The organism is Thermoactinomyces mirandus (assembly GCF_013868055.1).
Taxonomy (GTDB): domain Bacteria; phylum Bacillota; class Bacilli; order Thermoactinomycetales; family Thermoactinomycetaceae; genus Thermoactinomyces; species Thermoactinomyces mirandus.
This window is the reverse complement of the sequence record NZ_JACEOL010000031.1, coordinates 1-57,210: the sequence shown is the minus strand read 5'-3', so window position 1 is coordinate 57,210 and position 57,210 is coordinate 1. Positions and strand designations below refer to the sequence as shown.

Here is a 57,210-nt window from a genome sequence, read left to right as displayed (position 1 = left end):
AACCGGGCCGCATTCCCTTTTCAAGCATTTTGGGAACAGGAGCAATTCCGCTTCCCAATTTCAAATTGCTTCCGGGATTGTGGGCCACCTTGACATCATAATCAGCCAGAACATCAATTTCTTCATCCGTCAAGTGAACCGCATGCGCGACCAGGGAAGGCAAATCAAAAAAGCCCAGTTGCCGCAAATGTTCTACCGGCCTTAATCCGTAATCAGCCACATTCTGTTCCACTTCCCTGACCGTTTCAGACAGGTGGGTATGGAGCGGCAAGTTCAGTTCCGCTGCTTTATCAACAAACTTTCTGATATAATCCGGCGGACAGGTATATGGCGCATGGGGTGCCAGCATTGTCGTAATTCGACCATCCGCCTGTCTGTTCCAGTCCCTGGCAAACTGAACAGCTTCCCTGAGCTTCTCCAGTTGCTCCGCTTCACTTACCAATCCTATGGAACCACGGCACAGGCGCGCACGCATCCCTGATTCCAAGACAACCTGTCCCACCTGATCCATATGATCATACATGTCGACAAAACAGGTTGTCCCTGATTTAATCATCTCAATGACAGACAAAGCGGTCCCGGCATACACTTGACGTCCAGTAAATTTTGCTTCAAGCGGCCACATCTTCTCTTCCAGCCATGTTTGCAGCGGAAGATCATCCGCATAACCCCGGAGCAGGGACATGGCCGCATGTCCATGTGTATTGATAAGCCCCGGCATTAAAGCCCGCCCCTCACATTCGACGACTTCATCATAAGTTGACAGGATCTCTTCTGACGGAACAGCCCCCACATATGTAATAGCAGAACCTTCCACTGCCATTGCGCCACGCTTAATTACTTCTTCCCCTTCCTTCATGGTAATCAGCATGGCATTGACAAATATCCGTTTCAATCATGTTCCTCCTCACAACAACTTTAGTTTTCCACTATAAAGATAACATGTCCCCTTTCGTTTTACATCTTGTGTTTTTTTATGAAAGACAGGATCGGGTCCAGACGCTGCCGGTCCGGGGACAGGACAGGCTGGAACAGGTCCCCTTTTTCTTTTAAACGGTCAAATATTGTAAAAAATGTCCACTGCTTGGGAGACAGATTTTCATTCACCTCACTCCATTCAAGCGGGGTTGATATGGTTGCCTCAGGTACCGCCCTGGGGGAATATGGCGCAATCAGGGTTTTGCTGCGCCAATGCTGCAAGTAATCGATATATACCTTGTCGCCTCGTTTTTTTACCTGCCGCTCAACCGTTACCAGTTTCGGATGCTGTTCCGCCAGGTAATGTGCCACAAACTCTCCGATTGTCCGTGTTTGTTCATAAGGATAAACCGGTTCAATCGGTACATAGATCTGAAGGCCGGTTGCGCCCGATGTTTTAATTACACTTTTTAACTCCAGCCGGTCAAGCACGTTTTTGATCAACCAGGCCGTTTCCACAACCTTGCCAAATCCGGAAACAGTCGGGTCAAGGTCAAATACCAATTCGGTCGGAACCGGTTTTTGAGCTGAATGAAATGAAATATGAAATTCCAGACATGCCAGATTGGCCAACCAGATCAGTGTTGGCACATTATTGAGTAAAATATATTCAATGTTCCCCTCTTTTCTGGTTTCTACCCAGTCAGGGCGAAAAGACGGGGCGTTTTTCTGGTAAAAGGATTCTCCATTGACGCCATCGGGAAAACGGATTGTCGTCAAATACCGGTCCTTTACATATGGCAAAAGGTAAGGAGCCAGACGGGTACAGTATAATACAAAATCCCATTTGCGAATTCCGGCTTCGGGAAACCACACTTTTTCCGGATTGGAAATTTTTATTTCTGCTCCTTCAATTTGGACATAACGTTCTTTTTCAGCCATCCTTTTCTCCCATCCAAGCCTAATTTGAATTGGACAAATAACCCGGTTCAAGACAAATGAATAAATTATAGCAATCCAAGCAATCCAAACTGTTAACGGCAGGAGGAATCTTAATGGCCAAACAAAATAAAATCCCCCCGTATCCGGTAGAAACAACGGGCATGCCACTTCATCTTGACCAGGAGAAACTCAACACATCACAATTTTTCCCAGGACCTTTTTTTGCGCCTTTTTTCTTTCCACGCCCTTTCTTTTTCTTTGCCTTTAATCCTTTTTTTCGCCCGTTTCGGCGATTTGGCCCGTATTAAATTCTGAAAGGAAAATTACTTTCATACACTTTCCGGTAAACGAACCGGATCACTTTTTTGAATCAGCAGAAAATGCCTTAGATGCAAATTAACGGCCCTATGGTTCGCCTTGTTATCCACCCTATCGGCCATATCCGTATTATCCACCGTTTCTGTATCCAATTTTCCCATTTTTCCCTGTTATTATCCCGATTCCCCACCCGCAATCCACGGCAAAGACACTGGTGGAGAAGATAAAAATCTTAAAAAGGCACTTCCATTTTATTGGAAAGTGCCTTTTTTATTTTTCTCTTCCAAACCCGTTCAGCGCTTGGCTGCGGAAAGTTCTGCCGAGAAATCAGCCATAATCTCAACAAACCTTTCAAGCTTTTCATCATTTAGATCATGGGCGGCTCCAACATCGATTCTCTCGTAACCGAACCATCCGACTGGCATCTGCTTCCGATATAGCGTCGGCAGCACTATAAATGCCATTTGAGATCGGGTGCAGAAATCAATAATATATACCATCGCACCAAACAGCAGTCTCTATTCATCCTGGTCCCCCACTTTTCGATTCATATTTTGGCAGTGTTTTTTTGACGATTCTGAACAAAATAGGGAAAAAGAGGGGGAATCTTATGAAATGGACACCCATTATTCCTTTTGAACCGGTTGAATCAAACACGATTCCTCAGGGAAAGCAATGGATTGCCCAGGTTAAATGGGATGGGGTTCGTGTCTGTACTTATTGGGATGGAAAGGAAGTGAAGCTTTTTAACCGCAAAAGAAATGAACGTACTTACCATTATCCGGAACTCTTGAAAATTGATAAATATATTCATGCAAAATCCGCAATCCTGGACGGGGAAGTAATTGCTTTAAAAAATGGAAAACCATCTTTTTATGAAGTGATGAAAAGGGATGGAATCAGAAATCTTGAAAAGATTTCTTTCATTCAGCAGCAAGTGCCCATTACTTACATGATCTTTGATATTTTATACCTCAATCACAAATGGGTTGTCTCTTCCCCGCTGTCAGACCGTTTGAAAATGCTTCAGGAAATTTATAAACCCTGTAACCATGTACAACTTGTTGCCAGTTTTGAAGATGGGGATGCATTATTTGAAGCGGTAAAAGAACAAAATCTTGAGGGAATCGTAGTGAAGGATCTTACCAGCACATACCCGGTCAATGGCAAAGACCGCCGCTGGATCAAGAAAAAAAATTATCATGACTTGATCGCTGTTGTCGGAGGAGTTACTTTTCGACAATCAATCGTCAACTCCCTGTTACTGGGATTATTTGATGAGGAAAACCGGCTTTGGTATATCGGCCATGTGGGGACAGGCAAATTGACGCAAACGGACTGGAAAAGCTTCACTCAAATGATTCACCCTTTCTTTCAGAAAGAAATGCCTTTTGTAAACAAACCTTCCCGAAATAAAGATGCCACTTGGCTAAAACCCTTGATCACAGTAAAAATAAAGTACACAGAATGGATCGAAGGACATACATTAAGACAGCCAAGTATCCAAGCCTTTGTAAAACATCCTCCCCATCAATGCAGGCTTAACCAAAAAACATAACAGAAAGCCAGAACATATGGCTCTGGCTTTTATCCTGTAATTCGTTTTAATCCCGGTCGGTGAAAATGTATATAAACGGAACTGGAATTAAGTGGTGTAGTTAGTTTGTATGACAAACATGTTTATATAATAAATAAAATAAAAATTCCTGCCTCTTGCGGCCACTGGTATATTTTTCTGCTGACAATATTTACAACTGGCTTTACGGATGTAAATAAACTTCATACTTATGTGAATCAGTCCGGTATATGCATTTCGTGTATTCCATCACCTCTCCCTGTTTGGAATAGGTGGTTCGCCGGAATAAAATGGCCAGCGAAGGCGGATTGGTCCCCAGGAGACCGCATTCATATTCATTCAGCATGATCGGTTCAATTGTCTGTTGAGCGTACTCCGGGTAAAGATGATATTTTTCCCCCAGAACGCTGTAGAGTGAATCTTCCAGCATTTCCTTTTTCAGCCCGGGAAGCTTACCGTGATTTAACCAAACCGTTTCAATGGCAAATGGCATGTCATTAACTATTCGAAGCCGTCTGATCTCATACACCAGTTCCTGATCCTGTTCCATTTTTAATTGTTTTTTTAACTTCAACGTTGCTTTTGTGATCTGAAACGACAAAATTCTGGTACGGACCGTAAAGCCCTGTTCTTTCATTTCTTCGGTAAAACCTTTGAGTTGCAGCAGATGCTTTGGCTTAGGCTCAGCAACAAACGTTCCTTTTCCCTTGGCGCGGTATAAAACACCTTCATTGACCAGTGCCAAAATTGCCTTGCGCGCGGTCATGCGGCTTATTCCCTGAAACTCACATAACTCCCGTTCCGGTGGAATCATGTCTCCAGGTTTTAATTCTTCATTGTCAATCATCTCTTGCAAAATTTCCTTAAGCTGGTAATATAATGGAATCGGGCTCTCCTTGGATACTCTTCTCATGATTTGATTACCCTCTCGTTCAGCTTTTTCAGTAACAAATTGGAAAAAGTCAAAATACTGTCCACTTTTCAGGAAATCTTTCCTTTTATTCATTCCAATATTAGTATACCGAAAAAAGCAAGTTTGTACTGTCATGATTGACATAGAGCCGCAACTGCGACTCTATGATGAATATGCATCCTGATCTGTAATAATTGTTACATGCGGATGACGTTTTAAAATCGTAGCCGGCAAATCTTCGCAAACCACTTCCGACGACAACAATTGCTGCAAGATTGGGGCCTTACGTTTTCCTGAAACAAGCAGAACTATTTCCCTGCTTTTCATGATGGTGGAAAGTCCCATCGTAATCGCGTATTTTGGAACCTGCTCCAGCGAATTGAAAAATGACTGGTTTGCTTCACGTGTTGATTCCGATAACTTCACAATATGGGTCTGGGAATAAAACGGCGTTCCAGGTTCATTAAAACCGATATGTCCGTTTACGCCAATCCCCAGGATTTGCAGATCGATTCCACCTTTTTCTTCGATCTGACACTCATATTGCAAACACTCTTGCTCCAGATTGGAAGCAATTCCATTGGGAATATGGATTTGCTGCTCGGGAATATCCACATGGTCGAAAAAATTTTCCCTCATATAATAATGGAAGCTGGTTGGATCATCTGAACCAAGACCTACATATTCATCAAGATTGAAAGTGGTTACATGACGATAGGAAGTCCGGTTTTGCCAATGATCCATAACAAGTTTCCGATAAACGCCTGTCGGCGTTTTTCCGGTGGCCAGTCCCAATACGGGGGCCTTTTTTTCCTTAATTGTACGAATAACATGTTCAGCTGCTTTTGCGCACATTTCATCATAATCTTTTGCCCGAATAAGTTGCATCATTCAAGTTCCTTTCTGTCTGAGTGATAGGCAATTTTACCCCTGCAAAAAGTCATATGCACATCAAAATCCTGATTCAAAACAACAAGATCAGCATCCTTGCCCACAGCAATGCTTCCTTTGCGATCATAAATATCCAGTTCTTTGGCTGCGTTGGAAGCCGTCATTTTTATGATGTCTTCCATCGAGCAACCTGTAAATTTTTTTATATTACTGGCAGCATCTTTCATCTTTAAGATACTTCCCGCCAGCGTTCCATCAGCCAATCGGGCATCCCGTTCATTGACCGTTACCTGCTGCCCTCCCAGATCATAAACGCCTTCTTTCATACATTTGGCCCGCATGGCATCGGTTATCAAAAGGATTCGTTCGCTTGTGATTTGTTGATATGCCAGTATGACACTGCGTGGATCAATATGAATCCCATCCAGAATCATTTCGACATTCAACGTCTCATTTAACATTGCAGCTCCTGCTACTCCCGGTTCGCGATGATGAAACCCGCGCATCCCGTTAAATAAATGAGTAACATGACTGACCCCTGCTTCAACCCCCTCCATGACCTGATCATAAGTGGCATCAGAATGGCCAATGGACGCAATCACACCTGTTTCCCGCAGATACCGGGCCAGTTCTGCTCCTCCCGGTTCCTCCGGAGCAAGCGTGACCAGTTTGATTTTTCCCCTGGCTGCTTCCTGCCACAGCTGAAATTGGCTGACATCGGGTTCCATGATAAATTCAAGAGGTTGGGCTCCTTTCCGTTTTGGGGAAACAAACGGACCTTCCAGGTGAATTCCCAGACATTCGGCTTTTCCGGCAGTCTGCGAATTTTCCATGTAATGGGCGACATTCGAAATGGCTTTTGCAATCCTGTCAGGGGATTGAGTAATCGTTGTAGCCAAAAAACCGGTTGTTCCTTCCCTGGCCAGGTAAACGGACATTCGTTCCAAAGCTTCGGGAACTGCGTCCATCACATCTACTCCTGCAACCCCGTGGATATGCATATCAATCATTCCCGGGATCACCGTTCTTCCTTGCAAATCAATAACATCTTCATCGGGGTGTTGAACAAATTCACTCATTTCCCCTACGGCAATCAATTTGTCACTCATTTGCAGGTATCCATTTTGGATGGTTTCCTGTTCGGCGTAAATCCGTCCATTCATCAATGTAAGTAACCTGTTTTGCTCCATCATGCATACCCCCTTTGCTCCTTTTACCCTCTTCAGTTTAACCCTGATATGTATATATGTCTATACCAATATTTAAAAATGGCGCATTGTTCGAGTCAGAATCTGATAAAAAAAGTGTTTCACTGTTATACTAATAAAGTAAATACAACCATCAAATCCGTTTTCTTTAGTATTGGAAAAAAATATATTTCTAATGTGGGACTTTTATAAAAAACAGCTTATTTTAAAACAGGGGGAATAAAAATTATGACTGTAACAAACATCTTAAATACAATTGCCAAAGAATTGGAAAATATCCCCGGGATCGTTGGAGTCGTATTGGGAGGTTCCAGAGCACGAAAAACCAATCGCCCGGATTCCGATATTGATATCGGGATCTATTATGATATAGTTGCCGGGTTTGAAGTTGATGGAATCGGCAAAGCAGCCGCGAAACTGGATGATGAACACAGACAGAACCTGGTTACATCCCTTGGTGAATGGGGAGAATGGATCAACGGAGGCGGTTGGATTATCGTTCAGGGATATCATGTTGATCTGATATTCCGTGAATACAAGAGAGTAGCCCGGGTCATTGACGAATGCCTGTCCGGAAATGTTTCCAGCTATTATCATGCCGGGCATCCGCACGCATACCTGAATGCCATGTATATGGGCGAAATCGCCGTATGCAAAATTCTGACCGATCCTGACAAAAAAATCGCCAGACTGAAAGCTAAAACCAAACCCTATCCAAAAGCTCTGAAAGATGCCATCATCCGCTATTTTTTGTTTGAAGCATCATTCTCTTTAATGTTTGCGAAAGATAATGTCGATAAAGACGACATCCCTTATGTTGCCGGCCATTGTTTCCGTACCGTTTCATGTTTAAACCAGGTTTTGTTTGCACTGAATGAAGAATACTGCATCAACGAGAAAAAGGCTGTACGGATGATTGGAAGTTTCGATCATAAACCGCAAGCCTACAAGAAAAAAATTGACCGGATATTCACCCTGCTCTCAACTGACCAGGAGCGTACGAAGCAAGCTGTTGAAATACTCCATGGACTTGTTTCGGAAACAGAGAGATTGACAAAAAGTGCATGAAGCAAATTCATGCACTTTGGCCATAAAATCTGAAACGGAACTTAACTGTATTTTTTTTTCAAATAATAGTAGATTGGCAAGCCGAGCAGCAAAATCAGAACGGCTAGTAATCCACCCATTGGATCTGTCGTTAACATAGCGTAAATAACATATAAAGAACTCAATATCGACAGGATCGGAATCCATGGGTAAAGTGGTACACTGTAAGGACGTTCTTTTCCAGGATTTCTTTTGCGCAGTGTGAACACGGCATAGAACCCGAAAATATAGAAGATATAAATGGCAAATATCGAGATATCGGTCAGCCGGTTCGGATCACCGATAAGCATGAAGAAAATGGCAAATACCGATTGCTGGATAATGGCAATATGCGGTGTTTTAAAACGCGGATGAACTTTTGCCATACTGTCTGCAAATGGCAATTGCTTGCGTTCACCCATCGCAAACGGAACACGCGCATGTCCAAGAATTTTTGAGTTTAAGGTACCAAATATCGAAACGATAATACCTATCGTTATCAACAGTCCACCAAATTTTCCAAACAGGATTTCTGATGCCACTCCGGCAGCGTTTTCACCCAACTGGACAACTTCACCGGCAGGCAGTACGATAAATAAGGCCGCGTTAACCAATAAATAGACAGCGGTTACAAATAACAGACCACCTAAAATTGCTTTAGGCAGCAACTTGGCCGGATTTTTCATTTCCCCGGCAACAGCTGCCAGGAGAACCCAACCGTCATAAGCAAACAGTGTGGCCAATACAGCAGCACCAAAGCTAAGTTCGGTTGTTTGGAAAGCGCCTGGATCAAAGATCGTCTGTTCACCTTTCCACAATCCGAATATAATGATCGCTGCAATCGGAATAAGCTTGGCTACCGTTGTAACGTTTTGTACCCAACCGCTATATTTTGTTCCGATAATGTTTACCCACATCAGGAATAGAACATAACCGATTGCAATAACAAATTCCCAAATTCTCCCTTCAATATTAAACAGATGAACATGCAACGAACCCAGATACAGCCCCAATGCTGCAATGATGGCAGGGCCATATACGGCTGTTTGGATCCAACCGGATAAATACCCCCAAAATTTTCCATAAATTTCATCGATATAGGTATATAGTCCTCCTGTTTTGGGGATTTGGGCTCCTACTTCTGCAATAGTAAGCCCGCCTGCAATCGAAAATATCCCCCCAATTAACCAGGCAGCAAGAGCCATTAAAGTGCTCCCTGATGATTCAAGGACAATGCCCGGTTTCATGAAAACGCCAGATCCGATAACGGTTCCAATAACAATCGACAATGCCGTGAAAAAACCAATATCTCGTTTTAATTGACTATTTGTCTGATCCAAGAGCACCCCTCCTCAAAAAAGGTTATGTTAATACAGACAAATTATACATTGTTTAGGATAAATATATACCTATATTAATTAAGTAAATTTATTTAGAATATGCAGATTATGTAAAATGGAATTGGCATAATAAAAAGACTGTCTCGCCATCAGGACAGTCTTAGATTTCAACAAACTTGTGGAAGCAAATTCGACTGACACTCCCCCCGCAAAACTGCAGGAAATCGAACCGCTGTCTCTCCTTCTCTGAAAGAAAGACACAAAACAATTTCTAAAAAATTGCTTTCTGCAATGATTTTTTCTATATTTTTTCAATTAAAACATCAAAGAGATTGATTTTCTTCCAGCAACGATCGTTTCAAACTTCCCATTCATAATTGCTTCCTTTCCAAGGTTACAGATCACCAAAATCCATGCAGCTCACCTTTGCATAATTGGTAACCTTCTGTTCAAAAAAATCCGTTTTGGTCACATAAGATTAGAGAAACTTTCAACCCATCTCAGAGGATGGGCAGTCATTTCCGGATACAAAATTTCAAGTCCCAGGCGTCCGAGACGTTCATTGGCCAGGTATTTAATGTATTTCTCAATAAGTTTATTGGTTAATCCCTGAATCTGATTATTGGCAATATACTGGCCCCAATGAATTTCATGTTGTACGGCAATACGCGTCATTTCACGCAGCTCTTCAACAAACTCCGGGGTAAACAGTTCCGGATTTTCCTTGCGCAGTTCCCTGAACATATTTTGAAACAGCACCACATGTGTCAGTTTGTCCTGTTGAATATACTTGATGATGGTTGCAGTAGACGTCATTTTTTCCATTTTCAATAAATAAATGATGTTGGCTTATGGTAAAGTTTTATTTTTGTTTGTGTTACAAACTTGTTTATAGTAATGAATAAAGGTGCAAACACTTCAAGTGCCACACCTTTATTGCCAGTTAAGCCTTGAGGCAAGAAACCTTATAAAATTGGCATTTCATGCACTTTGGCAAATAAACATTTACGGTTGTTTCTTCTGTTCGCTCGACCTGCCGCATTTGCCGAATAACTCGAGTCAGTTGTCTTTTTAAAGCAGGTGTCCATTTGAGTTGGAAAGTTCGGTTGCGATAGCGAATCTCTCCAATGAGATTGTATGTCTGAAAATATTTTTCCACCAACAGCAAATACGCTGCCAGCTGCAGACGGTCTCCCGGATATGGCAGTTTATTTTTTAAAACCGACGATTTGTGCTCCACCACCAGACAGGTTCCATCTTTAAGCTTCCATATTTCGTCCGGCTTGCCCCGAATTCCCAGATCTTCATCAACCAATATCGCCCCGTTTCCACCGGTATCCGAGTAGACCAGCCGATCCCGTTTTCTCCGAAATCTGAACCATAGCCATCCCCATAGCAGTATGACCGGCAAAACCAGAATCACTTCCATTTTCATTGGTTCATCACCAGCCACAGGATCAACCATAATAAACCTGTCCCAATCCCCCAAAACCCCCAGGTGATTCCCGTTGTTTTTAACCACAACAGGATGGCTTTCTTCCGATGATAAAGAATCCCTTCCCGGAAAGATCTCTCTTTTATCCGGATTTTTTTCTTGTCAGCCTCTACCATTCCTTGCCGATATAGCCTGTTCAAACGCCATTGTTCGGGACAATAACAAAACTGACTGATTTCCTTTACTGTAATCCACCTTTTTTCCATTGCGGAAATTCTCCTTTGCTAAACAATCAAACCGGAAACAACCAATTCTAAAATATTTTTTGAATATTGTGTATATAGTCTTTAAAATTTTGGCTCTTTCCCGGAAAAACAGGAAAGAGCCATTTCCACCCCGACTGATTATAGCGATTTGCTCCAGTCGTCTGCTGCATTTCCTTCCAAAAAGCGTTCACAATCCAGTGCCGCCATGCATCCGGATCCGGCCGCTGTAATTGCCTGGCGGTAAACAGGATCCTGAACATCGCCGCAGGCAAATACGCCGGGAACACTGGTTTTTGTTGTGCCAGGTTCAACTTCAACATAACCCAGCCCATCGAGCTTCAGTTGTCCTTCCAAAAAGTCGGTATTCGGCTTATGCCCGATGGCGATGAAAATTCCATCCGCTTCGAGAATTTCTTCTTGGCCCGTTTCATTATTTTTCACTTTCAAGCCTTTAACACCCATTTCATTCCGAACCACTTCCACAGGAATCCGGTTCAACGCCCATTTAATCTTTTCGTTTTGGCGGGCGCGTTCCTGCATGATTTTTGATGCCCGCAATTCATCCCGACGATGAACAACCGTAACTTCTGAAGCAAACCGGGTCAGGAAAGTTGCCTCTTCCATCGCTGAATCCCCGCCGCCAACAACCAACAGTTTTTTGTCACGGAAAAAGAATCCGTCACAAGTAGCACAGGCACTTACTCCCATTCCTATGCTTTCTTTTTCGCCAGGAATCCCGAGCAACCTGGCCTTGGCTCCTGTAGAAATAACCAATGCTTCCGTTTCAATTTCTTCGTCCCCGACAAACACTTTAAAAGGACGCCTGGACAAATCTACTTTTTTTACCCATCCTGCTTTAAATGTGGTTCCAAAACGTTCTGCCTGTTTTCGCATATTATTCATTAATTCGGGACCCATGATACCTTCTGGAAACCCCGGAAAATTTTCAACTTCCGTTGTTGTCGTCAATTGTCCGCCTGGTTCCAGTCCCTCAATCACCAATGGTTTCATATTGGAACGAGCCAGGTAGATAGCTGCTGTTAACCCCGCTGGTCCAGTTCCGATTACAGTCACTTTTTCCATCAGTAAAACCTCCTGTCTTAAAAAACAGATATATCAATAAGATTAACTGATTAACTGATTTTTTATAATTATACCTTAAACAAGGTACCAACCCAATTGAATGATACAAAACCTGTTTTTTTAACATTCCTGTTTTATCACCTGTTAAAACATTTTTCCTGGCATCCGTTTTTCTTTTTTTGCAATGCGAATTCAATTCCTTAAGGACCAAACTTTATCCAGCTGTTTCACATTTTATTCACACACTTTCCTGTACTCAGAAGATATCATACCACAAATGCTTACTTTTGAATAGTATCTAATGATAAATTTGTGCTATACTGGTTTATGTTATTATCGATATAGCCGAAGTTGATTAAGTTAAAGGAGAGACAAAATGAAGATTGAGGTTTATCATGATTTGATATGTCCCTGGTGCCGCATTGGAGAGAAGAATCTTATAGATGCCATGCATGTATGGACAGAGCAATCCGGAGAAACCATGGAAATTGAATATCGGTCATATATGCTATATCCTGAAATTTCACGTGATGGAGTTTCTTTTATGGAAATGATGGTTAGAAAGATGGGAAACATGTCAAGAGCATACCAATCACTCCAGGAGATCGCCCAGGCAGGAGCTCCTGTTGGTGTACGATTTTTTTTTCATGAAATTGAATCATTACCCCATACGCTTCCAGCACATATGCTGGTTAAACTGGCCAGGCAGGGCCAAAAGACAGAAATGGTTGAAGCATTGTTTCAGGCTTATTTTGAAAAGGGATTAAATATAGGTAATATAGATATTTTAGTAAATATAGCCGAATCATTTGACCTGAATCCGGCAGAAGTGAAAGAAAAGCTTGAACAGGAAACATTCCGGTCCAAAGTGGAAAAAGACCTGGCAGAAGCCAAAAAAATAGGGATTCAGAGCATCCCTTTCTTTATTATTAATGATAATCTGGCATTAACTGGTGCTCATCCCAAAGAAAATTTTCTACATGCTTTTCGGGAAGTAAGTGCATCCTAAGGAAAAATAATATGTCGATTTATTTTTATAAAAATAAATTATTTATAAGAAAATCTTTACTATTAAAATCGATACGGAATTATATTAGTTGAAAACGTTAACATTTTTATTTACAATAATATCAAGTTGATTTTTTCCTGTAATAAATTGTTAATCTGCTGAGGGGGGGAAACAAATGAAGCAAGAAAGAAAGCCTAAAGATGAACTAGCCAGAGGCTTGAGCGATCGACATATACAATTAATCGCAATTGGTGGCGCAATCGGAGTAGGATTATTTCTCGGTTCGGCGCAGGCGATTCAGACTGCCGGGCCCGCACTGATTCTTGCCTATGCTATAGGCGGATTGGTGATTTTTTTTATCATGCGGGCTCTGGGAGAATTGGCACTTTTCAAACCTGTCGCCGGATCATTCAGTACTTATGCAACAGAGTTTGTTGGTCCATGGGCTGGATTTGTAACAGGCTGGAATTACTGGTTTATGTGGGTAGTAACAGGAATGGCGGAAATTACCGCGGTTGGAGTTTATACTCGTTACTGGTTACCAGATATTCCTCAATGGCTTCCCGCCTTAGGAGCACTGCTGGCTGTCTACTTTGTTAACCTGATTGCAGTAAAACTGTTTGGTGAAGTTGAGTTTTGGTTCGCACTGATCAAAGTCGTAACCATCCTTGTACTAATTGCTGTCGGATTGGTCATGATTTTCACGGGTTGGGGAAATGACGGGCAGATTGTCGGATTTTCCAATCTTTGGGTAAACGGTGGATTCATGCCATTTGGAACATTGGGAATCTTGTTTGCATTGCAGATGGTAATGTTTGCTTTCCTGGGAGTTGAGTTAATTGGTGTTACCGCCGGTGAAGCGAAAGATCCTGCCAAAACCCTGCCAAAAGCAATTAACAATACCATTTGGCGGATATTGATTTTCTATATCGGTGCACTGACCATCATCATGTCCATGTATCCCTGGAATAAAATGGACGAAACGACGAGTCCTTTTGTGCTGATTTTCGCAAAAGTGGGAATACCGGCCGCTGCTGGTATTATCAATTTTGTTGTACTGACTGCAGCCTTATCCTCATGTAATAGCGGAATTTTCAGCACAGGCCGCATGCTTTATACATTGGCCCTCCAGCGTCAGGCACCGGGTGCATTGGGTAAATTGAATTCCAGGCATGTACCTGCACACGGGACCACAGTGTCCGCTCTGATTATGATGATTGGTGTTTTACTCAACTATGTCATTCCCGAGAAAGCATTCATATATATTACAAGCGTGGCCACTTTCGGTGCATTGTGGACGTGGGGCATGATTGTTTATGCTCATTTGAAATACCGGAAAAAAATGGGCGCACAAGTCAAGTTCAGAATGCCCGGGTATCCGTTCACAAACTGGATAACCCTGTTATTCCTGGGACTGGTAGCTATCCAACTGGCATTTAACGATGAAACACGGATTGCTTTGCTTGTGGGGCCAATTTGGCTGTTAATCCTGATTATCAGCTACCAGTTTGTAAAAAAACATTAACACCGAAACAGACCGAGTCATAATTGATAAGACTGCCTTTTCAGGTGGCTTCTATTTTTTTAGTATAACTGTTGTTAACAAAAGGCAAAAGAGTTTCTTTTTTTTGGTATCTTTATTTTTTCTTTGCTGTCAATTCGTGCTGTCGTATTCAACCGGACTGTTTTGCCATGGATCTTGTGTTTGTTGGGAACAGCTGCCCTCTATTTTCTGCTGGAAACCCTTGATTTTCCTTTTTTTGCTTCCCCTGTCGTGACAATAACTCCCCATTAGCCGCGCGTCGTAACAATGAACGCCTGCCCCGGTTAAACCTCTTCTTTTTCATTGGCGCTGTGAAGTGATCCATTCTGTCATGGACCAAAACCATATTTTGAAATTTTAAAAAGTCTGCCAAAATGCTTGTTTAAAAAGACACATATTTATAATTTAAGTCCGGTTGCGTTGAGGTTTCTCTGTATAATGGTCATATTTGGTTAAACCCATCATCCGAATTTGCTCCTGAATGACCTCATCACTATAACCTTTTTCGCGCAGTTCCCTGATTTTATTTTCTTTGCGTCTTAAAATATCCTCTTTTTCCTTCTTGTCAAACTCTTTGATGATCTCTAACTGCTCCTTCTCGGTCGGCGGGATAAATTCGTACAATTCATCCGGACGAACTCCCAGAAGATGTGCCATGTGGAAAATCGTTTCAGACCTCGGCATAGCCCCGCCTCGGGCCCACAAAGACACTTGTTGTTTGCGAACCCCCAATGCCCTGGCCAACGAAGTTTGGCTCGGCTTTTTCCCAAATATTTTCCATCCTTCCTCTCTTCTTCTTGTCAACACACTATCAATCCGGGGAATTAATTTCATACACAATAATCCTCCCATTGTTAATGTATAAATATTGCAAAATATTTATTGGCAAACTGGCTTATCCAAATGGGTGATAACTTCCTCGCCACATGAGGACAGAAAAAAACACCTGAAAGCAGAATCATTTGATATAAAACATTCCAAAAATTTGTATCATTTGGATTTGGTTTATTCCGTAACAATGATATATTCATAAATTAAAGTATAATACTTTTTCACGAATAATCAAAGTAAACAGGGTAGAATAAATAGAAAAATTAGTTGTAGAAATGGTTAAATATTAATTATTGGAATACATGTGGGGAGAAAAAATTCTTTTTTCAGGTACTGAATTGAAAACCATCATCGAAATCCCGCGGAAGGGATTCGATGGTACATCGGTGTGAGGAGTTGTTACCGGTCATCCCCACGTTCCGTCCAAGAGAAGAACAGCCTCCTTATCAGGGAGAAAGCCCGCTGGCAAAATAAAGCGCGGGCCTTTAAACCAGCCGATCCTGCCCACAAAGACCGTAAGGGGGAATCGACTTCTCTGTCATTCTGTCAAAGGATCAGAAATAGGCTTTATACAATCTTTTTTCCATCTACACACTGGACCATATGCAGTAGCTCCGAAATAAGAAAACCGTTTCAAGCCAATGCGAATAGTCCGTTTGTGATCAGTGATCTCTTTCGAACATCGATTTTCAAGATAAAAACATGTACTTCCAGGAAAGCATTAAGTCGCTGCCTTTTAGCGCATGGCTTCAGGAATGTACACACAGAAGGGTTCACTCTGCAAATAGTCACCGGTTACCGCGTATGCCCTTGAACGGGATCCACCGCAAACATAGCGGAATTCACAGACGCTGCACTTTCCCTTGTAGTTGTCCGGATTTCGCAATTCCTTCAGAACCGGAGATTCGCGGTATATTTCAGCCAATGGCTTTTCCCGCACGTTCCCGACCACAATCGGGAGAAGCCCGCTTGGCAACACTTCTCCAATGTGGGAAACAAAGATAAAGCCAACGCCGTCATTCACCCCTTTTGGCGCCCGTTTCAAGCCATCGATGCTTGAGGCCATGTCTTTCGTCAACGTGTCTTCATAACGAATCCGACTCCTGTCAACGATATGCTCCTTCGCTTTTTGCTGGAACACCACACGACGGTAATGCTGTGCAGCGGTTGTTTTAATATCGTAAGGAGCAGTTTTGCTCAATTCATACAACCAACGGAATACCTTTTCATGCTCTGCAGGAGAAATACAGGCATCAAGCTGACCCCGTCCAGTAGGAACGAGAAGGAAGATATACCACATAATTGCTTTCAATTCGCCAACGAGCCGGGCCATCTCTTCAAGTTGGTCATAATTATAACGGGAAATGACGGTATTAATCTGTAACGGCATCTTCAACTCGTTCAATTGTCGAATCTTCCTGACTGTCAAGTCAAAAGACCCGGGAGTGCCGCGAAAAGCATCATGAATTTCCGGCGTCGGTCCATCTAGGCTGAAGCCCCAACGGGACAAGCCAACCTCTTTTGCCCGCTCCATCTTCTCCTTCGTCACATTATCTGTCGCACTTGGTACCATGGATACCCGCATGCCCTTTTTTACAGCGTAATCTGCCAGCTGGAACAAATCTTCTCGCATCATGCAGTCTCCGCCTGTAAAAACAAGCATCGGGTTATTCATATCATAGATTTGGTCGATCAGGTTAATGCCCTCTTCATGAGTTAATTCCCTTGGGTCCGGGTTCAACTGTGCATCTGCCCGACAGTGTACACATTTCAATTGACAGGCACGGGTTACCTCCCAAATAACAATAAAAGGATTTTTATTATAATCAACTTGATGAACGGCACCATGTGAATATTTGCCTGGATGGCCATTTTCATGCATGTTTATCACCAAACTCACTTTTATGATATTTAACCAATTTAGTTTCTTTCTATAATTATATCGTTTATAAAATGGAGAAGAGCTTCGAAAATAGACCGATATTGTGAACAACTTTGAAAAAGCGGGTTTTCATGGATCTCTTTGTGTTTCTTTCAATCCGTAATTATTTTCATCCCGGACATAAATCACGCTCCACCAGTAAAATCCTGCCCCCGGCGGTTGGTCACATATCTTTTCGAAAGGCTGGCCAGGTCGTTCAAACTTATGTGTTCAAAACGGGTAACCCATTCCGATTCAAACAGAATCAACACCCAGCGCCAGGCAAAGGGAAAGCACGGAAAAAAATGTAATTACGGGATTGCATGGGTGTTTCAAATGGCATTCTTGCATCGGTTTAAATGCTCTTTCTTTTTCCTTTTATATGATTGTAACAATTTTTATTATTTTTTCATTCGTTGCCTTCGATGTACATATAAATCTAAAAAAGGAAAAAGAGGGGTTTTTATGAAGTGGATGCAGTCATCACTCACTCAGGCCATTGCCGGGACACTAGCGATAACGATTATCCTGTTGGCCAGTTTGTGGCTTGGCAAAAGCACAGTGCCCGTTGATCATGCCGTTCCATCTGTCGCCAAGCCATCTGATTCCTCCTTACGAACCGAATATGTAATGGAAAAAGTGGGATCGAAAAAGGTGCAACCAGTCCTTTCGTCTCCCACAGATTCAGACGGATACTGGATTGTTGAACGTTATCGTCAATATGAATACTATTATGATACCAACGGCCGGTTTCTTTACAAAAATCCAACCCAGCACGAAACCTATCTTCGCTATTGGCATCATCCTTAAAAGTGGTCACTATCTGTCCTGTTTCTTTAACATCAACTGGTTCCAGCATGAGCGGGTTGCGTCAGACCGGCCTTCAATCAAATGACAGACTCCCTCAAAAAATACCGGATCTTTCCATGAAGAAACCAGTTCCCGGGCACGGCGAAAATGTCGGATTGCATCCTGAAGTTCCCCCATTTCCAACAGGGTCCTGCCTTTGTGATAATGACCCATCGCCTGAAAAGAAGGCTTTTTTTCCCGCAACAACTGTTCTGCGAAATCGGTTGCCTGATTCAAATTTCCTGTCAGTATGGAGAGACGGGATCGAACCGCCATCCACAAGGGGTCTTCACTGACATCATCCGGAAGAACAGACATCGCTTTTTCTGCTTTGGCCCGTTCATTGTTTGCCATGCACATCCAAACATACGCAAACTGCAGTTCCAGATGGTGCGGAAACAGGGAAAGCCCTTTTTTCAGCCAGGAAAATGCTTCCTTTTTTTGCCCCTTCACCCATAGATTCCAGGCCAATCCATGATAGGCGCCCGGATATTTGGAATCTTTGCCCAACAAGCGGTGATACCATTCCAATGCCTTATCGGGCAATCCCATCTCCTCATAATCATGTGCAATTGATTCCAGAATCCGCGGATGTTTCGTTTTTTCATATGCAGCTAAACGCCAGAAAGAAACACTGTTCCATTCTTTGATGGCACGGTAGCAATGAGACAGGAAAAACATGGATTCCCAGTCATCCGGGTTGACTGACAACGCATGATAAAAACAGGGAATCGCTTCATGAACTTCCTCCAGGCGATAATAACATGCCCCCATGTTAAACCAGGCATCCGCATGGTCAGGCATGGCGGAAATCACTTCTGAAAACCTGCGAATCGCCTGCCGGTCCTCTCCTTCTTTTACAGCGATGCAACCCAGCATGTGACTGGCAAAAACGGTGAAGGAATCGTGATTGGCTGTTTTTAAAACCAGTTGAAACTGGCGGTTTGCTTCCGCCAACTCACCTTCATGGAAAAGTGTCAGTCCAAAGTAAATTCTGCCCAGTAAAAAATCCGGTTCCTCATCGACCACCTGCTGAAAAATTTTTCTGGCTTCGTCAAACATGGTTAATCCATAATAACCTTGTCCCTGGCGGAATTGACGAACAGACGTCTCGTTCAGCCAGACTTCTTCCTGAATTTCATTGTCATGTGATATGAGCCCGGGATGTTCAGCCGCCAATTCGGTTAACTGTTCTTCAATCCTTGCCCATGCTTCCAAGACTTCGTTACATGATTTCTTGATTTCCATAAAACGACGTCTTAATTCGGAGCGCTCTGTAACGGAACAATGAGGATAATTGGCTTTAATTTCTCCCAAAAACTTTTGTGCCCAGTCCATCCATTGCTGATGAAGCATGCTTTAAACCCCCTCCATCTTCTTCTATGTAGTAGCGTCTCTCGATCCGCCCATTTCCATACCCCGTCAATAAAAAAACTCCCGCCTGTATACGGGAGCAAGCTTCAATAAAAGGGCCTGAAGCAGTCAGGAACCCGAATGGTCTCTTTCTTACGGGAATCGACTCCAGCTGTTTTAACCGATTTTGCCGGAGATCGTGTTAAAGAACCATACCACGCAACTCTTCACCAATCAATTCGACAATCCGGTTACGTTCGTCCATGACCGCCACTTTGGGCCGGTGTTTTTTCACTTCCTCATCATCCATCATGGCATAAGATATAATGATTATCCGATCACCCGGCTGCACCAGACGGGCCGCTGCACCATTCAAGCAGATCACTCCGCTTCCCCGCTTTCCGGGGATGACGTAAGTCTCCAGACGTGCCCCATTATTGTTATTGACAACCTGTACCTTTTCATTTGGTAAAATATCTACTTGATCCAGGATATCCTCATCAATTGTGATGCTTCCCACATAATTGAGATTGGCTTCTGTTACGGTGGCACGGTGAATTTTTCCTTTCATCATCATTCGAAACATGTTTATCCTCCTTCCCGAGATACAAAAAGTTATCGATCAGGCGGGTTTTGCCGAAATAAGCGGCAATCGCAACAATAGAAGGCTGTTTGTCAACCCGTTCAATCGGTTCCAGTTTCGGATAGCTCAACGTTTCTACATAATCGATTTTCGCGAGCGGCTGGCTTTTGATCCGCCAGGTAATATAGGATATCAAATCGTCGGCTTTCAGCAATTCTCCTTTATCGATTAATTCCTGCGCTTCCTTTAATGCTTGATTTAATACAAGTGCCTGTTTTCTTTCTTCTGCAGATAGATAAACATTTCGGGAACTCATTGCCAGTCCGTCCTCCTCACGAACAATCGGACATGGAACGATGGTAACCGGAAAATGGAGTTCGCGAACCATTTGCTCAATCACAGCTACTTGCTGTGCGTCTTTTAATCCAAAATAAGCCCGGTCAGGCTGGATAATATGAAAAAACTTGCTAATCACAGTTGCAACACCGGTGAAATGGCCTGGACGTGCCACTCCGCATAACCGTTCTGTTATCTGGCTAACATTTACCGTTGTCAATGGAGTATCGGGATACATTTCTTTCACATCAGGGTGAAACAGAATATCCACCCCGGCCTGCTCTGCCAACTGTGCATCCCGTTCCAGATCTCTCGGATACCTGTCAAAGTCCTCATTGGGACCAAATTGCAGGGGATTTACAAAGATGGACATTACCACAGTGTCTGTTTCCTGTCTCGCCCGTTCCACCAAACTCAGGTGGCCCTTGTGCAAAAACCCCATTGTCGCCACATACCCGACAATTCCTTTTCTCTGCTTCAATTCTTTTCGCATATCCGCAACTGTCTTAATTTTCTTCATGTTTTTGAGCTCCTTCAATATAACCGTGCAATTGTTCCAACAATCCCTCTTTTAAATGAGACACATGTTTTTCTTCTGGAAAATGCCTGTTTTTAACGTCTTGCACATATTCCTGAATGCCGGAAGCCATCAATTTGCCTGCTTCCCGATAAACCTTGACAAACGAAGGGTGCAAATCTCCCGCCAGCGCCAGGATGTCGTGGTAAACAAGAACCTGGCCGTCACAGTAACGACCGGCGCCAATACCGATCACCGGAATTTCCAGGTGCTTTGTTACAAGTTCAGCCAGTTCCTCCGGTACACATTCCAACACCAGGGAAAATGCCCCGGCTTCTTCGATTCGTTTGGCATCATCCAGCAAACGTTGGGCATTGGGCAAATCCTTGCCCTGGATCAGATATCCGCCCAGTTGATTGACTGATTGCGGGGTCAACCCGAGATGACCCATCACAGGCACACCCGCCGCAGTCAAGGCTTTTACCTTCTCTTCAATCTCGGCGCCCCCTTCCACCTTTACGCCATATGCCAATCCTTCCTGCATCAGACGGGCTGCCTTTCTCAACACCTCACCTGTGGGAAGATGCGCTGTCATAAACGGTAAATCCGTAATTACCATCGCATTTCCTGCTCCTCTGGCAACTGCTTTCGTATGATGGAGCATATCTTCCAATGTGACCGGAATGGTTGAATCATACCCCAAAACAACCATTCCCAGAGAATCACCCACCAGCAGGATATCGGCTCCTGCATCCTCCGCCAAACAGGCAGACGGATAATCGTACGCAGTTATCATTGCAATCGGTTCCTGATTGCGTTTCATTTTAAGCAATGTTCTTCTGGTCACTTTTTTCTTTGCCATAAATGTCCCTCCTGTGCTTGATGCCTGGGCCCAAAAAAGAAAACGCCTTTTAATCGTCTCTTGTCGGGACGAAAAAAGGCGTAACTATCCGGTCTTTTTCCCGTAACTATCCGGTCTTTTTCCTTTTCTGTCCCCGTCCCAATGGCTCGAAGCAGATTTTCAACAATTATTAACTACGATCAACCATCGTATAGTGCAACTCTTATCGAAAGATGTCGCCTATACTCCTTTAAAGTATCGAATCTGAATGAGGATTGCAATATTTTTTGCCAAAAAACAAGTTCAGATTTGTCATATAAACAAACCGGTCATTGCCCCTGTTAAAAAACTGGCCAAAGAGGCACCAAACAACAGTTTTAAACCAAAACCTGCCACAACCGGCATTTGTTTTTCAGAGATGGCTTTAAAGGTTCCGGCAATAATTCCGATCGAACCGAAGTTGGCAAAACTTACCAGATAAGTGGAAACAATTGCAACAGTTCGTGCGCTTAAATGCTGGATCAGATCCTGAAATTGAAGTATCGCTACAAATTCATTCAAAATGATCTTCGTCCCCATAATGCCTCCTGCCGTAACCGCTTCAGACACAGGCACACCGGACGCAACGGCAAATGGCATGAGGATATAGCCCAGAATGGTTTGCAGGGTAATTCCGGTCAAATTTGAAGTAATAAAATTGATACCTTCCATCAATGCAATAAAAGAAATCAGCATCCCGGTAATAATCGCTACCAACTTGACACCGTCTGTTGCACCTTCGCCAATGACTTCAAACAAACCGCGGCGTCTTTCCTCTTTTTCGATAACAACAACATCTTTTTCTTTTTCTACTCGAAAAGGCATCAATATACTGGCTATAATCAGGGCGCTAAACATGTTTAAAGGCATCGCGACCAGCACATATTTGGGCGGCAGCATCGTCATATATGCCGCGATAATGGTTGAACTGACCGACCCCATTGCAGACGCACAGATCATGTACAGGCGCTCCCGTCCCAGATCATTTAATTGGCTTTTAATTGCGAGCAAGACTTCACTTTGGCCAAGAAAGATGGCGTTTACGGCATTAAAACTTTCCAATTTGGGAATGCCCGTTATTTTGGATACAGCCGTACCGACAATCCGAATCACCCAAGGTAATAAACCAATCCAGTTCAAGATTGCAATAAATGCCGCAAAAAAGATTATGGGAAGCAAAACATCAATTACAAATACGGATGCCCCTTCCGGTTTTAATCCACCAATAACAAAATCAATCCCTACACGTGCGAAATCAACCAATTTCAAAATAACTGCCGAAACCCCGTTAATAATGACCTCACCCACTCGTGTGCTTAACATTCCCCAGGTAACCAATAATTGAAGTAATAACATAATGCCAATTGCTTTGAAATTAATTCCTTTTTTATCGCTCGAAAATAACCAGGCCAATCCCATTACAGCGAATATTCCCAGGACCCCTATATAATCCGACATCGCATTTTTCATTCCCTTCAGTTTTAATAAACAGAAATTGGTTCCGGCAGATTATAATTAAAACAAATTTTGTTATATAAGTAAACCCTTTCAATGTGATTTCCAAAATATTATCATGCAGTAGTTATTTTATTGATTTACCCCGCCTTCTCTATGCATAAAAATTAGATTTTATTCTAAAAATATAAACTCAATCCTATAATTAACAAATAGACTATTAAGCACAAGCCACCGCAAGATCCGGAAACTGGTTGAACGGCGGGATAACACTGCATGAACAGCCATAATTCCACAAACGGTCATTGCCAGCAGTGTGAGCAAAAAAAGCATGCCAAAAAACATTTTAAAAAAACATTTTGTGCTCCATCTTTTCAATCCAAGGCAAAAAACGAAGCCAGGCCAGCTTTTTGTTTAATTCCGGCAGCTTCCCGACCGACTTGCGGGTTAAGCGGGCAAGTTCATCAAACGTTTTCGCCAGTAACATATCATGAAAACCGCTTGCACGTGTCGTAAAGTCAGGTATTTGCTAGAAGTCTATTTCGTCTGCTGGTTGAGCTGTCACGTGAATACCAATTAAGGCAACCACCTGATTCCTGAGCAACTTCTGATTGACTTTTTTGGCTTTCCCCTGCTTTCACCTTAAAATATTGGATATAACTATCATCATCCGCCGGGTGCGGCATCGTACTCTTTTTACTTATATTATAATATAATTTATATTTAAAATAGAAATATTTTTAATAATATTTATGATAATAGGAAAAGGCCTGGCAAAGAAGTTTACTTCTCAGCCTGGCCCTTAATAAGTCTTTTTGGCTTTCAATTTTCAGGCAAATCAATTTCTGCAGAATAAACAGGGACAATTCCGGTAGAAGTTCGAATGAGCAAGGCCCCCTGTTCATTAATTCGTTCAGCCACGCCTGTAACAGAACCTTGTGCCGTGCGTGCGGTAATGATTTTCCCCAACATTGCGGCTCCCTGCTCCCATTTTTCACGAATGGCAGAAAAGCCTTCCTGCAGATAGATAAAATATGTTTGTTCCAATTCCTTCAAAATGGTTGCCAACAAAGAGGCGCGATGGATGGTACGCCCTGTTTCAATTGCCAGTGAAGTTCCGATTTTCCTCAGTTCCACCGGAAAATCCGATTCACTGACGTTTACGTTCATCCCGATCCCGGTAATGACATAGTGAATCTGGTCATACTCTCCCCGAAGTTCCGTCAGGATTCCACATACTTTTTTCCCATTGATCAGCAAATCATTGGGCCATTTTATCTGTACATCCAACCCGGTTTCTTTCTGAATCGCCTCGCGTACGCCCACCGAAGCAAGGATAGTTAAATGGGATGCTTCTGCCAGTGGAATCGGCGGCCGTAATATAAGGCTCATCCAAATCCCGGTTTTAGGCGGGGAATACCAGACTCTGCCCATTCTTCCGCGCCCTTCTGCCTGCTCTTCCGCCACCACAACCGTCCCTTCCGGAGCTCCGTCTTTGGCCCGCTTGTGGGCAATAATTTGTGTCGACGGAGTGAAACAGATATATTCCATTTCCCTCCCGAACCGTTCCGTCTGCAAATGGGGGTGAATCTCTTCCGGCGCAAGGCGATCCGGACGATATTTTAACCGGTATCCGTGACGCGGCCTGGCTTCTATTTCATAACCTGCCTGTCTTAACTCCTCAATATGTTTCCAAATTGCGGCGCGAGAGCATCCAACCTGACGACTCATTTCTTCACCCGATATATACCCGGTTGAATTTTCTATCAACAGCTTCACGATTTCACTTTTTATCAAGTGCTCCAAGTTTGCATCCTTCCTTTAACAAAATTACTTTATCATTTGGAATCTTGCCCAGCGCCACTTGTTCAAACAGATTATACAAAACTTTTCCGATCCACGCCCCTTTTGGCCTTCTGCAATATTGCATCAAATCATGGCCGTTTATGTTTAATTGACCTGAATGATGAACAGGCATTTTGTGCCACCACATTGAGAACTGGCATTCCGAAGGAACAACCAATTTTTCGGCGATCAAACCGGCCAAGTGCCGCGCCTCGATCACCGTCTCCAATCCATGCCTAAGCAGCAGTCGGCACCAATCTTCATCCGATTGACAGGAAGGGGGAGCAACCAATTGACGGGCGAGCAAAAAACACCTGGCAATCTGCTGTTTGGCTCTTTTAGGCAACTTCAGGTCGTCCAGCCGGGGGGAGACATCTTTTTCACTTGCAGCACACAACTCTAAAAGATAAGCCCATCTTGCATTCAGGTTTGGTATTTTATCTGCTTTATAATTAATTTCCTGATTTTTTAACGTTTCGGACAGTCCCCAATGGCAAAAGGGGGGCAGAAAAAAAATAAGCCCGGTCCGGAACAGAAGTTGCAAACCCAGACAAACTTTTTCTGATTTAAACATCTTTTCCAGTTCAGCCGTTACCCGCTCCACGGACAAATAAACCCCCAACTTTTTATGGCTGCTGATTCCCTGCATGGTCGCAGCATCCAACCGGAATCCGAACTGGTTCGCAAACCGAACCGCTCTTAACATCCGCAAGGCATCTTCCTGGAAGCGCTCCGCCGGCAATCCCACTGTACGGATAATTCCATTTCGCAAATCTTCCTGTCCGGAAAAATAATCAATCAGATTACCATGCCGGTCTTTGGCCATCGCATTAATGGTAAAATCACGCCGTGCCAGATCCTCCCTGAGTGACCCGATAAACCGGACGCGTTCCGGTTGCCGGTGGTTTTTGTAACTTTCTTCTTTACGAAACGTTGTCACTTCAATCGGAACCTGATGCTCAATAACTGTAACGGTTCCGTGACGAAGACCTGTCGGAATCACCTTCTCAAAAATAGCCATAACCTGTTCTGGAACGGCATTGGTCGTCACATCATAATCCTGGGGACTTCTTCCCAGGCACTCATCCCTTACACACCCGCCGACCAAATATGCCTGGTAGCCCTGGTCTTCCAGTATCTCCATCACTTTTAACGCTGCCATTTTCCGCAGATCCATTACCGATCCCCCAACTTATTTGCCAATTACCCGGCGATAAACCTCTTCGTACTGTTTTACGATCTTACAACCGCAAAAATATTTTTTGACCCGTTCCAGGCCTGCTTTTGAAAATGATTCATACATAGCGTCATCCTGCAATAACCGAATCGCATAATCGGCCATTTCATCCGTATGTCCAACCGGAGATAAAAACCCGGTTCTTCCATGTTCAACAACTTCCGGAATTCCCCCCACATTTGACGCAACGGCAGGAACGCCACAAGCCATCGCTTCCAACAGAACCAGACCAAAACTCTCTTTTTCCGAAGGCAACAAAACCAAATCGGCAAGGGAAATCAATTGCGACACCTCATCCTGTTTCCCCAGGAAAAATACTTTTTCTGCCAACCCCCAATTGTTCACCAGGTCAATAATACGGGAAAGTTCAGGGCCCTCCCCAACCATTAACAAACGGGCGGGAATCTGTTTCTGGACTTTACGAAACACTTTGATTACATCCAAAGGTCTTTTTACAGCACGAAAATTGGAAATGTGCAACAGCAATTTTTCGTTTTCGTTACTGAATTTTCGGCGAAGGTGTGAAACATCCCGCGGAAAATAAACTTTGGTATCGACAAAATTATAAATGCGGTCAATATGTTTTTCTGCGCTTTTGCAAAAAAGGGCATACGTTTGTTTGACCAAATCGTCCGATACCGCTGTCACGGCATCACTGTGATGGATTCCATAACAGATGATATCCCGCAGGGAAGGATCTTCTCCCAGCACGGTAATATCCGTTCCGTGAAGGGTTGTCACCACTTTCAGGTAATCCCCTACCATTTGTTTGGCCAAAACAGCGGCAATTGCATGAGGAATCGCATAATGGACATGCAGCAAATCAAGATGGTAAGTTTTTGCAACCTGTGCCATCCGGCTGGCCAGGGACAAATCGTAAGGCGGATATTTAAAGACCGCATAACGGTTTGCTTCTACCCCATGGTATTGGATATTTTGATGAAAACTCACCAATCTGAACGGCATATCATAGGTGATAAAATGAATATCATGTCCCCTTTCAGCCAGCAATTTCCCCAGTTCCGTTGCAACCACACCTGACCCTCCGTGTGACGGATAACATGTAATCCCGATCCGCATCAAATTCCTCCTTAAACTCTTAAGGCTTCAAACAAGCAGTTCTTTTTTTATCGGACCAGCACTTACCAAACCTTCTCCATATAAAGCGCCAATTTGATGCCCCCACAACTGATCCCGGCCACGGATCATTGCCAGATAGGTAGGCTGATTAAGCGGAGTGCTGATCTGTCCTTTACCTGAGGAAAACTGGCTGTTATAGGAAAGCAACGCCCTGCTTTTTTTCTCATACACATCGGAAACATCGACAATGATGTCCGCCTGATCGATATTGTTGATAAAATAATAATAGATTTGCTGGGTACGATGAGCCGGTTCGTCGACAGGAGTTTCTCTCTTTTGAATGCCGGCGTCAAAGGCCGCTTCCTTAACCATTCTGCTGCAGGCAACATGGTCCGGATGCCGGTCCTGCCAATAGGGTGCCAGAATGACACGCGGCCGTAACTGCCGGATGACCTGCGTGATTTTTAACAACTGCTCTTTGCTTCCAGTCAACCCCCGATCGGGAAAACCCAACCGAATGCTCAGGCTAACCCCCAGAATTTTTGCTGCTTCCTCTGCTTCCTGCCGGCGCCGTTCAACCGTTCCGTTGGAGGAAAGTTCCGCATCCGTCAGATGACAAATGGCGACTGAATATCCATTTGCTGCATGCTTTGCCACAATACCGCCCACTCCGATCTCTACGTCGTCAGGGTGAGCGCCAAAAAATAAAATATCTGCCGTTTTGCTCATTTCTCATCCTCTTTTCCAGTCTCAATTCTCCAGTTTCATACATGCCATCAGCTGCTATTTCTCATCCAACAAGGATTCATGATGGGTAAATAGTGCAGGAGTCCCCCCAGTATGCCAAAACAAAACATGTTTTTCTTTCAGTAACCCTTGCCGGGCACGGTTAATTAACCCCGCCAGCGCTTTTCCCGTATAGACAGGGTCCACAAAGATACCTTCCGTTTGTGCGAGAAGGCGAATCGCCTCATTGCCGGACTGTGAAGGAACGCCATATTTTTTTCCGATATACTGGTCAAAAAGCTTGATTTTATCCATGGAAACGGTAACTTCTCCCTCGCCCATCCATTTTAATAAATGGGTTGTACAGGTATGAATATCTGATTGGAGCGGTTCACGCTTTTTCCAGACACTGATGCCCATTAAATCCGTCTCCTGCGAGTGCAACAGAATTCCGGCAAGCAATCCGGCCAACGTTCCGCCTGTACCGACTGCCACATAAATTTCGTCAAATGGAGCCAGTTGACATGAACCACATTGCTTTTCCAACTCCTGCCAGGCACGGAAATAACCATAATCCCCTGCCGGTGTCGATCCACCAACGGGAATGACATAAGGTTTGCGGCCAGCTTTTCTGGCCTCATCCGCTTTCTCTTCCATAACCCGGAGCAGGGCTTTCGATCCGTACACCCCGGTCAATGTCATTTCGGCTCCCATTATCTGATTTAACAACAGATTTCCTTGCTGGAGCCCCATTTTGCTTCCGGCAAAAAACAGCCATATTTCCAGACCGGCCTTGTTTGCAACCGCTGTGGTTAACCTGGCATGGTTAGACTGAGGGCTGCCCCCCGTCAGTACCAGATCGCAGCCCTCTTCCAATGCCTCCCCAATCAGATACTCCAATTTGCGCAATTTGTTTCCGCCAAACGCCAGCCCGGTCAGATCATCCCGTTTGATCCACAAACTCTTGATTCCCAGGAGCCGGGCAAGCCGGGGCAATGGTTGAATCGGGGTCATCCCCCCTATAATCGGAAAACGCGCCCAAGCCCGTTTCATCGGTAATTTCTCCTTTGATTAAAGATCCAGTATATTTTCCAGACCATAAACCAGCCTGTCCAAATTCATGACTTTCTCAACTGCCAATTTGACACCAGGCATGAATGACTCGCGATTGAACGAATCATGCCGCACTGTCAACAATTGGCCGTTTCCGCCAAACAACACTTCCTGGTGAGCAACCAATCCTGGCAAACGGACGCTGTGAATCCGAAAACCGTTGAAATACGCACCTCTGGCTCCATCGATCAATTCTTTCTCTTCAGGGTGTCCCTGCCGCATTTCTGCCCGGTTTTCATTGATCATTTCTGCCGTTTTCAAGGATGTTCCCGATGGGGCATCCAATTTTCGATCATGATGGGATTCGATAATTTCCACATGAGGCAGGTATTTTGCGGCTTTTTGGGCAAAAACCATCATTAATACAGCTCCAATGGCAAAATTGGGGGCTATAATCGCGCCAGTTCCGGTTTTCTTGCTTGTTTTGGCAAGCGACGCAACATCTTTTTGTGACAATCCGCTCGTTCCCACCACTGGACGAACACCTGTCTGCATGGCCAATTCCATGTTTTCTTTTACCACTTCAGGCGTTGTGAAATCAACCAGTACATTTGCCTTTGTCTTGCTTAACGCCTCAAGAGTCGATGAAACAAACGGAATCCCCAGATACCCGATCCCAACCACTTCCCCCGCATCTTTTCCGGCCTGGGAGCGAGAAATGGCGCCAACCAGTTCCATATTCTCTTCTTTCACCAACATTTTCACAACTTCCTGTCCCATTCTTCCACTGGCACCAGCAACGATGACACGAATCTTCATGATGTTATTTCTCCTTCTTCCCTCTGTTAGTATTCCTTTATTCGCGTCCACCGGTTGGCATCACGCGTTTCATACTTGTTCATTACTTCTTCACAAGCTTTTTCCAAATCGATCCCTAATGAATTTGCAAAACAGGTAACAATGAATAAAATATCTCCCAATTCATTTGAAATGGTATTTTCTTCTTCATTCGGCTTTTTCTTTTTCTCACCGTAACGGTGATTCACCTCGCGCGCCAGTTCTCCCACTTCTTCCGTAAGCCTGGCCAGCATGGATAAAGGGTGAAAATATCCTTCTTCAAACTGACTGATATACTGGTCCACTTCTTTTTGAAGATCAGACAACGATTTACCAGACATTTCATCATCCTCCCGGTTCTCTTCTCATGTTAACCGAAAATACATATCAAACTCAATCCTGCGCCATACATATATTGAATAAGGGAAATAGTGCATATATAATAAAGCAAGTATCTTAAAGAAAAACCGGGGTGAGTCCATTGAAACAGAAAAAATCGCTTTTTCATCTACTTAACATAGTCATCATCTTATTCGGCTCACTGATTCTGGCGGTGGGTATCAATTATTTTGCAATCCCGACCAGCCTGGCTGAAGGAGGTTTCACCGGAATCAGCCTGTTGATTTACTATCTGGTGGGCTGGTCGCCCGGGATTGTTATTTTTGCACTTAATGTTCCACTTCTTTTCATCGGTTATCATGTATTTGGAAAACGGACATTTATTTATACAATTATCGGAATCGGTGCCCTGTCCCTGTTTCTGGAGTTGACGAAGGGTTTGCCCGCCTGGATCAGGCCTCCTGAAGACACCCTGTTATGTACTTTGTATACCGGTGTGTTGGTAGGGATTGGCCTGGGATTGATCTTCCGGGTCGGAGGCACCACGGGGGGTGTTGACATCATTGCGCGCCTGGTCAACAAATATTTCGGCTGGAGTATAGGCCGAACCATGTTTTTGTTTGACTTTGCGGTCATTCTTTCATCCATCATCATTATCGGTCTTGATATGGCCATGTATACTCTGGTCTCTGTATTTATCAGTGCACGGGTAGTCGATTTTGTTATTGAAGGTCTGAGTGCTTCCAAGGCCGCTACCATCGTATCCAATATCCCGCAGGATTTGGCCAGAACGATTACAAAAAAAATGAATCGCGGAGTCACAATTCTGGCGGGGCGCGGAGGATATACCGGCCAAACCCGGGAAGTATTGTACGTGGTGGTTGCTCCAAATGAACTGCCCAAACTGAAGCAAATTGTCAATCAATTGGATCCTTATGCATTTGTGGTGGTAAATGACGCAAAAGACGTATTGGGGGAAGGATTTACTTATGAAAAAACGATTGGGTATACCAATCAGAAAGAACAGGAGAATCTTCCATAACCTGACCAATCAGTCGTACCGGTCCGAGGCGAACGAATAGCTACCTGTGTGGACTGCAAGGATAGGAGCCTATATCCCACAGTCACACAGAACTTGCTATTCGGTTTACCCGCCCAAATGTCAATCACGTTTTTTATGCTTCACCAATTATAAACAGACTGTTCCCCGCTTTCTTCATGCCACTCCAATCTATTCATTATCCTTCGTTTTCCTCCATCGTTCCCCGGGAAGAACCCGCCCAGGCCTTTTTCATCCTAATTTGGCACGGGCTTCTTTCGGGGATATTTACGCCAGCCGACATAAACAAGCACACTTGCGATCATCCCCAATACCAGAAAAAACATTTGCATGACCACGCCTTCATTCCACTTGTGTACCGCAGCCAAAACATCCTTTTCCGACCCGTAAAATAATGGATGCATCAGGCTTTCCCACTGTTTTAACCCGCGTTCTCTGTCAGACCAGTCTTTCTCCTTTCGAACAACCGTCATCAATGAATCCAGTTCTTCCACCATCATCTGGCTTTTGCTTACTATTAAAGCGGGCCGAATCAGCAGGTAATGCTCATACAACAGGATCAGTTTTTTTTCATAACCGGCCTCATCTTTCGCATGGACAGCCTCCATCAGCAAATCCGTATCCTGTTTAAGCTGACCATAATATTGATGCCACAGTGGTTGATGTGAATGGGAAACGGCATCAAAAGCGATTTGCATACGGAGAGCAGACAGTTTGATCCTTGACGGATTGGGGCGCACCTGGTTCAAGTTGCGCTCCACATCCAAGATCATAGCCGATAAAGTGTGAATTGCCGGTACGGTCAGCTTTTGCTCCACCAGATTGGAATTTGCGAATTTTTTCGACAGAACGGCCAACTCGTTCCGGGCTGCGATATAATTTTGTTCATTGATATATTCGGCTACCTTATTGGCTAATCCGGACCATGTTTCTTTTTCCTGCATCAAATTTTCGTCCGCATGACCTGCTCCAACTGGCAAAAGGACAACCGAACATACCAGCAGGCAGATAAACCCTCTCATTAAAATACCATTCCTCCCGTTCAACCAGATCATAGTACAAGTCTATTTGTTTCATTGCAAAGATATACCCGCAACAAAAAAAGCCGGACTATTTTCCGGCCCAAAACCACGTTTGATACTCCCATCTGCGATAAGGACATGGAAGCATGGAAAAAATAGCAAATAACAGAAGAGTCGACAGACTTAGTAACAGCGTAAAATAACCGACAATATGGTCAAACGGCTCCAGAGACGGCGCCAGCCACGGATGGATATCCAGCAGGTAGTCCAGGGCATCATTAAGCAACATCCATCCCCCGACAATCATAATCTCTCGCCAGCGATATGTATAGTAAGGTGCATAAAGCAGCGCTTGCAAAGCCATTGCCAAATGGGACCCGATCAGCATCCAGTGTTGCCATGTCAACGATTCGAAAAAAGGCCGGGAATCCAGCCACCCACCCCAAACAATCATGATAACGGCCCAAATTCCATATTTAAACAGGGTGATCGACGCAAATGCTTCCAGAAGGGGGCTTCGCCGATAAAAGAGATAGCAAAGCAATACAAGACAGAAAAAAGCGCTTGCTGTCGGACTGTCCGGAACAAAAATATTCAGGTATTTAGGTTCTGTCCAGTTTAATTGATTCTTGTACCAGTAAAATCCATAGAACGTACCCAACAGATTGATGACAAACAAAACAGCCAGAAACGATCGCTGTCCCATGAGCCAGAACCATTTCATTCTCCATTCTATAATCATAACTTTTTCCCCTTTGAAATAAAAACCTGGCTGCATGATGCAACCAGGTTTTATTGTCTTATTTTTGTGTCTGTTTCGTCAACCACTCAACCAGTATTTTTTCCTCTGCAGGACTTCCCTGGAACATTCCGGCTGGCATTGTCCCCCGTCCTTCGGCAATGATTTTCGAAATTTCGTCAGCCGACAACTTGTTTCCTACCCCCAGCAAACCCGGGCCATTTGTTCCTTCAAGATTTTCACCGTGACATTTAATACAAGCATTTTTGGCATAAATATCATAACCTTTAGAATCTTTTGCTGCAATTTCCGTATTTTCCGGAGTTTCACCTGGTGCAGACAGCAATTGCTGTTCATGCTCATATTCCGCTGCCCATGTTAAAGCTGAAATTGCAACGAGAGTGATAATCATAATTCCCGTTGCCACTGGCCGCTTCAGCGGACGCCGTTCCTTGCTGCGATCCAGCCATGGTGCGAACAGCAGTGCCATGAACGCAATTCCCGGTACGATCATCGTGCCCACGACGACAAAATCACCGGCTGCCCATTTGTGTTTCAAGAGCTGATACAAAAACAGAAAGTACCAGTCAGGAACCGGCAGAAAACTCGTATTGGTCGGATCTGCAAATTCGCCAAGCGGCGGTTCTTCAGCCATGACCAGTGTCATAAATCCGACCAGGAAGACAACGGCAACCATCCACTCTTTCAGCAGGAAGTTTGGAAGAAAAGGTTCTGTCTTGCCTGGAAACTCATCATAGTCCTTGGGATACAATTTGGAACGGTCAGCTCGAACGTGCGAGTCTCCCACATAGTGGACCTGTTTATGGTTTCCTTCCTGATTATTTGCCAAGTGGATCCCTCCTCACGCGCAGACCTTATAGCGGTCCGGAAATTCCCTGACGGCGAATCAGGATAAAATGTGCACCCAAAAGGCCGAGTAGTGCAGCTGGAAGGAAGAAAACATGCAAAGCATAAAAACGTGCCAGAGTCTGGGCGCCAACAATGTCTCCTCCTTGCAGGAAAGTCGCAATATACGGTCCCAGGACAGGAACGGAACCAGCAATTTCAACGCCTACCTTGGTGGCAAAATAAGCTTTGTTGTCCCATGGCAACAGATAGCCGGTAAACCCAAGTCCCAACATTACGAAAAATATCAACATTCCGATAACCCAGTTGAATTCACGGGGATGTTTGTACGCTCCCGTGAAAAATACGCGCAGGGTATGCAAAAAAAGCATCACAATCGCCACACTTGCTCCCCAGTGGTGCATTCCGCGTACAATTACGCCCATCGCCACTTCATTTTGCAGATACTGTACACTTCGGTGAGCGTTTTCAATATCTGGCACATAATTCATCGCTAAAAACATTCCAGACAAAATCTGAATGACCACGACAAAAAAGGTCAGTCCACCAAAGCAGTAAATAAAAGCTGAAAAATGGTGGGCAGGATTCACATGTTCCGGAACTTCATGATCGGCTACATCCCGCCACAACGGTGTAATGTCCAGACGTTCATCCACCCAATCATAAATGGCGCGCAACATTTGCTACACCTCCGTTTCAGCAGCAGTTTACTTCTTGACTAATGGTCCAATCAGCAATTTTCCATCCTGTACTTTTGTCTCATAACGATCAAGCGGTTTTGATGGAGGAGTGCCAGGGACATTTGTCCCATCCTTTTTGTACCGGCCAAAGTGGCAGGGACAGAAAAATTCGTTTTTAAATTGCGGATTGCTGTTCCAGTTCACAGTACATCCCAGATGCTTGCAAATAGGTGAAAAAGCTATGTATTCACCATTTAACTTCAGCACCCAAGCAGTCATTTGTTCCCCTTTGGGCGGATTATACCAGCCGTCCTTGCGATGTACGGTAAATTGAACCTGCTTCGGTGTCTCGGTAATCTCATCCACGCTTAAACCAACATCGTGAAATTGACCACCTTCACCCTTTTTCAATAATGGGTCAATGGCGTATCTTACCATCGGAAAAAGCATTCCCGAAGCAAGGAAACCGGCTGTCCCACCCAACGTATAAGTCAGGAATTGCCGGCGGGAAACTTTCCTACTCACGTTTTCTCCGACCTCCTTCAATCCGGCTTGCAGTCTTTTACGGGCCGGAATCTTTGTTGCTAGGACACCTACTTTCCAGAACATATTCATGATAGCGAAAAAAATCTGCAAAAGTCAACAAATTGTTATAAATGTATCAACCGTTAATATTCTGAATAACACTAATAATCAAGTTTGTCGCCAAATTTCTAACACTTTTTGATAAAGGCTTTCTCTCACTTCATCTATCTCTTCTTGCGCCGGATCTTTCGACAATTCCGCAAAATAGGGCATAATTTTGATAGAATCAGTCTCTCTTATTTCTCTTACAGCATTCTTCAGTGTCCCATCAATAACTAATACCAGATAATAAAAACTGGATTGCTCCATGTCTTTAATGATTTCATTTAAATATAGATTGAAAAGTTCAGCATTCCCCCCCATATATGGAATCGGTGGCAAAAGCAACAGGCGACCGATCAGTTTCCTTTCCAGATCTTCGGCAAAATACTGAACCATTTTGCTGTTTTCCAGTATAATTTCCTTATCCTGAATCCTGGTGGAAGTAACCGGCAGACACAATGTATCCACATAGGAAGCCACATCTTTCCAATCTTCAGGTTTCAGCTGCATCAATTGCATCGGAATTCCTCCTGTTCCAAAAAAAATACCCAGCTTCCGCTGAGTATTATATTCGAATTTTGTTATTTCTCCAGAATCTCTCTCCACTTTTCGCTGAGCTGTAAAAACGTTTCCTCATCCCGATTTGCCAGCGCATCATCAATTTTTTCGTACAACCGTTTCTTTTCAAACTCCCTTACCGCTTGATCAAGAAGCATCTCCGCGAACAGACTCAGCAACTGGTCTTGCACCAAGTCGTGTTTCTCCATGGGATTAACCTCCAATACCGCGGCATATTTGGAACACGTTGATCTTTCTTTGAAATACAGGCCGATGTATAGATCTTCATGGGGATAGGTACGAATGTCGTAAAAAGCCGATTCTACGTCCGTACCGACCCGCTTGTTTTTAGTGAATCGAAACGGAATCATGCTGCTGCATTTTGTAGATATAATCATCGACTTTGACAGATGGCGGACATGATTGACAAAATGAACCCTTTGTAACAGTTCTTCATTGGAACACAAGTAATTCAGCAACCAGGCTGCTTCCTTTTTTTGTAACTCAAAATGCTCAAGAAACCAGTGAATAAACCCTTTTTTCTCTGCCACGGTAACGCTGCTTCTCATATTTCCCTCACCCCTTGGAATTGAGAGAAATTTGGCTGATCCAGAAGTACGAAACGGAAATTTTCCATGCGAGATATAAGTTAATTTTTCGTCACCCACTTCCCTGTTTCCTGCTTCAGCGATTCCTGACAAATCCTTCTTCAATGGCACGTTCACGAAATGCTGAAATACCATGTAACCATTTCACTCCGGATGGTGTGAGGGTGAGATATTGTTCATCATCTTCCTGGCCAATCATGCAAACTCCCAAGTGTACGAGCATTTTAAGCACTTTGCGATACAAGCTTTCCTTGCTTTCATAGTAAAACGCTTTCATCCAAGGTCCAACCGCCTGATACACGAGTGACTTTTTAACCCATCCGGGATAAGCCAGTAAGGAAATCCAGCGAATAATCATTGGCAATTGCGGAATCGCCCTTTTGTAAAGGCGAATCCAAAAACGAACCATCTCTATTCCTTGATCTTGACCTTGACTATCTTTTTCTTTTTTCTCTAATTTCCCTTTTCCCTCTTCCGTTAAACACAAATATCCATTTTCATCCTCAATAAAATACCTGTGATAATAAGCGTAATCATACAAAAGGGAAAATCGGTCCGGATAAAGGTGGTAACAGCGTCCAAAGCCAAAGCGCGGTCCTTTTTCAGCAATGGGGGTTTCCTTGATATAGAAAGTCTGGAACAACTGTCTCTGCTGATTTTTATAAATCGCCCCATCCATGGTTAACCGAACAATTTCTTTGTTTATAAATGAAAGAAAATGATAAAGATCATATAGCAGTTGTTTTTGTTCATCGCGATATACCGCAGGTGGGATTTGACGCCTGTTTTTTTCCAACTCATACGGCTTCAGCAAAATTTCACAGACTTGAGTCCGCAAATCAGACGGCACATAATACAGATTTTGTGTTTGGCGCGAATAGCCGGGAAACAGCCAGCCCCTTTTCAAAGCTTCAACAATCAATTGTCGCGGTTGTCCCTGTCTTTCATTAAGCGCAATCCTTCCCTTTGCCAGCAGTTCTTCCATGGAATATGCAGGAGTTTGATCGAGCATAATCAATTGTAAAAAACGGAATTCCTGATCATTTAACCGGTCAATCTTTTCTTCCAAGTGACTTTTATTGCCTATGCGCTGCAACAATGAACGAATCAGCTCATATTTGGAATGGGTCCGCTGGATTTCACATCCATAATAACGGTTCATTTGCTTTAACTGTTCAATGCCGGTATATGTCAGCCAATCTGTGATTCTCACCGTCTTTCTTCCTCCCGTTAACTCATTATTACTATTATGTACGAAGATGGAGAAAGATAGACTTGTCATCCCAATATTAACGGTTTCGCATTTTTAACCGGGTTGGCATCCCCTGACACCCGGATTTGAGTTCGGTCTTTTCATCTTTTACCCGAATCGTCCTGCCCACAAGATAGAGGATGAAATATACGGTAACAAGTTGCCACGTATAAAACGTTTGCCTTGGAAAAAACAAAGAAAAGAAATCTTTGATCAAATGTTCCCAATACATATAAAATTGATCAACCAATGAAAAAGTAGGGATAAAAAACAGGAAATGCAATCCGAAAAATATCCCGACTGCCTGTATCAGAGACAAACGATACGCCTGTTTGCTGGACGAACCCAACCCCAGATAAATAAAGATCATCATGGCACCGACAATGATCATCGTCCACTCCAAAAAAAGTTCTGCCGCCAGAAGGGCAGGAAACCAAAAAGAGATCAAAAGCGGGAAAATCCAGTTTTTCAGCAACATGACAGACCCAATCACAAACAGGAATTCGATCACAAAATGACCTGCTTTTGTCCGCATAGACAACCACCTCATCCCACTTTTATGAAAGCGGAGCCAAAAAAAGAACCGCTCGATGAACGAGCGGGTTGCACAGGACGTACAATATTGGATAGGAGTGGAGAGAAACCATACTGTAATTACCATTATACGGTTGCAAAAAGACAAGGTCAACAATATTTTAAATTTTTCATATTTATCGTTGTTGTATCTTTAGGATAAATTCGGCAAATCCCGGAAAGGAGACATCGATCGATTCAGGATCTGTTACGGTTACCTCCCCTTCAGACCCTAATCCGGCAATCGCCATCGCCATGGCGATCCGGTGATCTCCGTGACCGCTGGTTACCCCTCCGCGCAAAGTAACCGGTCCTTCAATAATCATTCCGTCTTCCGTCTCCTCAATGGCTGCCCCCAATTTTTTCAGTTCATTTACGGTTGTCGCAATCCGGTTCGATTCTTTCACCTTTAATTCTTGCGCGTCCTTGATCACAGTAGTCCCTTTTGCCTGCGTAGCGACTACAGCCAAAACCGGGATTTCATCAATCAATCGGGGAATCAGATCACCACCAATGATAATACCGCGGAGATCTCCTTTTCGTACGGTGATCCTGCCTACAGGTTCATTACACCAGTTTCCGGTTTCTTCAACGGCCACTTCTGCCCCCATCTGCCTGAGTACATCCAGAATCCCTGTGCGGGTAGGATTGAGACCAACCTCTTCCACAGTCACCTGGCTATCGGGTCCCATCAGAGCTGCAGCCAGCAAAAAGGCAGCCGAAGAGATGTCTCCAGGCACACATACCTTGGTTCCGTGCAGTGTCTGTCCGCCACGTACAGATACCTTTCTCCCGTCAATCCTGAGCAAGCCGCCGAATGCCGGCAGCATTCGCTCTGTATGGTCTCTGGAAAGAGCCGGTTCACAGACAGTCGTCGTTCCTTCTGCCTGTAATCCCGCCAGCAACAGGCAGGATTTTACCTGGGCACTGGCAACGGGACTGTTGTACCTGATCCCTTTCAGCGCCTTTCCTCTTACGGCAAGAGGTGTAAAACGGCCGTCCCCGCGCCCGTCAATATGGGCCCCCATTTTTCTCAGCGGCAGGACAACCCGGTCCATCGGCCGGCGGCCAATCGATTCATCACCAACTACCGCAGAAAAGATAGGGATACCTGCCAGGATTCCCAGCATCAGGCGAATGGTTGTCCCGGAATTTCCCACATCCAAAGGTGCGGCGGGTTCCTTCAGGCCTCTGATTCCACTGCCGTAAATCCGGACAGTGGTGGGAGAGATCCTTTCCATTCTGACTCCCAACTGCTTAAAGCAATGCATCGTACTCAAACAGTCTTTTCCGGGCAGAAAGCCGTCTACTTCCGTGATTCCTTCAGCTATGGATCCAAATATGATCGACCGGTGGGAAATCGATTTATCGCCTGGAACTCTGCATGTCAATTGAAATGGCTTGGATCTTGATGTTTTCATCATACTCGGCTTTCCTCCCAGCTTTCATCCTTGCTGTATACATCCATGTTATCTCTTTTCAGGACAGAAATTGCAGCTAAATAATCTTTTTCCTCTTTAAAACTCAGCCTTAACACCCCAGGTATTTCTTCCCTGTTTTCCATCACTTCCAGATTGCTGATATTTATATTCTCTTTTGCCAAAAGGGTTGCAATCCGGGCAATTGCACCGGGCTGGTCAGGAATATCCACGAAACATTCAAACCTTGGCTTGAGAATTCCAATCCGCTTCCTGTCAGGCAACTGTTGCCGCAACTTTCTGGAACGCTTGAAAAAGTCCTCAATTGTCTGTTTCTGCCCCTTTTTAATGGCATCACGAACTTCCTGCATCTTTTGCACCCATTCATCCATCAAACGTAACAGTTCCTGCCGGTTGGACAACAGGATATCCCGCCACATAATCGGATCGCTCGCACCAATGCGGGTCAGGTCGCGGAACCCGCCGGCAGCCAGACGGTGGAACCACTCATTTTCTTCATTATAATTTCCAACGACATTGACAAGTCCTGCCGCAATAATATGGGGCAAATGGCTGATTGCCCCCACAATGCGGTCATGGTGATGGGGTTCCATCAAAACCAGTTCGGCTTTGGTTGCCAAGTGCAATAACTGGCTCAGTTTTTGCACTTCCAGAAGTGATGTCTCCGGATCAGGAGTCAGCACATAATAAGCATTTTCAAATAATAAAGATCGGGCAGCCTGAATGCCCGATTGGTGCGATCCTGCCATTGGATGCCCGCCAATGAACACAATCCCTTTTTCCCTCAAACAGTGGCCAGCTTCCATGATATCGGATTTCGTGCTTCCAACGTCGGTAACAATACAATTCGGCTTAAGATGAAGCTGTGCCAGTTCCTCAATCGTTTGCTTGATTTTGCCGACCGGCAAAGCGATCACGATGATGTCAGCGTCCTCAGCCGCCCGTCGGAGGGAAGTTGTCCACTCGTCAACCGCTCCGATTGCCAGAGCATAACGCAAATCTGCTTGTGAACGGTCAAATCCGATCACATGAACATCCGTACGTTCTTTCAATCCCAACGCTATAGATCCGCCGATCAAACCTATTCCGAGAATCGCAACTTTTTCAGGCATTCGCAGAGATCTTTCCTTTCATCTCCAAAAGTTTACGGAACGCATACAGGAATCGTTTGTTCTGCTCTTCATTCCCTACTGTGACCCGTATATAGGAGGGGAATCCAAGCGCCGCTCCTGAGCGAACAATAATTCCCTGCTGCAACAGCTCCTGATAGACGTCGTCAGCAGGCATGGTGGTATCCAGCAGGATAAAGTTTCCGGATGGAGGGTAGTAATGCAGGTTCCACTCATCCAGTTGTTCTGTAATCTGTTTGATGCCAAGCCTGTTCTGATTTCGGCAATAAAGGATAAACGGTTCATCGTCCAACGCTGCGATCGCCGCTTGTTGTGCCAGCCTGCTCACATTAAAGGGTTCACGGACCCGATTTAATTCCCGCACCACATCCGGATGCGCCACACCGTAACCGACCCGGAATGCGGCCAGACCATATATTTTGGAAAAAGTGCGTAACACAATAATTTGCGGATTATAATCGAGCAGGGAAAGGGTGTTTGGATATTCAGAATCTGTGACATATTCATAATATGCTTCATCCACGACAACCAGGACATGATCGGGTACCTGATCCAGAAAGCGGCTCAGTTCTTCATACGACACGATGGTCCCGGTCGGATTATTGGGGTTGCAGATCCAAACAATCCGTGTTTGATCGGTAATTGCACCAAGCATGGCCTGTAAGTCATGAACTCCGTCTTTCAAGGGGACTTTGACAGGTTTTGCCCCTTCGATCCTTGTTGCCGTTTCGTAACGGGGAAATGTCAAGTCAGCCATCACCGATTCCGAACCGAGCTCCAGGTACGCACGGCCAATCATCTGGATAATTTCATCCGAACCATTTCCAAATATGATCCGCTCCGGATCCGTTTCCAGATGATGGGCCAGTTTTTCGCGCAAATCAGGGGCCAATCCCTCCGGATATATATGAAATTGTTCCTTAATCTTGCCAAGTGCAGGCCAGACTTTGGGAGAACAGCCAAACGGGTTTTCATTTGAGGCCAATTTAATGACTTCGCTTAATCCAAATTCTCTTCTTACTTCTTCCAGGGGCTTGCCCGGCTTGTATACCGGCAGCCCCCTGATCGATGCCTTCGGTTCCATGGCAATTTCCTTTCATTTTTTTATTTCTATCTTACTCCGATTTTAATCCTCTGACAAATTGTCGCAATTGTGCCAGCGCATTTTCCCGCTGCGCCGGATCAGCCAGATACGGAAGAAGTTTCTCGATTTTTTGGACAAGCGCACTTCCCACAACGACGGCATCGGCGTGATCAAGAAAATGCTCAACATGCTCCCTTCCGGAAATGCCAAAACCAATCGCTGTGGGTACGGGACTAAGCATACGGACGGTATCCAGAAACGTCTCCGTCTGTTCAGAGAATTCCCGGCGCATTCCGGTCGTGCCAAGGGAAGAAACACAGTAAACAAAACCCTGTGCAGAAGACACGATATCTTTGATGCGCTCTCTGGAAGTAGGAGCGACAAGCGAAATAACGCTCAGTCCGGCTTCGCTTCCCCGTCTGCGAAGAGGGACACTCTCTTCATAAGGCAGGTCCGGAACAATAATCCCGTCGAAGCCATGTGCAACAGCCTCATGAACCAACCGTTCCATTCCAAAATGAAAAACAGGATTGGCATAAGAAAATAAAATCAAAGGTACATCGATTCCATCCTCCCGTACTTTTTTTCCCAATTCCAATACCTGGTTCAATGTTACCCTGTTTTTCAGCGCCCTTTCTCCCGCCGCCTGGATAACAGGGCCATCCGCTACCGGGTCAGAAAAAGGAACCCCCAATTCAATGGCCAAAACCCCTTCTTCAGCCAGAATCCTGATGATTTCGCGCGTCATCTCCAGGTCCGGATCACCGCACATAATATATGGAATCAGATATTCAGCTTTCCTTTCCAATGCTCCCTCTAATCGGTTCATCCTTTTCACCTCTTATCCTAGTGCTTTGTGAATGGTTTCAACATCTTTATCGCCGCGGCCGGACAAATTAATCAGAACCAGATCTTGCGACTCTCTCTGTCTGGCCAGTTGTACCCCTTCCCAGATCGCATGGGCCGATTCCAGGGCAGGCAATATTCCTTCAGTCTGACAAAGCAGTTTTACCGCTTCAATCGCTTCCTGGTCAGTCACCGCCGTATAACGAACACGTCCAGTTTCATGCAGATAGGCGTGTTCCGGACCTACTCCCGGATAATCCAGTCCCGCGGAAATGGAGTGAGCCGGCGTCACCTGTCCATGTTTATCCTGCAGAAAATAACTGTACATGCCATGCAGCACACCGGGTTCTCCTTTGCTCAGCGAAGCCGCATGCAACCCTGTTGACAATCCTCTGCCTGCAGCTTCTACCCCATGCAGGCGCACTTCCCTGTCTTCCAGGAAAGCGGCAAACACCCCGATCGCATTACTTCCTCCTCCCACACAGGCAACGACATCGGTTGGAAGGCGATTTTCGCGTTTCAATATCTGTTCCCGTGCTTCTTCACTGATTACACGCTGGAATTCCTTCACCATCAACGGATAGGGATGCGGCCCGACCGCCGAACCGATCAGATAAAAAGTATGATCAATTTCGGCCACCCATCTTCTAAGCGCCTCATTGGTTGCATCCTTTAAAGTCCGGGTTCCTGACTTGACCGGAACCACCCTGGCTCCCAAAAGTTCCATCCGAAACACATTCAGCTGTTGCCTTTTGACATCTTCTTCTCCCATGAAGATTTCACAATCCAGCCCGAACAAGGCAGCCACGGTTGCTGTCGCCACACCATGTTGACCGGCTCCCGTTTCGGCAATCAGTTTGGTTTTGCCCATCCGTTTGGCCAAAAGCGCCTGACCCAGGGCGTTGTTGATCTTATGGGCGCCGGTATGATTCAAATCTTCCCTTTTCAAGTAAATCTTTGCTCCTCCGGCATATTCGGTCAGTCTCTTTGCAAATGTCAGGGCCGTAGGGCGCCCGGAATAATTTTTCAGCCAATGGCTCAATTCCTCTTTAAAGGAAGGATCGCTCATGGCTCCCGTAAATCCGGCTTCCAGATCAATCAGGGCATTCATCGTTGTTTCTGGAACAAAACGTCCTCCAAAATCACCGAATCTCCACGAATTCCTGTGGCTGGCAATTTTCTCATTTACTGTTGACATGCTTTTTCCACCCTTTCTATGAAAAGTCGCATGGTCGCGCCATCTTTTTGCTGATTTTTTTCGATTCCGCTTGACACATCGATGCCATCCGGCTGGTAATGCTTAATTAAATCAACTACATTGGCTTCGTTAATCCCGCCGGCAATCCACAACGGAATCTCTGCCTTCCGGCAGGACTCCTTCCATGAAGGAATGCTGTCCCAAGCAAATGATTGTCCGGTCCCTCCCCTGATGTTTCCTGCCTCTTTGTCCAACAGGATGGCATCCACCCAAGGTCTGTAAACTTCCAGTTCTTCCATCGGATCGGCCTGTTCCTGAATGTGAATCACTTTTGTCACATGAACAGAAAAAGTGGATTTCAGTTTCCGGCAGAACGCGGCCGATTCTTCTCCATGCAATTGAATGCCTGAAAACGGTACGAGCTTGAGCCAGCTTTTCACTTCTTCCCAGGTTGGGTTTTGCAACACCCCGATTGCCATCTGTGCAGGAGACACATATCGGATCAAATCAGGCAAATCTTCACGCGTAACCGTTCTCCTTCTGCCTGGAACAAGAATAAAGCCCAGCGCATCAACCGGAAGGCGGCTTGCCAATTGAACATCTTCTGCCCGCCTGAAACCGCAAAACTTTACAAACGGACGCTTCATCGGCTTAATCCCCCACACAACTCCCGAACAGCTTTCATCGGGTCCTCCTGGCGCATCAGATACTCGCCTACCAAAATCCCCTGTACTCCTGCCTGCTGCATCCGCCTGGCATCCTCAAGGGACAACACACCGCTCTCTCCAATTACCGGCCGGTCCTTGGGCAAAAGCGGCCTCAACCGTTCCGTATTTGATATATCTGTCGCAAAGGTGTGCAGATTGCGATTATTGATCCCAAGTACGTCCGCTTCACACGCCAATGCGAGCGGTATTTCCTTTTTTTCATGGATTTCCACGAGAACTTCCAGCCCCAGGCGATGTGCAGTCTCGGTCAATTGCTGCAACTGTTCCTTATTTAACAGGGCAACAATTAACAGAATGGCATCAGCCCCCATCAATTTGCTCTCCAGGACCTGCCGTTCATCGATGATAAAATCTTTGCGAAGAACCGGTAATTTGATGGCTTGCTTCACATTCACCAAAAAATCGGCACTGCCATGAAAATAGGTTGCGTCAGTCAGCACAGATATCGCTGCGGCTCCCCCGCGTTCATATCCCTCAGCCACCTTGACCGGATCCACTTCGCCAACGATTACCCCTTTGGAAGGAGAAGCCTTTTTTACCTCTGCGATCACGGAAACCGATCCTCGATTCAATATCGCATCCTTCAGAGACAGGCCTTTGGGAAAGGCACAGGCCCGTTCCCAGTCTTCAGGGGTCATTTTATGGACAAGTTCGGCAACCTCTTTCCGTTTCGTCTCTGCAATCCGTTCAAGAAACATAAGAAACCTCCTTGGAAGCCTCAACCACTTTGCGCAATTGCTTCTTCGCCATCCCGGACTGAATGATTTCCTTTGCATAACAGGTTCCTTCAGCCAGCGAGCTTGCCCTGTCTGAAAGATATAGAACGGCACCGGCATTGACACTCACAATATCGGCGGGAGCTCCGGGTTTGCCCTGCAAAATCTGTTCAATGATTCGCGCGTTTTCCGGAGCTGAACCTCCCCGGATTTCTGCAAGGGGAGAACGGGAAACTCCCAAAGACTCCGGCGTTACCTCATAAGTCCGAACTTCACCATCTTTTAACTCACTGATTCGGGTTGCGTCCGTAACGGTAATCTCATCCAGACCGTCCAGGCCAGCTGCCACCAAAGCGCGTTCCACACCCAGTTCAGCCAGCACATAAGCCACCTTCTCGGTTAACCGGACATCATAAACACCCAACAGCTGAACCTTGACCCTGGCCGGATTGGTTAACGGGCCCAACAAATTGAAGCAGGTGCGAAAACCGAGCTCGGTTCTCGTAGGCATGACATGTTTCATCGCCTGATGGTATAAAGGGGCATACAGGAAACAGAGTCCGGTTTTTTCCATTAACCGGGCCGCTTCATCCTGTTTCAGATGAATGTTCATGTTTAATGCTTCCAAAACATCGGCACTGCCACTTTTGCTGGAAACGGCCCTGTTCCCATGTTTGATGACGGGAACTCCTGCCGCAGCCGCAACAATGGCCGCAGCCGTGGAAATATTAAAGGTTTTTCCTCCATCGCCGCCTGTTCCGCAAGTATCAACAGCCTGGTCAAAACGATATTTTATGGGAGCGGACTGGTCACAAACCCCTTTGGCCAATCCAATCAGTTCGTCCACCGTTTCCCCCTTCATTCGCAAAGCTGTCAAAAAACTTGCCATTTGGGCAGAGGATATGTTTCCATCCATCATTTCCTTCATGACCCGGTACGCCTCTATCTGCAACAGGTCTTGTCCGTCAATCACTTTTTGCAAAATGGATTTCATCATACATACTCCTCCACCTTTTTATCGCTCACCATCGCAAGTGCCTTCAACATGCCGAGTGCCTTGCTCCATGATTCCATAAACTCCGCCTCGGGATCAGAATCGGCTACAATACCGCCCCCGGATTGAACCCATGCCTTCCCGTCACGAAACACTATGGTCCGGATTGCTATGCAGCTGTCCAGATTCCCGCCAAAACTGAAATAGCCGATGGCTCCCCCATATATTCCCCGCGGTGTCGGTTCCAGTTCACAAATGATTTCCATCGCCCGCACCTTTGGCGCCCCCGACAAAGTTCCAGCCGGGAAACAGGCCTTGAATGCGTCCAACTCTTTCTTTTCAGCCATCAATTTTCCGCTTACCCTGGAGACAAGGTGCATAATATGGGAATATTTCTCAATTTTCATAAAATCGGTCACTTTAACCGTTCCATATTTTGCAACCCGTCCCAGGTCATTGCGCCCAAGATCCACCAGCATCACGTGTTCGGCACGTTCTTTTTCATCATGGATCAATTCATCGATCAATGCCTGGTCTTCCCTTTCATCCTTGCCACGCGGCCTGGAGCCCGCAATCGGACACGTTTCTGCCACCGAGTCAGTCACACGCACCAACAGTTCCGGTGAACTGCCGACAACCGTCTCATTTCCCAACCGCAAATAATACATATACGGAGAAGGGTTTAATACGCGCAATGCCCGATAAACTTCAAACGGTGGCGGCGCCGGTTCCCATGTAAGCCGGCGGGAAAGCACTACCTGGAAAATATCTCCTTTACGAATATACTCCTTTGCTTTTTCGACCATTTGCATATACCTGTTTTTGTCAATGTTTGCCTGGACTTCCTGTCCCGTAACCTTTCCTTTCCCCAGAAACAACGGCGGCACGGAAACCGGTACTAACAAAAATTCGGATGCCCATTTTTTCAAGTGCCGGGCTGTCTGGTAATAAGCCTGTTCAACCTCGGAATCGGACATTTCCGGGGAGACATGAAGATGGCAAACAAAAACCACTTCCTGTTTCAAATGGTCAAAGACCAGCAACTGATCGACAAACATAAAGTGAAAATCGTCATCCAGGCAGATTGACTCAGGTTTTGTTATCGGCCGGGCTGGCTCGATATACCGGACCATTTCATATCCGGCATATCCTACCGCTCCTCCCAAAAAAGGGGGAAAACCCTTGTACGAAGGCGAGCGATACTGTTCCAGCCTGGAAGCCAGAAACGAAAAAGGCTCTTCGGTCACGACCCGGCTTCCCTTGTCACGCTCAGTCATAACAAGCTTTTCTCCTTTTCCCTTTACAATAAAAAAAGGATCTGACCCGACAAACGAATACCGGGACCACCGCTTGCCTCCTTCCACACTCTCCAGCAAGAACGAATACGGCTGATCCTTTACGCGATCATAAAGACTGATGGGTGTTTCGGTATCTGCCAAAACCCTTTGGCAAAGGGGAATCATGGAATACTTTTTTCTGAGAGTCAACACATTTTCCCGTGTGGGGTAAATCAAAAAAATCCCTCCTCGACAGGTGAAGAGAGAAGGATACAGCGGTAAGGTAGAGGAAATATAAAAAACCAAAGCAGGATTGCTTTGGCTGTTTTTCATGGACTTTTTTCAGCCTCTACTCTGCTCAGCTCAGCTATATCCATTCTCTTCTAGACTCAGCTCATTGACCAATCACTAAACTTGAAAAAAACTTAACTCATCTCACTTTTGACTTTATCGAAGTAAAAGTGATCTGTCAACAAAAAATCTTTCTGCTTTGTGCACATGGACGCCCAGGCTCAATTCGGGACCAGTTCACCGAGCACGTCCCTGATCTCTGTTTCCGGAATATCACTGACGATTTTCACCTCACCAAGGGCTTTCGCCAACACAAACACATATTTGTCCTGTTTTACCTTTTTATCCCGTTTCATTGCGTCCAGCATGGCCGGAACAGACCATGAACGGGTGGAGGCAACCGGCAATTCAAAAGCCTCCAGCAACTGTTCGGTATAATGTACTACATCCAAACCGGTTCCCAAAACTTTTGCGCTTAACCGGGCAGCACCGGCCATGCCTATGGAAACCGCTTCGCCATGCGTATAAACCTGATACCTGGAAACAGCCTCCAGTGCATGACCGATCGTATGTCCATAGTTTAAAATGGCACGGATTCCCGTTTCCCGCTCATCTTGTGCAACGACAGCAGCCTTGATTTCACATCCGCGATAAATGGCTTCCACGGCTGCTTCACTGTCAACGGCAAACAGTTCATTGCGGTGATCATCCAGCCATTTTGCAAAGGATTCATCCCAGATAAACCCGTGCTTGATCACTTCGGCCATTCCTGAACGCCACTGTCTGAGGGGGAGTGTCTTTAGACACCGGACATCAAACACCACCATCAGCGGCTGGTGAAAAGCACCGATATAATTTTTGCCCAGCGGATGGTTTACGGCAACCTTTCCACCCACACTACTGTCATGAGCCAAAAGGGTGGTCGGCAACTGGATAAACGGGATTCCCCGCATATAGCTGGCGGCCAGAAATCCCGCCATATCCCCAACAACCCCTCCTCCCAGAGCAAGAATGATGCTTTGGCGATCCAGGCCAAATCGCAGGCATTCGCCGACCAATTGTTCAAACACATGCAAATTCTTGCTTTTTTCTCCGGCTTCCATTATGGCAAACCCGGTGGCATATCCGGCACGAACCAGCCGGTTTTTGAGCTTCTCTCCATAAAGCGGGGCCAAATTGGAATCGGTTACGATCATCAGTTTGCGATCTGTTTCGATCTGGTATTCCCGAAGCAAAGCCGGCAATTGTTCCAACAAGCCTTCTCCTATGTAGATGGGATACGGCTGATCCTTTACATAAACTGTCAAAGTTTTCATCAGAAGTCTACCACTCTTTCCCGATACTGTTTTAGCTGCTCCACCATTTCATTCATGGTATCACTGGAAAACTTTTCAACCAATGCCTGGGCTATTTCCCATGCCACCACATTTTCCATAACGACACTGGCAGCGGGCACAGCACAGCTGTCTGAACGTTCGATGCTTGCCTGAAACGGCTGTTTGGTCTCAATATCCACACTCTGTAAAGGCTTGTAAAGTGTAGGGATCGGTTTCATTGCTCCACGCACGACGATTGGCTCGCCTGTTGTCATTCCGCCTTCCAGTCCCCCCAAACGGTTGGTACGGCGGTAAAAACCACGTTTCCTTGACCACATGATCTCATCGTGCACTTCTGAACCATTCAGTCCGGCCGCTTCGAACCCGAGACCAAATTCGACTCCTTTAAAAGCATTGATACTGACAACCGCTTGCGCAATTCTCGCATCCAGCTTGCGATCCCAGTGTACGTGGCTGCCCAGGCCAACCGGTACGCCTGCCACAATCGTCTCCACCACACCGCCCAAGGAATCTCCCTCTTCCCTGGCCTGGTCAATTCGTGCCATCATCTGTTTTTCGGCATCCTTATCAAGGCAACGAACCGGTGACAATTCCGACCGTTCTTTTATTTCCTGCAAGGATAACTGGACAGGCTTCGCGGCAACATCTCCGATCTGTAAGACATGGCCTGCGACATCGATTCCGCATTCTTCCAGAAGAAGACGGGCGACAGCTCCGGCGGCCACGCGCGCCGCAGTTTCCCTGGCACTTGAACGTTCAAGTACGTCACGCATGTCTCGATGCCGGTATTTGATGGCTCCATTCAAATCGGCATGTCCCGGCCTGGGGCAGGAAATCCTGCGTTTTTCTGCCTCTTCAAAGGCAGAATCAACACTCATTACATTTTTCCAATGACTGTAATCGCGGTTTTCTATGACCAAAGTGACCGGAGCTCCAGTTGTCCGGCCGAATCTGACGCCCGACAATATTTTCACCTGATCTTTTTCGATTTGCATCCGGCGCCCCCGGCCATAGCCTTTTTGCCGTCTGGCCAGCTCACGATCGATCTTTTCCTTATCAATATGCAATTGACTAGGGATTCCCTCAATAATTACGGTTAATTGCGGACCATGTGATTCTCCGGCTGTAAGATATCTCATTGCTCATCTTCTCTCCTCTGCTAAGCTAAAAACAAATAAAAATTTGTTAGTAATGATAACACAGATTATTCAAAGTGAGGAGAGGCTTCTCAAAATAAAAGAGGCACAGCTCGCGGGCCATGCCTTTTCCACAGTCAAATCCAGCGATTGATCGTTTTCTCGTAATTGTTCAATTCCGATTTCTCAAACCATAAAGCGATTTCCCGCTCAGCGCTTTCCGGAGAATCGGACCCGTGTACGATATTCATGGAAACATTTACTCCATAATCACCGCGGATTGTTCCGGGCAATGCGTCAGACGGATTGGTTTTCCCCATCATTTGGCGGGCTGTCGCTATAATGTTTTGCCCTTGCCATACCATCGCAAAAACCGGACCGGAAGTAATAAAGTCAACCAATTCGCCAAAAAACGGCTTTTCTTTATGTTCTGCATAATGTTGTTCGGCCAGATCACGGGACACGGTTATCAGTTTTGCACCGACCAGCTGATATCCTTTCTTTTCAAAACGGGAAACCACATCACCAATCAATCCGCGTTGCACACCATCCGGTTTTACCATAATGAATGTTTTTTCCATAAGGTCAGCCTCCATTTTAACGATATGTAGAGTACTATTCACAAGTTAAAACGGGAAAGTAACAAGAAAAATTCTAACAAGTTTAAAATGTAATCGCAACCATGGAGTCAGGATTTATGGCTAATAGGAACGTTGAACAATAAATTCAGAAATCAGCCGTAATGATTCCCGTTCATAGCATGTCGGCAATTCTGTCAGGCTGCGCATCGCTTTTTCCATATAGCGTTTGGACAAGTCAAGCGTATACTCAATCCCGCCTTTTTGCCGCACCAGCTGCAATATTTCTTCCAATAGTCCGTCTTCGCCTTGCGACCGCAGATAAGCAAGGATCATCGCACGTTCTCTTTCGTCAGCCTGACTCAATGCATAAATGACAGGCAAGGTAATGTTTCCTTGCCGCAAATCATTTCCGGCCGGTTTGCCCAATGTTTTCTCATCGCCCACAAAATCCAGGACATCATCGGTCAGTTGAAAAGCCATACCGACATAGTAGCCGTATGCCTTGAGCCGCGCAATATATTTTGGTTTCGCTTCGCTGACCATTGCGCCCAGCTGGCAGCTGATCGACATCAGCAAGGCGGTTTTCCGTTTAATCCGGTGCAAATAACGATACAGAGACTGTCTCTCTGAATACAGATCCTCGATCTGGTCAATTTCGCCAAGGCAAACCTGTCGCATTGCGGCCGCCAAAATCGGGTGCACACGTGGCTCCTTCAGGTGTGACAATTCCGTAAGCGCCCGTGCAAATATGAAATCTCCCGTATACATGGCAATTTTGTTATCCCATTCCGATTTTACCGTAGACTTGCCCCTGCGTGTGTCCGCGTCATCAATGACATCATCATGAACCAGTGTTGCCATATGGATCAGTTCCAAACCTACGGCAACCCGCTTCAGTTCTTCCCGTTTGTATTGACCGAACCGGCCTGACAAAAGTACAAAGATGGGGCGCATCCTTTTTCCGCCCGCTTTCAGCAAATGGGCAGATGAATCATTTAATACCTGATGTTCCGTTTTGATCGCTTTTTCCAGCTCTCGTTCGATCCATTTAAGATCATTTTTCAAGTTATAATAAATCTGTTGCAAGCTCATGATCTTCACCCTAACGTATGCCAAGCTCTACAGAGCCAAGTATACAGTTCTCTTTATTTCGTATCACCTTCCCTCTTCCCGTTCCCCATCCATGGTTCAGGAAAAGGTTCAAAGATCTAACTGTTTTATTCTTCACATTCATCACAAAATCCTTGACATTTATGTGGACCAGCGCCGGTAAAGCTGATGATCGATGTGTAACTGGTCTAACACTTTGCCGGCCACAAACCGCACCATATCTTCAATGGTCTGCGGCTGGTGGTAAAAGGCAGGCATGGCCGGAACAATGCTGGCGCCATATTGGGCCAGTTTCAACATATTTTCCAAATGAATTGCCGACAGGGGCGTCTCTCTTGGAACAATCACGAGAGGTTTTTTTTCTTTCAACATGACATCGGCCGTCCGCTCCATCAGGTTGCCGGAAATCCCCTGTGCGATCCTCGCCATGGTCCCCATTGAACAGGGAATAATAACCATGCCATCACATTGGAAGGAACCCGAAGCAATGCTGGCGCCGATATCCTTTAAAGGATGAAAAAGAAGGGTTCCCTCCAGATGCTTGTATCGGTTATAAAAAAGCTGTTCCCGCTTCTGCACTTCCCATCCTTGTTCTTCCTTTAATACACGCCATCCGGCTTCGCTCACCAACAGGTGAACTTCATGTCCCTGCCTGAGACATTCTTCCAGCAGGCACAGTCCATACGGAGCTCCGCTTGCCCCGGTTATTCCTATGACGATTCGCTTCTTGTTCATAAAAACACATCCAGTAGAGTAAAAGTAAATATAATCATGCTCAATACCCCGTTCATGGTGAAAAAAGCCGTATTCAGCCGGGACAGATCGTTTTCGGATACAATAGCATGTTCATAGACGAGAATGATCAGCGCAATCGCTACACCAATCCCAAACCAGAGCCCCAGGTTCAAAAGCAGCAGCAGCGCAATCAGCCCTGCTGCTGTTCCGACATGCATCAGGCTTGAGATAAGCAGGGCTTTTTTCACCCCAAATCGTGCAGGAATAGAATAAAGGGATTCCTTTCGGTCAAATTCCACATCCTGACAGGCATAAATCACATCAAACCCGCCAATCCACAAGGCAACGGTGGCAAAAAGGATCAGCGACAGCACATCGATCTGAGCCGTGGTTGCCACCCAGCCTCCCAACGGTCCCAGTGCGGTGGCGATTCCCAAAAAGAAATGGCATGTCCAGGTAAAACGCTTGGTATAGGAATAAATCCACAAAAAAAATACAGCAACCGGCAATAAGTAAACTGCCAGCATATTTAACTGGTATGCGGAAAAAAAGAGTAATGCAAACGAAACAAACACAAATCCCCATACAAACGTGGTGGACACCAGACCAGCCGGAATGGCACGGTTTCTGGTTCGCGGATTTTTTGCGTCGATCTGCCGGTCAATCAGGCGATTCAAAGACATCGCCGCGCTGCGTGCACCAACCATGGCCAAAGTAATCCAACCGATTTCTTTCCAGGCGGGAAAAACCTCTCTCACCTCCAGGCTCCCCAAAATAGCCCCCAAATAGGCAAATGGCAAGGCGAAAATGGTATGTTCAAATTTAATCATTTCCAAAACAATCTTCAATTTGTTCCATCCCATCATCAAACCATCTTCCTTCTTTATTCCTCTTTTGGTTTGCGTCCGATATGAAGGGCTGTAATGCCACCAGTCAGCGGGTACACCTCAACATTTTCCAGGTCGACTTCCTCTTTCATCAAGCTTTCCAGCTCTTTGTAATCGGGAAAGTGTACGAGCGATTCAGGCAGCCATCTGTACTGTTCATAACGGTTGGCAAACAATTTGCCCAGCCAGGGCAAAATCCGTTTAAAATAGAAATAATAAATTGCACGGAAAGGAGGCCAACCCGGTTTGGATAATTCCAGAGATACCACTTGGCCTCCAGGCTTGACAACCCGCTTCATTTCTTTGAGAACCTGCACAAGATCGGGAACATTGCGCAAGGCAAATCCAATCGTCGCATGATCAAAAGTATTGTCCGGAAAGGGCAAATTCATGGCGTCTCCCTGTACAAGTTCAATCTGGCGGGACAAGTTCTCCCGTGCCACTTTCATTTCTCCAACCTTCAGCATTTTTTTGCTGAAGTCAAGCCCGACAATGCGGCCAGACTCTGATGCGCGTGCCAATGAAATGGTCCAGTCACAGGTTCCGCAACATACATCAATGGCATTGTCGCCAGGCCCAACGTGCATCTTTTTCATGGCAAACCTGCGCCACAGTTTATGCATGCAAAAACTGAGCAGGGAATTCATACGGTCATAATCCTTGGCAATACTTTCAAACACTTGATGTACGAATTTGGATTTTGCCTCACCTTCAGGTTTCAAACTCCATCACTCTCTTTCAATACAACTGGTTCAAATTGCGGCAATTCCTGCAATAAAGATTTTAGGACAGGATCATCCAGCTGATCGCATGCCTCTTTGAGAAATGATTTCTTTTCAAGTATTTCATCGAGCCACACTTCATGGTCCTTCAGGTACAATCCGGCCAACCGGTCCGCATCAAAAAGAGCGACAAGGGCTGCAGCGGCCAGAATCCTGATTTCATCTTCCACATGAAAAAAATCGGCCAATGCCGCAACCAATCCGGACGAAATTTTTTCAAAATAACACCAGGCTTTTTTCGGGTCTGAAAACCCTTCTCCATTTCTCAGCGCATGCAAAGACATTTTCCATTCATTAATCCGGCAAATAGCATCTGACAAATAGCGAATCCCTTCCACTTCATGCTGTCCGGCCAGATGCAGATAAAACAGGCTGCTGTAATGATCCCCGCTCAAAATGGCAAGTTGCTGCAATCGCTCATCATCATGCCGGGGATTCACCCGAATCTGTTCATGCATATCGATTCCCATTTTCAACAAAGTGGACGCGATGATATACAATTCAACCTTTTTTGTCTCCTCTTGCCGTTCATTTAAAAGCCAATACAAAACTTGCACAAAAAAAACCGGGATTTGCACTTCCCCCATTGTTTCACTGACATACCGGTTCTCTACACTATTTCGAATTTGTGTAATCAATCGAATTAATGCTTCATTATGTATGAATGCCATAAAATTGTTCCCCCAATGAGGCTGATTCAAGCGCTGCGAATAGTATACCATACTTTTTGTAAAGATAGGCATTCTACCATTGTTTTCCCTCATTTGAATGAGTATGAGAGGAAAACCATGTAGTTTTAAACACTTGCTCCAGTATTTCCTCGTCCGATAGCGCTTTCAGCAGTTTTAAACCTTTTCCCTGCAAATCGCTTTTTTTTGCTTCAACCAGCAGGCTTTCGCCAGATATAGCATGAACGAGTACCTGTACCTCCCCAACATTTTCTGTTTGCTCTAACATCCGGCAAATGATCCGGACCAGTTCTTTGCTGACAGCTGGTTTTGCCAATCCGGCAGAATCCAGTTCCAAAAATACTTTATAATTATAAAAATCAATGCGCTTAAGCGACATTTGAATTTCCTGGTCCAGGATAAAATCTACCACGCGCTCCCTGGTCAACTTCATGGTTGACTCATCCTTGAATACCGGCAAATGCTCGCCTTGCCCGTTCCGGTTTGCCGACAGCTCCGGAAGCACGGATACCACGACCGCCAAAAGAGTCGCTGCCAGCACGGCTGCAAGTATTCGTACAACAAAAGCCTCCACCCTGCTTCCCCCTTTTAAATCGCTGATACCATTTTATAAAAAACAGCGGGGAAACATGCAAATATGCGCTTTTGTTCAGGGCTGTCTTTCTATTCATCGGTGTCAATTGTCCCAAAACTGGTCATGATCGTTGCTTTGCCGCGAATCTTTATGGCAGATGTATTTTCCGTAAACTGCGCAATCATCACTTCTCCCCGGTCCAGCTTCTCCGAATGATGGAAACGGGTATCTTTTCCTCTCGTTAACCCGATCACGTTTACTCCATTTTCCTTCGCCTTGATTAACACATAATCACCCCAGACTTCCTTCAATCTTAATCCCTCCTCAGGATGATGAAAATCAACTTTATTTTACCACGGTTCTTTTCTCTGTCATTCCAATAAAAAAGACTCTCCCAAGAGGAAGAGTCTTGCTGTTGGTCGGGCTAGCCAGATTTGAACTGACGACCTCTTGCGCCCCATGCAAGCGCGCTACCAAGCTGCGCCATAGCCCGTTGAAATCATTCATGTTATCTTGCCAGCGACAATTAACATTATATTACGGGCTTAAAATCATGTCAAGAGGTAACTTTTTTTATTTTAGACTGATCAAACTCATCGCTTCGGCGCGTGCAGCAGCATCCTCGGCAAAAATTCCCCTTACAGCCGAAGTGACTGTCTTGGAACCCGGTTTTTTTACACCGCGCATCGTCATGCACATATGCTCTGCCTCGATCACCACGATTACGCCATATGGGTCCAGCGTTTCAACAATCGAATCAGCTACCGTTGATGTAATCCGCTCTTGCAACTGGGGCCTTCTTGCTACCGTCTCAATGGCACGGGCCAGTTTGCTGAGCCCTGTCACCTTTCCTCCACGGGGAATGTAACCAACATGGGCTTTCCCGAAAAAAGGAACCAGATGATGTTCGCAGGTTGAGAAAAAAGGAATATCCTTGACTAATACCAATTCCTCATGATCTTCACTAAAGATGACCGAAAAATGTTTTTTGGGATCTTCATTCAAACCAACAAAGATTTCTTCATACATGCGCGCAACACGCGCCGGCGTATCTATTAAACCTTCACGGTCCGGATCTTCACCAATCGCTTCCAGAATCATACGTACTGCTTTTTCAATTTTGTGGCGGTCTACCATTTATGTTCCTCCATCCACAGGCAAAGTCCTATTCCATCTGATCTCACGACTTGGAGTCCATTATACCACAATCCGGCGAAACAAAAAGACCTCTTGGAAGAGGCCAAGGCTGTTGACCTTGTTTTGTCAACAGCCTTTTCTGTCCGGCTAATTATCCCGAAACATACAACCCCAAGCCCTTTT

General features: G+C 45.2%; 63 protein-coding genes and 1 tRNA gene (1 of these 64 only partly in view). 8 read left to right on the top strand and 56 right to left on the bottom strand.

Annotated features, from left to right (window positions below; genetic code table 11):
* A protein-coding gene (locus H2C83_RS10010) for an amidohydrolase (RefSeq protein WP_181740338.1) crosses the window boundary here: on the bottom strand, positions 1–871 show its 5' portion. 404 nt of this gene lie to the left of the window's left edge; the window shows 871 of its 1,275 coding nt (coding positions 1–871); it begins with the start codon at positions 869–871; its stop codon lies beyond the left edge, outside the window.
* Positions 872–957: 86 nt separating this feature from the next.
* Complete coding sequence (gene ligD / locus H2C83_RS10005) at positions 958–1,860, bottom strand: non-homologous end-joining DNA ligase (RefSeq protein ID WP_181740299.1); 903 nt, start codon at positions 1,858–1,860, stop codon at positions 958–960.
* A 113-nt stretch (positions 1,861–1,973) separates the two neighbouring features.
* On the opposite strand from ligD, the gene H2C83_RS10000 reads away from it, so the two are divergent.
* Positions 1,974–2,168 (top strand): hypothetical protein, encoded by a 195-nt coding sequence (locus H2C83_RS10000; RefSeq protein WP_181740297.1) that lies wholly within the window; start codon positions 1,974–1,976, stop codon positions 2,166–2,168.
* A 303-nt stretch (positions 2,169–2,471) separates the two neighbouring features.
* Here H2C83_RS10000 and H2C83_RS09995 read toward each other — a convergent pair whose 3' ends face one another.
* Entirely contained in the window at positions 2,472–2,630 is a 159-nt protein-coding gene (locus tag H2C83_RS09995) for a hypothetical protein (RefSeq protein WP_181740295.1), read from the bottom strand.
* A gap of 158 nt (positions 2,631–2,788) precedes the next feature.
* On the opposite strand from H2C83_RS09995, the gene H2C83_RS09990 reads away from it, so the two are divergent.
* Positions 2,789–3,736 carry an ATP-dependent DNA ligase gene (locus tag H2C83_RS09990; RefSeq protein WP_181740293.1) on the top strand — a complete coding sequence of 316 codons (948 nt, stop codon included), beginning with the start codon at positions 2,789–2,791 and terminating at the stop codon, positions 3,734–3,736.
* A gap of 202 nt (positions 3,737–3,938) precedes the next feature.
* Here the strand turns inward: H2C83_RS09990 and H2C83_RS09985 are convergent, their stop codons facing one another.
* From H2C83_RS09985 to nagA, 3 genes are all read right to left on the bottom strand, one after another.
* Entirely contained in the window at positions 3,939–4,667 is a 729-nt protein-coding gene (locus H2C83_RS09985; RefSeq protein ID WP_181740291.1) for a GntR family transcriptional regulator, read from the bottom strand.
* Between the two features lie 162 nt (positions 4,668–4,829).
* On the bottom strand, positions 4,830–5,555 hold the full coding sequence (gene nagB, locus H2C83_RS09980; RefSeq protein ID WP_181740336.1) for a glucosamine-6-phosphate deaminase: 726 nt from the start codon (positions 5,553–5,555) through the stop codon (positions 4,830–4,832).
* A complete protein-coding gene (gene nagA / locus H2C83_RS09975; RefSeq protein WP_181740334.1) occupies positions 5,555–6,748 on the bottom strand; it encodes an N-acetylglucosamine-6-phosphate deacetylase in 1,194 nt (397 codons plus the stop codon). The genes nagB and nagA overlap by 1 nt, the downstream gene beginning before the upstream one ends.
* Before the next feature lie 246 nt (positions 6,749–6,994).
* Between nagA and H2C83_RS09970 the strand changes: the two genes are divergently transcribed.
* Positions 6,995–7,834 carry a nucleotidyltransferase domain-containing protein gene (locus H2C83_RS09970; protein WP_181740289.1) on the top strand — a complete coding sequence of 280 codons (840 nt, stop codon included), beginning with the start codon at positions 6,995–6,997 and terminating at the stop codon, positions 7,832–7,834.
* 41 nt (positions 7,835–7,875) lie between these two features.
* Here the strand turns inward: H2C83_RS09970 and H2C83_RS09965 are convergent, their stop codons facing one another.
* The 5 genes from H2C83_RS09965 to trxB all read right to left on the bottom strand — a co-directional run bounded on the left by H2C83_RS09965 (position 7,876) and on the right by trxB (position 11,976).
* Positions 7,876–9,192 carry an APC family permease gene (locus H2C83_RS09965; protein ID WP_181740287.1) on the bottom strand — a complete coding sequence of 439 codons (1,317 nt, stop codon included), beginning with the start codon at positions 9,190–9,192 and terminating at the stop codon, positions 7,876–7,878.
* 468 nt (positions 9,193–9,660) lie between these two features.
* A complete protein-coding gene (locus H2C83_RS09960; protein ID WP_246333847.1) occupies positions 9,661–10,017 on the bottom strand; it encodes a ribonucleotide-diphosphate reductase subunit beta in 357 nt (118 codons plus the stop codon).
* Positions 10,018–10,135: 118 nt separating this feature from the next.
* Positions 10,136–10,657: a CRISPR-associated protein Cas4 gene (locus H2C83_RS09955; protein ID WP_181740285.1), complete on the bottom strand. Its 522-nt coding sequence runs from the start codon at positions 10,655–10,657 to the stop codon at positions 10,136–10,138.
* Entirely contained in the window at positions 10,624–10,893 is a 270-nt protein-coding gene (locus tag H2C83_RS09950) for a hypothetical protein (protein ID WP_181740283.1), read from the bottom strand. The genes H2C83_RS09955 and H2C83_RS09950 overlap by 34 nt, the downstream gene beginning before the upstream one ends.
* A gap of 138 nt (positions 10,894–11,031) precedes the next feature.
* Positions 11,032–11,976 (bottom strand): thioredoxin-disulfide reductase, encoded by a 945-nt coding sequence (trxB, locus tag H2C83_RS09945; protein ID WP_181740281.1) that lies wholly within the window; start codon positions 11,974–11,976, stop codon positions 11,032–11,034.
* Between the two features lie 376 nt (positions 11,977–12,352).
* Between trxB and H2C83_RS09940 the strand changes: the two genes are divergently transcribed.
* From H2C83_RS09940 to H2C83_RS09930, 3 genes are all read left to right on the top strand, one after another.
* Positions 12,353–12,985, top strand: coding sequence for a DsbA family oxidoreductase (locus tag H2C83_RS09940; protein WP_181740279.1), 633 nt, complete (start codon positions 12,353–12,355; stop codon positions 12,983–12,985).
* A 175-nt stretch (positions 12,986–13,160) separates the two neighbouring features.
* Positions 13,161–14,510 carry an amino acid permease gene (locus H2C83_RS09935; protein WP_181740277.1) on the top strand — a complete coding sequence of 450 codons (1,350 nt, stop codon included), beginning with the start codon at positions 13,161–13,163 and terminating at the stop codon, positions 14,508–14,510.
* Positions 14,511–14,633: 123 nt separating this feature from the next.
* Entirely contained in the window at positions 14,634–14,780 is a 147-nt protein-coding gene (locus tag H2C83_RS09930) for a hypothetical protein (RefSeq protein WP_181740276.1), read from the top strand.
* Between the two features lie 153 nt (positions 14,781–14,933).
* Here H2C83_RS09930 and H2C83_RS09925 read toward each other — a convergent pair whose 3' ends face one another.
* Positions 14,934–15,362 (bottom strand): helix-turn-helix domain-containing protein, encoded by a 429-nt coding sequence (locus H2C83_RS09925; RefSeq protein ID WP_181740274.1) that lies wholly within the window; start codon positions 15,360–15,362, stop codon positions 14,934–14,936.
* Positions 15,363–16,095: 733 nt separating this feature from the next.
* Positions 16,096–17,241, bottom strand: a complete 1,146-nt coding sequence (locus tag H2C83_RS09920; RefSeq protein ID WP_181740332.1) for a TIGR04053 family radical SAM/SPASM domain-containing protein — start codon at positions 17,239–17,241, stop codon at positions 16,096–16,098.
* A gap of 504 nt (positions 17,242–17,745) precedes the next feature.
* Between H2C83_RS09920 and H2C83_RS09915 the strand changes: the two genes are divergently transcribed.
* Positions 17,746–18,090, top strand: a complete 345-nt coding sequence (locus tag H2C83_RS09915) for a hypothetical protein (RefSeq protein WP_181740272.1) — start codon at positions 17,746–17,748, stop codon at positions 18,088–18,090.
* Between the two features lie 9 nt (positions 18,091–18,099).
* Here H2C83_RS09915 and H2C83_RS09910 read toward each other — a convergent pair whose 3' ends face one another.
* From H2C83_RS09910 to H2C83_RS09850, 13 genes are all read right to left on the bottom strand, one after another.
* Complete coding sequence (locus tag H2C83_RS09910; protein ID WP_181740270.1) at positions 18,100–19,485, bottom strand: tetratricopeptide repeat protein; 1,386 nt, start codon at positions 19,483–19,485, stop codon at positions 18,100–18,102.
* A gap of 199 nt (positions 19,486–19,684) precedes the next feature.
* On the bottom strand, positions 19,685–20,068 hold the full coding sequence (gene panD, locus H2C83_RS09905) for an aspartate 1-decarboxylase (protein ID WP_181740268.1): 384 nt from the start codon (positions 20,066–20,068) through the stop codon (positions 19,685–19,687).
* Positions 19,983–20,921, bottom strand: a complete 939-nt coding sequence (gene panC, locus H2C83_RS09900) for a pantoate--beta-alanine ligase (protein WP_181740265.1) — start codon at positions 20,919–20,921, stop codon at positions 19,983–19,985. The genes panD and panC overlap by 86 nt, the downstream gene beginning before the upstream one ends.
* Entirely contained in the window at positions 20,908–21,780 is an 873-nt protein-coding gene (gene panB, locus H2C83_RS09895) for a 3-methyl-2-oxobutanoate hydroxymethyltransferase (protein ID WP_181740263.1), read from the bottom strand. The genes panC and panB overlap by 14 nt, the downstream gene beginning before the upstream one ends.
* Positions 21,781–22,071: 291 nt before the next feature.
* Positions 22,072–23,256: a NupC/NupG family nucleoside CNT transporter gene (locus tag H2C83_RS09890; RefSeq protein WP_181740261.1), complete on the bottom strand. Its 1,185-nt coding sequence runs from the start codon at positions 23,254–23,256 to the stop codon at positions 22,072–22,074.
* Between the two features lie 343 nt (positions 23,257–23,599).
* Positions 23,600–23,740: a hypothetical protein gene (locus H2C83_RS09885; RefSeq protein ID WP_181740259.1), complete on the bottom strand. Its 141-nt coding sequence runs from the start codon at positions 23,738–23,740 to the stop codon at positions 23,600–23,602.
* 335 nt (positions 23,741–24,075) lie between these two features.
* On the bottom strand, positions 24,076–25,059 hold the full coding sequence (locus tag H2C83_RS09880) for a biotin--[acetyl-CoA-carboxylase] ligase (protein ID WP_181740257.1): 984 nt from the start codon (positions 25,057–25,059) through the stop codon (positions 24,076–24,078).
* A complete protein-coding gene (locus H2C83_RS09875) occupies positions 25,037–26,275 on the bottom strand; it encodes a CCA tRNA nucleotidyltransferase (protein ID WP_181740255.1) in 1,239 nt (412 codons plus the stop codon). Before H2C83_RS09875 ends, H2C83_RS09880 begins: the two co-directional genes overlap by 23 nt.
* 15 nt (positions 26,276–26,290) lie before the next feature.
* Positions 26,291–27,415, bottom strand: coding sequence for an N-acetyl-alpha-D-glucosaminyl L-malate synthase BshA (gene bshA, locus H2C83_RS09870; protein ID WP_181740253.1), 1,125 nt, complete (start codon positions 27,413–27,415; stop codon positions 26,291–26,293).
* Between the two features lie 27 nt (positions 27,416–27,442).
* Positions 27,443–28,144: a bacillithiol biosynthesis deacetylase BshB1 gene (gene bshB1, locus H2C83_RS09865; protein WP_181740251.1), complete on the bottom strand. Its 702-nt coding sequence runs from the start codon at positions 28,142–28,144 to the stop codon at positions 27,443–27,445.
* Between the two features lie 54 nt (positions 28,145–28,198).
* Positions 28,199–29,194 (bottom strand): 1-aminocyclopropane-1-carboxylate deaminase/D-cysteine desulfhydrase, encoded by a 996-nt coding sequence (locus H2C83_RS09860; protein WP_181740249.1) that lies wholly within the window; start codon positions 29,192–29,194, stop codon positions 28,199–28,201.
* An 18-nt stretch (positions 29,195–29,212) separates the two neighbouring features.
* On the bottom strand, positions 29,213–30,013 hold the full coding sequence (gene dapB, locus H2C83_RS09855) for a 4-hydroxy-tetrahydrodipicolinate reductase (RefSeq protein WP_220184105.1): 801 nt from the start codon (positions 30,011–30,013) through the stop codon (positions 29,213–29,215).
* A 26-nt stretch (positions 30,014–30,039) separates the two neighbouring features.
* A complete protein-coding gene (locus tag H2C83_RS09850; protein ID WP_181740247.1) occupies positions 30,040–30,372 on the bottom strand; it encodes a nucleotide pyrophosphohydrolase in 333 nt (110 codons plus the stop codon).
* A gap of 140 nt (positions 30,373–30,512) precedes the next feature.
* Here H2C83_RS09850 and H2C83_RS09845 point away from each other — a divergent pair, with 140 nt between their 5' ends.
* Positions 30,513–31,412 (top strand): YitT family protein, encoded by a 900-nt coding sequence (locus H2C83_RS09845; protein ID WP_181740330.1) that lies wholly within the window; start codon positions 30,513–30,515, stop codon positions 31,410–31,412.
* A 254-nt stretch (positions 31,413–31,666) separates the two neighbouring features.
* On the opposite strand, the gene H2C83_RS09840 is transcribed toward H2C83_RS09845, so the two are convergent.
* From H2C83_RS09840 to folE, 30 genes are all read right to left on the bottom strand, one after another.
* On the bottom strand, positions 31,667–32,452 hold the full coding sequence (locus H2C83_RS09840; RefSeq protein WP_181740245.1) for a sporulation protein YpjB: 786 nt from the start codon (positions 32,450–32,452) through the stop codon (positions 31,667–31,669).
* An 88-nt stretch (positions 32,453–32,540) separates the two neighbouring features.
* The gene (locus H2C83_RS09835; RefSeq protein WP_220184104.1) at positions 32,541–33,194 is read right to left on the bottom strand and encodes a DUF1405 domain-containing protein; all 654 of its coding nucleotides are present in this window, start codon (positions 33,192–33,194) and stop codon (positions 32,541–32,543) included.
* A 58-nt stretch (positions 33,195–33,252) separates the two neighbouring features.
* A complete protein-coding gene (locus tag H2C83_RS09830) occupies positions 33,253–34,041 on the bottom strand; it encodes a menaquinol-cytochrome c reductase cytochrome b/c subunit (RefSeq protein ID WP_181740243.1) in 789 nt (262 codons plus the stop codon).
* A gap of 25 nt (positions 34,042–34,066) precedes the next feature.
* Positions 34,067–34,738, bottom strand: a complete 672-nt coding sequence (qcrB, locus tag H2C83_RS09825) for a menaquinol-cytochrome c reductase cytochrome b subunit (RefSeq protein WP_181740241.1) — start codon at positions 34,736–34,738, stop codon at positions 34,067–34,069.
* Positions 34,739–34,765: 27 nt separating this feature from the next.
* Positions 34,766–35,263: a QcrA and Rieske domain-containing protein gene (locus tag H2C83_RS09820; RefSeq protein WP_312853895.1), complete on the bottom strand. Its 498-nt coding sequence runs from the start codon at positions 35,261–35,263 to the stop codon at positions 34,766–34,768.
* A 168-nt stretch (positions 35,264–35,431) separates the two neighbouring features.
* The gene (locus tag H2C83_RS09815; RefSeq protein ID WP_181740239.1) at positions 35,432–35,884 is read right to left on the bottom strand and encodes a DUF2487 family protein; all 453 of its coding nucleotides are present in this window, start codon (positions 35,882–35,884) and stop codon (positions 35,432–35,434) included.
* Positions 35,885–35,946: 62 nt separating this feature from the next.
* The gene (locus H2C83_RS09810; protein WP_312853894.1) at positions 35,947–36,648 is read right to left on the bottom strand and encodes a ReoY family proteolytic degradation factor; all 702 of its coding nucleotides are present in this window, start codon (positions 36,646–36,648) and stop codon (positions 35,947–35,949) included.
* Positions 36,608–37,744 carry a hypothetical protein gene (locus tag H2C83_RS09805; RefSeq protein ID WP_181740237.1) on the bottom strand — a complete coding sequence of 379 codons (1,137 nt, stop codon included), beginning with the start codon at positions 37,742–37,744 and terminating at the stop codon, positions 36,608–36,610. Before H2C83_RS09805 ends, H2C83_RS09810 begins: the two co-directional genes overlap by 41 nt.
* Positions 37,745–37,820: 76 nt before the next feature.
* On the bottom strand, positions 37,821–38,318 hold the full coding sequence (locus tag H2C83_RS09800; protein WP_181740235.1) for a hypothetical protein: 498 nt from the start codon (positions 38,316–38,318) through the stop codon (positions 37,821–37,823).
* Positions 38,319–38,493: 175 nt separating this feature from the next.
* A complete protein-coding gene (gene aroA / locus H2C83_RS09795; RefSeq protein ID WP_181740233.1) occupies positions 38,494–39,780 on the bottom strand; it encodes a 3-phosphoshikimate 1-carboxyvinyltransferase in 1,287 nt (428 codons plus the stop codon).
* On the bottom strand, positions 39,777–40,907 hold the full coding sequence (locus H2C83_RS09790) for a prephenate dehydrogenase (protein WP_181740231.1): 1,131 nt from the start codon (positions 40,905–40,907) through the stop codon (positions 39,777–39,779). The genes aroA and H2C83_RS09790 overlap by 4 nt, the downstream gene beginning before the upstream one ends.
* Positions 40,900–42,009, bottom strand: a complete 1,110-nt coding sequence (hisC, locus tag H2C83_RS09785; protein ID WP_181740229.1) for a histidinol-phosphate transaminase — start codon at positions 42,007–42,009, stop codon at positions 40,900–40,902. Before hisC ends, H2C83_RS09790 begins: the two co-directional genes overlap by 8 nt.
* A 31-nt stretch (positions 42,010–42,040) precedes the next feature.
* Entirely contained in the window at positions 42,041–42,838 is a 798-nt protein-coding gene (gene trpA / locus H2C83_RS09780) for a tryptophan synthase subunit alpha (protein ID WP_181740227.1), read from the bottom strand.
* 12 nt (positions 42,839–42,850) lie between these two features.
* Complete coding sequence (gene trpB, locus H2C83_RS09775) at positions 42,851–44,053, bottom strand: tryptophan synthase subunit beta (protein ID WP_181740225.1); 1,203 nt, start codon at positions 44,051–44,053, stop codon at positions 42,851–42,853.
* Positions 44,041–44,700: a phosphoribosylanthranilate isomerase gene (locus H2C83_RS09770; protein ID WP_181740223.1), complete on the bottom strand. Its 660-nt coding sequence runs from the start codon at positions 44,698–44,700 to the stop codon at positions 44,041–44,043. The genes trpB and H2C83_RS09770 overlap by 13 nt, the downstream gene beginning before the upstream one ends.
* Positions 44,697–45,479: an indole-3-glycerol phosphate synthase TrpC gene (gene trpC / locus H2C83_RS09765; RefSeq protein ID WP_181740221.1), complete on the bottom strand. Its 783-nt coding sequence runs from the start codon at positions 45,477–45,479 to the stop codon at positions 44,697–44,699. Before trpC ends, H2C83_RS09770 begins: the two co-directional genes overlap by 4 nt.
* Complete coding sequence (trpD, locus tag H2C83_RS09760) at positions 45,469–46,494, bottom strand: anthranilate phosphoribosyltransferase (RefSeq protein ID WP_181740219.1); 1,026 nt, start codon at positions 46,492–46,494, stop codon at positions 45,469–45,471. The genes trpC and trpD overlap by 11 nt, the downstream gene beginning before the upstream one ends.
* On the bottom strand, positions 46,491–48,005 hold the full coding sequence (gene trpE / locus H2C83_RS09755; protein WP_181740217.1) for an anthranilate synthase component I: 1,515 nt from the start codon (positions 48,003–48,005) through the stop codon (positions 46,491–46,493). Before trpE ends, trpD begins: the two co-directional genes overlap by 4 nt.
* A 275-nt stretch (positions 48,006–48,280) precedes the next feature.
* Positions 48,281–49,375, bottom strand: coding sequence for a 3-dehydroquinate synthase (aroB, locus tag H2C83_RS09750; protein WP_181740215.1), 1,095 nt, complete (start codon positions 49,373–49,375; stop codon positions 48,281–48,283).
* Positions 49,375–50,535: a chorismate synthase gene (gene aroC / locus H2C83_RS09745; protein ID WP_181740213.1), complete on the bottom strand. Its 1,161-nt coding sequence runs from the start codon at positions 50,533–50,535 to the stop codon at positions 49,375–49,377. Before aroC ends, aroB begins: the two co-directional genes overlap by 1 nt.
* 134 nt (positions 50,536–50,669) lie before the next feature.
* Positions 50,670–51,113: a nucleoside-diphosphate kinase gene (gene ndk, locus H2C83_RS09740; protein WP_181740211.1), complete on the bottom strand. Its 444-nt coding sequence runs from the start codon at positions 51,111–51,113 to the stop codon at positions 50,670–50,672.
* A gap of 120 nt (positions 51,114–51,233) precedes the next feature.
* Positions 51,234–52,205, bottom strand: coding sequence for a polyprenyl synthetase family protein (locus H2C83_RS09735; RefSeq protein WP_181740209.1), 972 nt, complete (start codon positions 52,203–52,205; stop codon positions 51,234–51,236).
* A 159-nt stretch (positions 52,206–52,364) separates the two neighbouring features.
* Entirely contained in the window at positions 52,365–52,958 is a 594-nt protein-coding gene (locus H2C83_RS09730; RefSeq protein WP_181740207.1) for a UbiX family flavin prenyltransferase, read from the bottom strand.
* On the bottom strand, positions 52,955–53,821 hold the full coding sequence (locus tag H2C83_RS09725; RefSeq protein WP_181740326.1) for a UbiA-like polyprenyltransferase: 867 nt from the start codon (positions 53,819–53,821) through the stop codon (positions 52,955–52,957). Before H2C83_RS09725 ends, H2C83_RS09730 begins: the two co-directional genes overlap by 4 nt.
* Positions 53,822–53,841: 20 nt before the next feature.
* Positions 53,842–54,567, bottom strand: coding sequence for a demethylmenaquinone methyltransferase (locus tag H2C83_RS09720; protein ID WP_181740205.1), 726 nt, complete (start codon positions 54,565–54,567; stop codon positions 53,842–53,844).
* Positions 54,564–55,298 carry a heptaprenyl diphosphate synthase component 1 gene (locus H2C83_RS09715; RefSeq protein ID WP_181740203.1) on the bottom strand — a complete coding sequence of 245 codons (735 nt, stop codon included), beginning with the start codon at positions 55,296–55,298 and terminating at the stop codon, positions 54,564–54,566. Before H2C83_RS09715 ends, H2C83_RS09720 begins: the two co-directional genes overlap by 4 nt.
* Positions 55,299–55,371: 73 nt before the next feature.
* The gene (locus H2C83_RS09710; protein WP_181740201.1) at positions 55,372–55,890 is read right to left on the bottom strand and encodes a hypothetical protein; all 519 of its coding nucleotides are present in this window, start codon (positions 55,888–55,890) and stop codon (positions 55,372–55,374) included.
* An 89-nt stretch (positions 55,891–55,979) separates the two neighbouring features.
* Positions 55,980–56,201, bottom strand: coding sequence for a trp RNA-binding attenuation protein MtrB (gene mtrB / locus H2C83_RS09705; protein WP_181740199.1), 222 nt, complete (start codon positions 56,199–56,201; stop codon positions 55,980–55,982).
* Positions 56,202–56,306: 105 nt separating this feature from the next.
* A tRNA-Pro gene (locus H2C83_RS09700) sits at positions 56,307–56,383 on the bottom strand.
* Between the two features lie 80 nt (positions 56,384–56,463).
* The gene (gene folE / locus H2C83_RS09695; RefSeq protein WP_181740197.1) at positions 56,464–57,027 is read right to left on the bottom strand and encodes a GTP cyclohydrolase I FolE; all 564 of its coding nucleotides are present in this window, start codon (positions 57,025–57,027) and stop codon (positions 56,464–56,466) included.
* Between the last annotated feature and the right edge of the window lie 183 nt (positions 57,028–57,210).

What these genes read in the sequence shown, in the direction of transcription:
- ligD (WP_181740299.1), bottom strand. Translation starts at nt 1,860, where the DNA reads ATGGCTGAAAAAGAACGTTATGTCCAAATTGAAGGAGCAGAAATAAAA.
- H2C83_RS10000 (WP_181740297.1), top strand. Translation starts at nt 1,974, where the DNA reads ATGGCCAAACAAAATAAAATCCCCCCGTATCCGGTAGAAACAACGGGC.
- H2C83_RS09990 (WP_181740293.1), top strand. Translation starts at nt 2,789, where the DNA reads ATGAAATGGACACCCATTATTCCTTTTGAACCGGTTGAATCAAACACG.
- H2C83_RS09985 (WP_181740291.1), bottom strand. Translation starts at nt 4,667, where the DNA reads ATGAGAAGAGTATCCAAGGAGAGCCCGATTCCATTATATTACCAGCTT.
- nagB (WP_181740336.1), bottom strand. Translation starts at nt 5,555, where the DNA reads ATGCAACTTATTCGGGCAAAAGATTATGATGAAATGTGCGCAAAAGCA.
- nagA (WP_181740334.1), bottom strand. Translation starts at nt 6,748, where the DNA reads ATGGAGCAAAACAGGTTACTTACATTGATGAATGGACGGATTTACGCC.
- H2C83_RS09970 (WP_181740289.1), top strand. Translation starts at nt 6,995, where the DNA reads ATGACTGTAACAAACATCTTAAATACAATTGCCAAAGAATTGGAAAAT.
- H2C83_RS09960 (WP_246333847.1), bottom strand. Translation starts at nt 10,017, where the DNA reads ATGGAAAAAATGACGTCTACTGCAACCATCATCAAGTATATTCAACAG.
- H2C83_RS09955 (WP_181740285.1), bottom strand. Translation starts at nt 10,657, where the DNA reads ATGGTTGATCCTGTGGCTGGTGATGAACCAATGAAAATGGAAGTGATT.
- H2C83_RS09950 (WP_181740283.1), bottom strand. Translation starts at nt 10,893, where the DNA reads ATGGAAAAAAGGTGGATTACAGTAAAGGAAATCAGTCAGTTTTGTTAT.
- trxB (WP_181740281.1), bottom strand. Translation starts at nt 11,976, where the DNA reads ATGGAAAAAGTGACTGTAATCGGAACTGGACCAGCGGGGTTAACAGCA.
- H2C83_RS09940 (WP_181740279.1), top strand. Translation starts at nt 12,353, where the DNA reads ATGAAGATTGAGGTTTATCATGATTTGATATGTCCCTGGTGCCGCATT.
- H2C83_RS09935 (WP_181740277.1), top strand. Translation starts at nt 13,161, where the DNA reads ATGAAGCAAGAAAGAAAGCCTAAAGATGAACTAGCCAGAGGCTTGAGC.
- H2C83_RS09925 (WP_181740274.1), bottom strand. Translation starts at nt 15,362, where the DNA reads ATGAAATTAATTCCCCGGATTGATAGTGTGTTGACAAGAAGAAGAGAG.
- H2C83_RS09920 (WP_181740332.1), bottom strand. Translation starts at nt 17,241, where the DNA reads ATGCATGAAAATGGCCATCCAGGCAAATATTCACATGGTGCCGTTCAT.
- H2C83_RS09915 (WP_181740272.1), top strand. Translation starts at nt 17,746, where the DNA reads ATGAAGTGGATGCAGTCATCACTCACTCAGGCCATTGCCGGGACACTA.
- H2C83_RS09910 (WP_181740270.1), bottom strand. Translation starts at nt 19,485, where the DNA reads ATGCTTCATCAGCAATGGATGGACTGGGCACAAAAGTTTTTGGGAGAA.
- panD (WP_181740268.1), bottom strand. Translation starts at nt 20,068, where the DNA reads ATGTTTCGAATGATGATGAAAGGAAAAATTCACCGTGCCACCGTAACA.
- panC (WP_181740265.1), bottom strand. Translation starts at nt 20,921, where the DNA reads ATGAAGAAAATTAAGACAGTTGCGGATATGCGAAAAGAATTGAAGCAG.
- panB (WP_181740263.1), bottom strand. Translation starts at nt 21,780, where the DNA reads ATGGCAAAGAAAAAAGTGACCAGAAGAACATTGCTTAAAATGAAACGC.
- H2C83_RS09890 (WP_181740261.1), bottom strand. Translation starts at nt 23,256, where the DNA reads ATGTCGGATTATATAGGGGTCCTGGGAATATTCGCTGTAATGGGATTG.
- H2C83_RS09885 (WP_181740259.1), bottom strand. Translation starts at nt 23,740, where the DNA reads ATGTTACTGGCGAAAACGTTTGATGAACTTGCCCGCTTAACCCGCAAG.
- H2C83_RS09875 (WP_181740255.1), bottom strand. Translation starts at nt 26,275, where the DNA reads ATGGATCTGCGGAAAATGGCAGCGTTAAAAGTGATGGAGATACTGGAA.
- bshA (WP_181740253.1), bottom strand. Translation starts at nt 27,415, where the DNA reads ATGCGGATCGGGATTACATGTTATCCGTCACACGGAGGGTCAGGTGTG.
- bshB1 (WP_181740251.1), bottom strand. Translation starts at nt 28,144, where the DNA reads ATGAGCAAAACGGCAGATATTTTATTTTTTGGCGCTCACCCTGACGAC.
- H2C83_RS09860 (WP_181740249.1), bottom strand. Translation starts at nt 29,194, where the DNA reads ATGAAACGGGCTTGGGCGCGTTTTCCGATTATAGGGGGGATGACCCCG.
- dapB (WP_220184105.1), bottom strand. Translation starts at nt 30,013, where the DNA reads ATGAAGATTCGTGTCATCGTTGCTGGTGCCAGTGGAAGAATGGGACAG.
- H2C83_RS09850 (WP_181740247.1), bottom strand. Translation starts at nt 30,372, where the DNA reads ATGTCTGGTAAATCGTTGTCTGATCTTCAAAAAGAAGTGGACCAGTAT.
- H2C83_RS09840 (WP_181740245.1), bottom strand. Translation starts at nt 32,452, where the DNA reads ATGAGAGGGTTTATCTGCCTGCTGGTATGTTCGGTTGTCCTTTTGCCA.
- H2C83_RS09835 (WP_220184104.1), bottom strand. Translation starts at nt 33,194, where the DNA reads ATGATTATAGAATGGAGAATGAAATGGTTCTGGCTCATGGGACAGCGA.
- qcrB (WP_181740241.1), bottom strand. Translation starts at nt 34,738, where the DNA reads ATGTTGCGCGCCATTTATGATTGGGTGGATGAACGTCTGGACATTACA.
- H2C83_RS09815 (WP_181740239.1), bottom strand. Translation starts at nt 35,884, where the DNA reads ATGCAATTGATGCAGCTGAAACCTGAAGATTGGAAAGATGTGGCTTCC.
- H2C83_RS09800 (WP_181740235.1), bottom strand. Translation starts at nt 38,318, where the DNA reads ATGCGGACAAAAGCAGGTCATTTTGTGATCGAATTCCTGTTTGTGATT.
- aroA (WP_181740233.1), bottom strand. Translation starts at nt 39,780, where the DNA reads ATGATGAAAACATCAAGATCCAAGCCATTTCAATTGACATGCAGAGTT.
- H2C83_RS09790 (WP_181740231.1), bottom strand. Translation starts at nt 40,907, where the DNA reads ATGCCTGAAAAAGTTGCGATTCTCGGAATAGGTTTGATCGGCGGATCT.
- hisC (WP_181740229.1), bottom strand. Translation starts at nt 42,009, where the DNA reads ATGGAACCGAAGGCATCGATCAGGGGGCTGCCGGTATACAAGCCGGGC.
- trpA (WP_181740227.1), bottom strand. Translation starts at nt 42,838, where the DNA reads ATGAACCGATTAGAGGGAGCATTGGAAAGGAAAGCTGAATATCTGATT.
- trpB (WP_181740225.1), bottom strand. Translation starts at nt 44,053, where the DNA reads ATGTCAACAGTAAATGAGAAAATTGCCAGCCACAGGAATTCGTGGAGA.
- H2C83_RS09770 (WP_181740223.1), bottom strand. Translation starts at nt 44,700, where the DNA reads ATGAAGCGTCCGTTTGTAAAGTTTTGCGGTTTCAGGCGGGCAGAAGAT.
- trpC (WP_181740221.1), bottom strand. Translation starts at nt 45,479, where the DNA reads ATGTTTCTTGAACGGATTGCAGAGACGAAACGGAAAGAGGTTGCCGAA.
- trpD (WP_181740219.1), bottom strand. Translation starts at nt 46,494, where the DNA reads ATGATGAAATCCATTTTGCAAAAAGTGATTGACGGACAAGACCTGTTG.
- aroB (WP_181740215.1), bottom strand. Translation starts at nt 49,375, where the DNA reads ATGAAAACTTTGACAGTTTATGTAAAGGATCAGCCGTATCCCATCTAC.
- aroC (WP_181740213.1), bottom strand. Translation starts at nt 50,535, where the DNA reads ATGAGATATCTTACAGCCGGAGAATCACATGGTCCGCAATTAACCGTA.
- ndk (WP_181740211.1), bottom strand. Translation starts at nt 51,113, where the DNA reads ATGGAAAAAACATTCATTATGGTAAAACCGGATGGTGTGCAACGCGGA.
- H2C83_RS09735 (WP_181740209.1), bottom strand. Translation starts at nt 52,205, where the DNA reads ATGAGCTTGCAACAGATTTATTATAACTTGAAAAATGATCTTAAATGG.
- H2C83_RS09730 (WP_181740207.1), bottom strand. Translation starts at nt 52,958, where the DNA reads ATGAACAAGAAGCGAATCGTCATAGGAATAACCGGGGCAAGCGGAGCT.
- H2C83_RS09725 (WP_181740326.1), bottom strand. Translation starts at nt 53,821, where the DNA reads ATGGGATGGAACAAATTGAAGATTGTTTTGGAAATGATTAAATTTGAA.
- H2C83_RS09715 (WP_181740203.1), bottom strand. Translation starts at nt 55,298, where the DNA reads ATGGCATTCATACATAATGAAGCATTAATTCGATTGATTACACAAATT.
- folE (WP_181740197.1), bottom strand. Translation starts at nt 57,027, where the DNA reads ATGGTAGACCGCCACAAAATTGAAAAAGCAGTACGTATGATTCTGGAA.